We start from the raw sequence: 57,671 nt of genomic DNA, 5'->3' as shown, positions 1-57,671 counted from the left end.
GGATCCGTTTGCGCCGCCGGGGGCCACGCCGGTGAATCCCTTCGCGCCGCCGACGGCATCCGTCCCCTATGCCGCTCACGGCGAGCCCGTTCCTCCGCCGCCGATCTCACCCGAGGGGCCCGGGCAGGTTCCGTACGGTTATCCGGGCGGGGCCGGTTATCCGGCCGTCGGTCCGAGTGGGCCCGGTTATACGGCCGTCGGTCCGAGTGGCCTCGGCCCTGGTTATCCCGCCCCTGGTCCGGGTGGCCCCGGCTACTACGGATGGCCCGGGATGCCTCCTCTGCCGAGCAATGGCATGGGTACGGCCGGCCTGGTCCTCGGGATCATTTCGGCCGTGATCTTCTGTCTGTGGCCGGTGGCCATCATCGTGGGTGTGCTGGCCGTGATCTTCGGGGCGGTCGGGCGTGGGAAGGCGCGACGGGGTGAGGCGACGAACCCCGGTCAGGCGTTGGCCGGGATCATCTGTGGGGCGGCGGGTGTGGCTCTGGGGGTGGGGATGCTGGTGGTCGTGATCGCGGCTGGGCCGTAGCGGCGAGGCCGGGTCTTTCTCGCCCCCGCCGCCCCTGCTCTCCCCACTCTCGGCTTCGCTCGAGCGGGGGGACCCCCATCGCCCCCGGGGGGGCTGCCGCCCCCGGACCCCCGCATCGGCCCTGAACGGGCCTCGTCCTCAAACGCCGGACGGGCTGAAAGATGCGGGCCTGCCGTTGAGAGTGAGCGTCGGCCGCGCCGGACGGGCTGAAAGAACACGCCGGACGGGCTGAAAGAGCCTGGCCAGCCGCGTCCTCGGACGTCGGACGGCTGAAAGAACCTGACCAGCCTTGTCCTCCGACGCCGGACGGGCTAGGAAGCCAGACGCAGTCTCTCCCGCGCCTCCATCAACGCGAACCCCAGCAGATTCGGCCCCCGCCACCGCTGAGGATCGCCGGCCCCGTCATCCCCCGCGGCCAGTCCGATCCCCCACACCCGGTCCACCGGGCTCGCCTCCACCAGCACCCGGTCCCCGGTGCCCAGCAGGAACGCCCGCAGTTCCGGGTGCGACGCGAACTTGTGGACCGATCCCTCGACGACTATGCGGAACCGCTCCCGCTCCCATGCCGCGTTGTCGAACCCCCGCACCAGCCGCCCGGCCTTCTTCGCCAGGGAGGGGTGGTCCGCGGACAGTGCCTGCCGCTCCGCGTCCGGGTCTCCGAAGAGGCGGGCCTTCTCCGCCATCATCCAGTGCTCGGCGGTCGCATAGGACACGCCGGACACCGTGAAGGGCGACGGCCACCACTGACTCAGACAGCTCGCGCCGACACGGCTGTCGGGCAGCGGTCGGTGTCCCCAGAAGTGGAGATACTTGACCCTCGCCCCCGAGCGGACCTCCTGGATCAGGACATCCCAAGAATCGATCTTCGCCATGTGGCCGAGTCTGGCACGCACCACCGACATTCCGTCCTCGGTTTTCCAGGCCCACTCGACACCTGGTCGACAGATTCCGTCGCGTAACCAAAAGGCAACAACGGAATCACTTGTTGGAGTCCCTCTGCTCTGTCAGGATCGGCACTCAATTCGAGCCCGAGCCACGCCGGCCCCTGACGGGCACGGAGGGAGCGACATGCACAACCCGGGCACCGCCACCCCGGAACGATTCCCGGCCCAGGACCGCTTCGCGGACGGCGCGCAGTTCATCGCGGGCCGGTATGCGAAGGGGACCTCGGGGCGTACGCACGCCGTCGTGGACCCTGCCACCGGCGAGGAGGTGTACACCTACGACCTGGCCGGTGCGGATGACGTCGACGCGGCGGTCGCCGCCGCCCGCGCCGCCTTCCCCGGCTGGGCCGGTGCCACCCCCGGCGAGCGCTCCGACGCGCTGCACCGTTTCGCCGCCGTGCTCGCCGAACGTGCCGAGGAATTCGCCCGCGCGGAGTCCCTCCAGTGCGGCAAGCCGCTGAAGCTGACGCGTGAGTTCGACGTCCCGGGGACTACGACGCCGCCGTCGCCCGGCTCCAGAAGGCCGTCGACAACAAGCAGATCCGCCGGTTCACCGGCAACGACTACACCTCCGACCTCACCAGCGGCGACTTCGCCGCCTGCCTCGCCTGGGCCGGTGACGTCGTACAGCTCAAGGCCGACAGCCCGGACATCGACTTCCTGATCCCGGACAGCGGCTACATGACGTCGAGCGACAACATGCTCGTCCCCAACAAGGCCCGTCACAAGACGAACGCCGAGCGGCTGATCGACTACTACTACGAGCCGAAGGCAGCGGCCGAGCTCGCCGCCTACATCAACTACGTCTGTCCCGTGGACGGCGTGAAGGAAGAGCTCGCGAAGATCGACGAGGACGCGGCGAACAACCCGCTGATCCTCCCCGACAAGGCCATGCAGGCCGCCTCCCGTGCCTTCCGCTCACTGAGCTCGAAGGAAGAGACGGCCTACGAAGAGAAGTTCGCGAAGCTCACAGGGGCGTGACCACACCATGACCAACGACACCAGCGGCGACGTCCGCCTCTCCGGCATAGCCAAGACCTACGGCTCCTTCACCGCCGTGCACCCGCTCGACCTGACCGTGCCCCAGGGTTCCTTCTTCGCCCTGCTCGGCGCCTCCGGCTGCGGCAAGACCACCACCCTGCGCATGATCGCCGGTCTGGAGGAGCCCAGCGCCGGCACCGTCCACCTCGGCGACCAGGACGTGACCGCGCTCCCGCCGTACAAGCGCCCGGTGAACACGGTCTTCCAGTCCTACGCCCTCTTCCCGCACCTCGACATCTTCGAGAACGTCGCCTTCGGCCTGCGCCGGCGCGGCATCAAGTCGGTGAAGAAGCAGGTCGAGGACATGCTCGACCTCGTCCAGCTCGGCGAGCAGGCCCGCAAGAAGCCGCACCAGCTCTCCGGCGGCCAGCAGCAGCGCGTCGCCGTCGCCAGAGCGCTGATCAACCACCCCAAGGTGCTCCTCCTGGACGAGCCCCTCGGCGCCCTCGACCTGAAGCTGCGCCGCCAGATGCAGCTCGAGCTCAAGCGCATCCAGACCGAGGTCGGCATCACCTTCGTCCACGTCACGCACGACCAGGAGGAGGCCATGACGATGGCCGACACGGTCGCCGTGATGAACGCGGGCCGCGTCGAGCAGCTCGGCTCACCGACCGACCTCTACGAGAACCCGCGCACGACCTTCGTCGCCAACTTCCTCGGCACCTCCAACTTCATCGAGGCCGAGGTCGACTCCAAGAGCGGCGGCGACATCGTGCTGAAGGCGGGCGGCGGCAAGCTGGTCCTGCCCGAGGCGCGGTGCAGCGCACCCGCTTCGACCGGCGGCAAGGTGCTGGTCGGCGTGCGCCCCGAGAAGATCTCCCTCATTCCCGCCGAGGACGCCGGCGAGATACCCGAGGGCCGCAACCGCATATCCGGCAGGATCGCCGACTCCTCTTTCATAGGCGTCTCCACGCAGTACGTCATCGACAGCCCCGTCTGCCCCGAGTTCGAGGTCTACGCCCAGAACATCGACCGCGACACCCGGCTCGTGCCCGGCGCCGAGGTCGTCCTGCACTGGAACCCGGCGCACACCTTCGGCCTCGACGCCGCCCAGGACATCGACGCCGGCATCCAGGAAGAGGCGGCGGTCTGATGGCGACAGTCACCGAGGCGCCACCTCTGGCGCCAACCCCCGACCAACCGAAACCACCGCGCAAGAGGGGGCGCTGGACGCCGTACTGGCTCCTGCTCCCCGGCATCCTGTGGCTGCTGGTCTTCTTCGCGATGCCGATGATCTACCAGGCCTCCACGTCCGTGCAGACGGGCTCCCTGGAGGAGGGCTACAAGGTCACCTGGCACTTCGCGACCTACTGGGACGCGCTGTCCGAGTACTACCCGCAGTTCCTGCGCTCGGTGCTCTACGCCGGCTCGGCGACCATCCTGTGTCTGCTCCTCGGCTACCCGCTGGCGTACCTCATCGCCTTCCGCGCGGGCCGCTGGCGGAACCTGATCATGATCCTGGTGATCGCGCCGTTCTTCACCAGCTTCCTGATCCGCACCCTCGCCTGGAAGACGATCCTCGCGGACGGCGGCCCGGTCGTCGGCGCCCTCAACACGCTGCACATCCTGGACGTCACCACCTGGCTCGGCATGACCGAGGGCGACCGCGTGCTGGCGACGCCGCTGGCGGTGGTCTGCGGTCTGACGTACAACTTCCTGCCGTTCATGGTCCTGCCGCTCTACTCCTCGCTGGAGCGGATCGACCCACGGCTGCACGAGGCGGCGAACGACCTGTACGCCAGGCCGGTCACCACCTTCCGCAGGGTCACCTTCCCGCTGTCGATGCCGGGCGTCGTCTCCGGCACGCTGCTGACCTTCATCCCGGCGGCCGGTGACTACGTCAACGCGGACCTGCTGGGTTCCACCGACACCCGCATGGTCGGCAACGTCATCCAGACGCAGTTCCTGCGGATCCTGGACTATCCGACGGCCGCGGCCCTGTCCTTCATCCTCATGGCCGCCATCCTCGTCATGGTGACGCTCTACATCCGCAGGTCCGGCACGGAGGATCTGGTTTAAATGACCGTCGTCAACTGGCTCAAGCGCAATCTCGTCGTCATCGCGGGACTGCTGACGCTTGCTTATCTGCTGCTGCCCAACGTCGTCGTGACGATCTTCTCCTTCAACAAACCGAAGGGGCGTTTCAATTACCAGTGGCAGGAGTTCTCCACGGCCGCCTGGCAGGATCCGTGCGGAGTCTCCGACCTGTGCGGCTCGCTGTCGGTCAGCCTCCAGATCGCGTTCTGGGCGACCCTCGGCGCCACGCTGCTGGGCACCCTGATCGCCTTCGCGCTGGTTCGCTACCGCTTCCGCGCACGCGGCGCCGTGAACTCGCTGATCTTCCTGCCGATGGCGATGCCCGAGGTCGTCATGGCCGCCTCGCTGCTCACCCTGTTCCTCAACCTGGGTGCCCAGCTCGGCTTCTGGACGATCCTCATCGCGCACATCATGTTCTGCCTGAGCTTCGTCGTCACCGCCGTCAAGGCGCGCGTGATGTCGATGGACCCGAGGCTGGAGCAGGCCGCGCAGGACCTGTACGCAGGACCGGTCCAGACGTTCGTCCGGGTCACCCTGCCGATCGCCGCCCCCGGCATCGCGGCGGGCGCGCTGCTCGCCTTCGCGCTCTCCTTCGACGATTTCATCATCACCAATTTCAACGCGGGCTCCACCGTCACTTTCCCGATGTTCGTCTGGGGCTCGGCCCAGCGCGGAACGCCCGTTCAGATCAATGTCATCGGTACGGCCATGTTCATCGTCGCCGTACTGTTCGTCCTGGCCTCCATGGCCATCGGAAACCGCCGTAAGAAGCAAAAGGCATAAGCACCTGTAGGGAGTTGAAATCATGGCCCCAAGCGCCATGAGTTCTGGCCATCACTGGACGAAATCCCTTTCCGACGCCCAGCCGGTCCCGTACTGGCTGGACGACCCCGGCCGACCCCATCCCGAGCCCGCGCTCACCACCGCCGAGACCTGTGACCTGCTGGTCGTCGGCGGCGGCTACAGCGGACTGTGGACCGCGCTCATCGCCAAGGAGCGCGACCCGCAGCGGGACGTCGTCCTGGTCGAAGGCCGTGAGGTGGGCTGGGCCGCCTCCGGCCGCAACGGCGGCTTCTGCGCCGCCTCCCTCACCCACGGTCTGCCCAACGGGCTCACCCGCTGGCCGGACGAGATCCACAGGCTGGAGGAGCTGGGCACCCGCAACCTCGACGAGATCGAGAAGGCGGTCGCCCGCTACTCCCTGGACTGCGACTTCGAGCGCACCGGCGAGATCGACGTCGCCACCGAGACGTACCAGGCGTGGGAACTGCGCGACTGGTATGAGGAGCTGCGCGAGAAGGGCCTCGCCGACGGCGTCGAGTTCCTGGACGCCGAGGCCGTGCGCGCCCAGGTCGACTCACCGACCTTCCAGGCCGGCCTCTACGACCGCCGTGGCGTCGCCATGGTCGACCCGGCCAAGCTGGTGTGGGGACTGAAACGGGCGTGCATGGACCTCGGCGTCCGCGTCTACGAGCACACGCCCGCCCTCACCCTGAAGCCGTACGGCGCCGGCATGGCCGTGAGCACCCCGTACGGCCGGATCCGCGCCCGCCAGGTCGCGCTCGGCACGAACATCTTCCCGAACCTGGTCAAGCGCGTGCGCGCCTACACCGTCCCGGTCTACGACTACGCCCTGATGACCGAGCCGCTCACCGAGGACCAGCTCGCGTCGATCGGCTGGAAGAACCGCCAGGGCCTCGGCGACTCGGCGAACCAGTTCCACTACTTCCGCCTCTCCGCCGACAACCGCATCCTGTGGGGCGGCTACGACGCGATCTACCCCTACGGCGGCCGGGTGCGCGCCGAGTACGACGACCGCCCGGAGACCTACGCCAAGCTCGCCGGGCACTTCTTCACCTGCTTCCCGCAACTGGAGGGCATGCGCTTCACGCACGCGTGGGGCGGCGCCATCGACACCTGCTCGCGCTTCTCGGCGTTCTTCGGCACGGCCCACCAGGGCAAGGTGGCCTACGCGGCGGGCTTCACGGGGCTCGGCGTCGGAGCGACCCGGTTCGGCGCGGACGTGATGCTGGACCTGCTGGCGGGGGAGCGCACGGAGCGCACGGAGCTGGAGATGGTCCGCAAGAAGCCGCTGCCCTTCCCGCCGGAGCCCTTCGCCTGGACCGGCATCGCCCTCACCAAGTGGTCGCTGGCCCGCGCGGACGCGCACGGCGGGCGGCGCAATCTGTGGCTGAAGGCGATGGACAGGCTGGGCCTGGGCTTCGATAGCTGACGCACGGCTGGCTGATGTGACCCAGATCACAAAGGATCGGTGGCGAAAACTCGCGTAATGACTGCCGGGTGACCTCCCTCTCCCTCGTGACGCGATCGGCGTCCACGACAGAAAAGGGAGGTCACCGTCATGACAGGGGCGAAAACGGCGGTCGAGTGGCTGGCGTCCGTGGCTCCGAATCCCGAGGCCTGCCGCTGGGAGTGGGAGCGCAATCCCCTCGGGGTGGCGCTGCTGCCCGCCGGCAAGGCCTGGGACGTGCTCATCCTGCCGGGCGAGCTCGGCTATCCCACCCTCGACGTCCTCACCCGCATCATCGACCAACTCGGGCCGGTCCTGGTCGACTTCGGCGACTCCCGGATGGGCTTCTTCGTGCCGCCCGGCACGGCCGCCCGCTGGCTCGGCACCGGCATCCGCACGGCCGGGCCCGGCACCTGGATCGTCGTGCCTTACCCGGGCCGGGCCGCCGGCGCGGTGCGCTGGCTGGTCGCGCCCGACGGCACCGGAACCCTCACCGACCCGGCCCTTCTCGAACTGGCCATGCACGAGGCTGCCGCCGGGTTGGCCGATGACGACTAAGGAGGGTGCCGCGCCGGGTTGTCGGTCGGCCGCGGCTGCGTCGTGGCTGGTCGCGCCCACGCGGCGGAGCCGCAAGTAGATACGGCCCCGCGCCCCTTGCGGCGCTTGTCGAACCCGGTGACAGGTCTTGACAAGCCGATTGGTCTGGACCAAATTGGGCGCGCTCCACCCCCTCCAATTCCCCCATGCCCGGAGGCACTTGTGGATCGCTTCAGACCGCTCGCCTTCCTGATCGCCGCGGCACTGACCCTGCCCGGCCTCACCGCGCTCTCGTCGGCCGCCCGTGCGGCCGACGCCGATCTCGCCCGCAACGGCGGCTTCGAGTCCGGCCTGGACGGCTGGACCTGCACGGCCGGTACGACGGTCAACTCCCCTGTCCGCAGCGGTGCCTCGGCGCTCCAGGCGACCCCGGCCGGGAGCGACAACGCCCGGTGCGCGCAGACGGTGACCGTGAAACCGGACTCCCAGTACACGCTGGCCGGATACGCCCGCGGCGCCTACGTCTACCTCGGCGCGAGCGGCACCGGCACCACCGACGTCTCCGTATGGACCCAGTCGGCCCCCGCCTGGCAGCAGCTCACGACGACCTTCCGCACGGGCCCCTCCACCACCCGCGTCACCATCTACACCCACGGCTGGTACGGCACCGGCGCCTACCAGGCCGACGACATCTCCCTGGTCGGCCCCGGCGTGGACCCCGGCCAGCCGCCCGCGGCACCGACCGGCCTGAAGACGGGCGCGATCGCCGCGTCCAGCATCGCCCTGTCCTGGTCGCCGGTGGCGGGCGCGACGAGTTACGCGGTCTACCGCAACGGCACCAAGGTCCAGACGGTGACCGGCACTTCGGCGACCGTCGGCGGTCTCTCGCCCTCCACCGCCTACAGCTTCCAGGTCGCCGCGGTGAACGACGCGGGCGAGTCGGCGAAGTCGGCCACGGTGACCGCGACGACGACCGCGGGCACCGGCAGCCCCGTGGAGCTCCCGGCCCACGCCCTGGTCGGCTACCTCCACGCGAGCTTCGCCAACGGCTCCGGCTACACCCGCATGGCCGACGTCCCCGATAGCTGGGACGTCATCGACCTGGCTTTCGGCGAACCCACCTCGGTCACCTCGGGCGACATCCGCTTCGACCGCTGCCCGGTGGCGGAGTGCCCGAACGTCGAGTCCGACGCCGACTTCAAGGCTGCCATCAAGGCCAAGCAGGCGGCAGGCAAGAAGGTGCTGATCTCGATCGGCGGCCAGAACGGCCAGGTCCAGCTCACCACCACGGCCGCGCGGGACACCTTCGTCACGTCGGTCTCGAAGATCATCGACGAGTACGGCCTCGACGGCCTGGACATCGACTTCGAGGGCCACTCGCTGTCCTTGAACGCCGACGACACCGACTTCAAGAACCCGAAGACGCCGGTGATCGTCAACCTCATCTCGGCCGTGAAGACCCTGAAGGCCAGGTACGGCGACAACTTCGTGCTGACGATGGCCCCGGAGACCTTCTTCGTCCAGCTCGGCTACCAGTACTACGGCACCGGCCAGTGGGGCGGCCAGGACCCGAGAGCGGGGGCGTACCTCCCGGTCATCCACGCCCTGCGCGACGACCTCACGCTCCTGCACGTCCAGGACTACAACTCGGGCCCGATCATGGGCCTCGACAACCAGTACCACTCCATGGGCGGCGCCGACTTCCACATCGCGATGACCGACATGCTGCTGACCGGCTTCCCGGTCGCGGGCAACGCGAACAACGTCTTCCCGCCGCTGCGCCCCGACCAGATCGCGATCGGCATGCCCGCCTCGACCAACGCCGGCAACGGCTATGTCGCCCCGGCCGAGGTCACCAAGACCCTGGACTGCCTCACCAAGAAGTCGAACTGCGGCTCGTACGCGACCCACGGCACCTGGCCGGCCCTGCGCGGCCTGATGACATGGTCGATCAACTGGGACCGCTACTCGAACTGGGAGTTCCAGCGGACGTTCGACGGCTACTTCGGCTGAGAACGGCCGTCGCGGGCGAGGAACAGCCACAGCAGCGAGACGAGCACCGTACCGAGGCACCAACTGGCCACCACGTCCAGTGGCCAGTGGTAGCCGCGCCGGACCAGGCCGAAGGCGACGCCCAGGTTCAGGGCGGCGCAGACGGCGAGGGCGGTGCGGCGGGCGAGTGCGGTGCGCAGCCAGGGGAGGAGGAGCAGGGCCGCGGCGCCGTACGCGACGACCGCCGTGGCCGTGTGGCCCGACGGGTAGTAGCCGGTGGCGGGCGGCACGGCCGGGGTGCCCGGGCGGTCGGTCAGTTCCTTGAGGGGCACGATCAGGGCCGGGACCAGGGCCATCAGGAGGGCCGCGGCGGCGGCCGGCCACCACCAGTGGTCTGTACCAGTAAGGCGATGCCGCCAGGTGACGTACGCCAGGACGACCGCCAGAACCGGCACCGCGACCGGCACGTTGCCGAGGTCCGCGAGGAGTTCGGAGAGGCGGTCGGGGTGGATCAGGGCCCGGCTGGCCGCCTCGTCGAGGTCGGCCAGCGGGCCGTCGGCCATCACCTGCCAGGTGATGAGCGCGAAGAGAAGGGCCGGAAGCCCGAGAAGGAGAAAGAGGGAGGTCGGCCGCCCCGGAACAGGGGGGGTGGTTCCGAGGCGGCCGTCCGGATCGGATGGTCGCGCGCCCCGGGGGGTTTGGGGCGGGCGACTGTCCGATCGGTGAGGAGATCCGGAGCCGGAAGCTCCGGGTGTGTGCGCGAGGGCACGACCAGGTCGAAGCTGGGGAGGCCACGGCCTGATGTCGCCCAGAGTCCCCTCTGGGCGGGGTGTATCTCTCATCTGGTTAGAACCTACGACAGGGCGAAGGCGTTAGACAGACGGAATCGCGTCCTGACATCCACCTCGCACACCTTCTTCACACGCTCTGACTAACGCGGCCCCAGCCCCGGAATCGACGTGGTCGTCAGGGCTGGGGCGCATGGGGTTGCCGGGGTGTGAACCCCGTCTCCCACCAGTGGTTTCGCTGTGACCTCAGATGCGGGTGAAGGCCTGCTCGATGATGTCGAGACCCTCGTTCAGCAGGTCCTCGCCGATGACCAGCGGCGGCAGGAAGCGCAGCACGTTGCCGTAAGTGCCACAGGTCAGGACCAGCAGGCCCTCGGCGTGGCAGGCCTTGGCGAGCGCGGCGGTCGCCTCGGGGTTCGGCTCCTTGGTGGCGCGGTCCTTGACCAGCTCGATGGCGATCATGGCGCCACGGCCGCGGACGTCGCCGACGATGTCGAACTTCTCGGCCATGGCGCCCAGGCGGGCCTTCATGATCGCCTCGATGTTCTTCGCCTTGGCGTTGAGGTCCAGCTCCTTCATCGTCTCGATGGAGCCGAGCGCGCCGGCGCACGCGACGGGGTTGCCGCCGTAGGTGCCGCCCAGGCCGCCCGCGTGCGCGGCGTCCATGATCTCGGCGCGGCCGGTCACCGCGGCCAGCGGCAGGCCGCCGGCGATGCCCTTGGCGGTGGTGATCAGGTCCGGGACGATGCCCTCGTCCTCGCAGGCGAACCACTGGCCGGTGCGGCAGAAGCCGGACTGGATCTCGTCGGCGACGAAGACGATGCCGTTGTCGGCGGCGAACTGGCGGATCGCGGGCAGGAAGCCCTTGGCCGGCTCGATGAAGCCGCCCTCGCCGAGCACCGGCTCGATGATGATCGCGGCGACGTTGTCCGGGCCGACCTGCTTGGTGATCTGGTCGATGGCCTGCGCGGCGGCCTCGGGACCGGCGTTCTCCGGACCGGTCGGCCAGCGGTAGCCGTAGGCGACCGGGACGCGGTAGACCTCGGGCGCGAACGGGCCGAAGCCGTGCTTGTACGGCATGTTCTTCGCGGTCAGCGCCATGGTCAGGTTCGTACGCCCGTGGTAGCCGTGGTCGAACACGACGACGGCCTGCCGCTTGGTGTAGGCGCGCGCGATCTTGACGGCGTTCTCGACGGCCTCGGCGCCCGAGTTGAACAGCGCGGACTTCTTGGCGTGGTCACCGGGCGTCAGCTCGGCGAGGGCCTCGGCGACCTCGACGTACCCCTCGTACGGCGTGACCATGAAACAGGTGTGGGTGAAGTCCGCGAGCTGGGCGGACGCCCGGCGTACGACGGCCTCGGCGGAGGCGCCGACGCTGGTCACCGCGATGCCCGAACCGAAGTCGATGAGCCGGTTGCCGTCGACGTCCTCGAGGATGCCGCCGCCCGCGCGCGCCGTGAAGACGGGCAGCACGGAGCCCACGCCCTGCGCGACCGCGGCGGTACGGCGGGCCTGCAACTCCTGCGACTTCGGACCGGGGATGGCGGTGACGACGCGGCGCTCCTGCGGAACTGCGCTCATGAGGGGCTCCTGGGGGTTTTGCTGACGCTTGTCTTGTTCTTTTCTCGCAGGCTAGGGCGGGGAGTGGGGGGTGGGCATGCTCCATGTGGGCGTTGTCAGCGACGTCGGTTGTCCGTGGTGGACATAGCGGCCGGTGTGTGCCCGCTCCGAGTGCCGGAGGATCACCGGAGCGTCTCGGTCCGCTCCGTCGGCCGTGTAAGCGGTGAACTCCCCAGGTGTGGGCGTTAGATTGACTCGCTGATGGTGGATGGCACGGATGGAACGGCTGGTCAGGGGGCAAGGGCGATGGACAGCGACGGGACGCAGGACGCGCGGGGCACACACGCGACGCCTGTGCCGCGTCCGGCGATGCCGCCGGAGGCCCCGGCGGTGCCGCCGCGGCCGACGCGGGCGCCGGGGGCGGGGCCGGACGGCTCGACGTTCCTGACCTGGCTGCGGGCGCCGCGACCTCAGGCACAACCCGGCGTGTGGCGGTTCGCGCATGTGCCCCGGCCGGACCAGGAGCCCGAGCAGATCCCGACGCGACAACTGCTGAGCGGGGCGGTGATCGCGTTCCTGTGCGGGTGGCTGGTCTGGTCGCTGCTGTGGAACGGCTATCTGGGCGGCTGGTGGGTGCTGCCCCTGGAGCTGTTCACCCCGGACTCCTGGCGCGAGAACAACGACCGCGTCGGCAACGCCTTCCTCTGGTACAGCTACTACACCCTCATCGCCCTCGCCATTATGCTCGCCGTCGGCCGCCTCGGCCGCTGGGGCGAGGTCTGGCGGCGTTTCGGGCCGCCCGCCTGGCGTCGTGCCGCCCCCGTGGCCGAGCGGGTGCCCGCCCCCGAGCAGGACCCCGCGTCCTGGCCCGCGCTACGGGCCGGCGGGGCCGTGGACGCCGCCGAGCGGCTTGCCGCCGATGCGCGGTCCGGGCTGATGGGTGACGTGGACTACGCCCGGATCACCCGGGCCTGGCAGGGCGTGCGCACCGGCCGGCACGACCTGCCGGCCTTCAGTGGCGCCGTGCTCAAGGACGGCGCCGCCGCCTGTCTGCACCCCTCCGGAGAGCGCGACCTGTCCGCCCGGGTCGCCCGGCACGACCTCGTCAGCGGCCAGGTGCGGCTCGGCACGACCGCCGACGACCCGCGCAACCCCTACGCCTACCGCGGCACCGGACTCGGCCTCGGACCCGATCTGCTCGGCACCTCCCTGCTCGCGGTCGGGCCGGCCGGCTCCGGCAAGACGGGCACCGTCGTGCGTCCCCTCGTCGAGTCGCTGTGCCTGCACGCGCTGGCCGGGCGGGCCTCCGTGGTCGTGGTCGGCGCGGCGGGCACCGGGCTCGGACCGGCCGACGCTTTCGACGTCGTCGTACGGATCGGGAACCCGGAATCGGTCTACGACCTGGACCTGTACGGCGGCACCAGCGACCCCGACGAGGCGGCCGCCGTGCTCGCCGAGGCGCTCGTCGGGGACCTCGCGGACCCGCATCCCGGCAGTGACAGCCGCCGCTCCACGACCGTGCTGGCCCAGCTCCTCGGACCGTTCCGGGCGGTTCACGACCGCTTCCCGTCCGTGCCGGAGCTACGGCAGCTCCTCGACGGCGCGCCCGGCGCGCTCGGCGCGCTGCGCACGGCACTGGAGGGATCCGGGCAGGAGTCGCTGCTGCGGGAACTGGACGCCCGGGAGCGGCAGTTGGGGCACCCCGGCGATGTGGCGGGCGTGCTCGCGGACCGGGTGGCGCTGCTCGACCGGCCGGCCTTCGCCGGGTTCTTCGACACCTCCGGGCAGTCGCGGCCGTTCACGCTGAAGGCCCTCGACCACCCCGTCCGGGTCCGTATCGACCTGCCCGCGCGCGGACACGCCGAGGCCTCGCCCATGCTGGCGCGGCTGGTGCTCGCGCAGTTCACGGCGAGTGTCGCGGTACGGGAGGACCGGTCGCTGTTCGCCTGCCTGGTGCTGGACGACGCGACCGGGGTCGTGACGCCGGAGGCCGTGCGGGGCATCCAGCGGCTGCGGTCGGGCAACGCGGGCGCGGTGCTCACCCTGCGCACCCTGGACGACGTACCGAGGCCGCTGCGCGGGCCGCTGCTGGGGTCCACCGGGTGCCGCATGGCCCTGGCCGGGGTCACCCCCTGGGACGGGCAGGACTTCGCCGACGTGTGGGGCAAGGAGTGGACCGAGGCGAGGGACGTCACCGACCGGCAGATCATCGCCGAGACCCCGGCCGGCAAGGCGCTGCACGCGGTGCGGCGGGTGATCACCGGCAAGGCGCCGACCGCGCGGGCGGTGACCGTGCGGCAGGTCGAGCGGGAGCGGTGGTCGGCTTCCGAGCTGGCGCACGGGGTGCCGCCCGGGCACGCGGTGCTGTCGCTCACCAGCGTTCAGGGCGAGCACGCGCCGCCGCTGCTGGTGGATCTGCGGGGCTGACCTGGGTATCCGGGCACGAGGCCGCGCGGGGACCGTACGGTGAGGCAGAATCGACACAGGTCGTTCATACAAGGCGGCCAAAAGATCACAGAGATCGCACAGATCCCGCCGACGATCACCGAGATCACACCGACTTGAAGGCCCCATGCCCCCCACGCTCTCCTCGCTCGTCCATCACTCCGCGCTGAAGCTGACCGTGCGGGCGGGCGAGGACCGCCTGGACGTGCCCGTGCGGTGGGCGCATGCCAGCGAGCTCACCGATCCCGTCCCCTATATGGAGGGCGGGGAGCTGCTGCTGATCACCGCGCTGAAGCTGGACGCCGAGAACCCCGAGTCGATGCGGCGCTATGTGCGGCGCCTGGTGGGCGCGGGCGTGGTCGGTCTCGGCTTCGCCGTCGGCGTCAACTACGAGGACATCCCCGAGGCCCTGGTCGACGCGGCGACGGAGGAGGACCTTCCGCTGCTGGAGGTGCCGCGCCGCACGCCCTTCCTCGCCATCAGCAAGGCCGTTTCGGCGGCCATCGCGGCGGACCAGTACCGGGCGGTGACGGCGGGCTTCGCGGCCCAGCGGGAGCTGACCAAGCAGGCCCTGACCGACGGCCCGGAAGGGCTGCTGTCCGCGCTCGCCTCGCAGGTGGACGGCTGGGCGGCGCTGTACGACGCCTCCGGTGCCGTCGTGGCGACCGCGCCCGAGTGGGCCGGGCGGCGGGCGGCACGGCTCACGGCGGACGTGGAGCGGCTGCGCGAGCGGACCGCGCCGGCGTCGAGCGTGGTCGGCGGACCGGACAACGAGGACCGGGTCGAACTGCACAGCCTGGGCACCGGCCGGCGGCCCCGGGCGGCCCTGGCCGTCGGGACGGCGACCGCGCTCGGCACCGCGGAGCGCTACGCCGTGCACTCGGCCATCGCCCTGCTGACCCTGACGACCGAGCGCTCGCGGTCCCTCCAGGCGGCCGAACAGCGGATCGGGGCGGCCGTGCTGCGCATGCTGCTGGCCGGGCAGCCGGATCACGCCCGGGCCGTGGCCGGGGGCCTGTACGGCGGGCTGCTGGACGCGCCCTTCCGGATGATCGTCGCCGAGTCGGCGTCGGTGTCGGCGGCGCGGGTCGTGGACTCCGGGTCACGGGTGCCGCTGAACAAGGCGTCCGCCGCGGTGCTGGCCGCGGCCACCGAGGCGAACGGCGACCCTCTGGGCGCGCTCACCGAGATCGTCGAGTCCGCGGCGGCCCGCGCCGGGGAGGCGGTGCTGGTGGTGCCGGAGGGGGAGGGTGAGACCGCGCGCCTGGTGGTGCTCGCGGCGGACGGCGGTGCGGCGGTCTCGGCGTGCGCGGAGTACGCGGCGGCGCTGGAGTCGGCGCGCGTGGGAGCAGTATCGGAGCAGCCCGGGGGCATCGACGACGAACTGGTCGTCGGGCTGTCGGCGCCGGCCGGGCCCATCGCCGCCGCGGCGGCGTACAAGCAGGCCGAACAGGCGCTGTCGGTGGCCCGGCGCCGGGGGCGGGTGTTCGTGGAGCACGAGCAGCTCGCCGCGGGGTCCGTGCTGCCGTTGCTCGCAGACGACGCGGTGAAGGCGTTCGCCGACGGGCTGCTGCGGGCGCTGCACGAACACGACGCGACGGGCCGGGGCGATCTGGTGGCCTCGCTGCGGGCGTGGCTGTCCCGGCACGGCCAGTGGGACGCGGCGGCCGCGGATCTGGGCGTGCATCGGCATACGTTGCGGTACCGGATGCGGCGGGTGGAGGAGATCCTGGGGCGCTCGCTGGACGACGCGGATGTGCGGATGGAGCTTTGGCTGGCGCTGAAGGCGACGTCGACGGAGTAGGTGGGCGGGCCGGTGTGCGCGGCCAGCGGTTTTTCGCCCCCGCCGCCCCTACCCTTCCCGTCCCCGGGAGCTGCCGCCCCCGGACCCCCGCTTCGGCCTGAACGGCCTCATCCTCAAACGCCGGACGGGCTGAGATGCGCGGACCGGCGCCCATCTGTTCCCCCGCTGTGCCAATCCGTCGAACCCTGCCCCGCCACCACTACACCCCGGACAAACGCTCCTTCCTCCCCACGCCCCTACCGTGGACCACGACACACAGGACACCCCCAACGCGGAAGGGCCGGGAATCGACATGACTTCCACCAACGCCTTCTGGCTCGCCGGCCGCCAGGTCAGCGGCGAGGACAGCTTCGATGTGACCTCGCCGTGGGACGGGCGGGTCGTCGGCAAGGTCAGCGTGCCGACCGACGCGCAGATCGAGGAGGCCGTGGCCGCCGCGTACGCGGTCCGCGACGAGTTCGCCGCGACCCCGGCCCATGTGCGGGCCGCCGCCCTCGACCACGTCAGCCGGCGCCTCGCCGAGCGCACCGAGGAGATCGCGCGGCTGATCTCCGCCGAGAACGGCAAGCCCATGAAGTGGGCCCGGGGCGAGGTCGGCCGTGCCGTGTCCGTGTTCCGGTTCGCGGCCGAGGAGGCCCGGCGGTTCAACGGCGGCGAGGCCCAGCGGCTCGACACCGACCTCGGCGGTCAGGGGCGGCTCGCCTTCACCCGGCGCTTCCCCAAGGGTGTCGTGCTCGGCATCGCGCCCTTCAACTTCCCGCTGAACCTCTGCGCCCACAAGATCGCCCCGGCCATCGCCGCCGGTGCGCCGATCATCCTCAAGCCCGCCCCGGCCACTCCGCTGTCCGGCCTGATCATCGGTGACCTCCTCGCCGAGACCGAGCTGCCGGCCGGCTCCTGGAGCATCCTCCCGGTGCCGAACGACCGTATGCCCGCCCTGGTCCAGGACGAGCGCCTGCCGGTCATCTCCTTCACGGGCTCCGAGAAGGTCGGCTACGCGATCATGGACTCGGTTCCGCGCAAGCACTGCACCCTGGAGCTGGGCGGCAACGGCGCGGCGGTCGTGCTCGCCGACTTCGCCTCCGACGAGGACCTCGACTGGGCCGCGACCCGCATCGCGACCTTCTCCAACTACCAGGGCGGCCAGTCCTGCATCTCCGTGCAGCGGGTGATCGCGGACGCCTCCGTGTACGACCGGCTGCTGCCGCGCATCGTCGCCGCCGTCGAGGCCCAGGTCACCGGTGACCCGAACGACGACGCGACCGACGTCGGCCCGCTGGTCAGCGAGGACGCCGCCAAGCGCGTCGAGACGTGGGTGGACGAGGCGGTCGCCGCCGGGGCCGGGCTCCTCACCGGCGGCAAGCGCGACGGTGCCTCCTACGCGCCGACCGTCCTCACCGACGTGCCGGCCGACGTCACGATCGCCTGCGAGGAGGTCTTCGGGCCCGTCCTCACCGTGCACAAGGTCGACGGGGAGGCCGCCGCCTTCGCCGCCGTCAACGAATCCAAGTACGGCCTCCAGGCGGGTGTGTTCACCCACGACCTGCAGACCGCCTTCCGTGCCCACCGGGCGCTGGAGGTCGGCGGTGTCGTCGTCGGAGACGTCCCCTCCTACCGCGCCGACCAGATGCCGTACGGCGGTGCCAAGCAGTCCGGCGTCGGCCGTGAGGGCGTGAAGTTCGCGATGGACGACTACACCTACGAGCGCGTGATGGTCCTCACCGGCATCGCTCTCTGAGCAGGTTCGGGATCCACTCTGGCTTGTGACAATCGTTTTCAGGTAGAGTGCTTCCGTATCCCGGGATGAAGAAGGGGCCCGGCACCGATGCCTTCCGGTGCCGGGCCCCTTCCATGCGTCGGCCTGGTCCGGACCCTCAACCGGAGAAGCCGACGTGCGCGAGCCGCAGCGGGCCGCGCAGTCCGATGCGGACGTCGCGGACGCCCTTCGCGGCGATCTCGGCGGTGAGCGTCCTGTAGTCGTACGGGCCGGACCCGGACGCCTCCGACGTCAGCACGGCCGACGCCGGGCCGCCGTCCAGCGACACCTCGACCGTGCCCTCGCCCGACACCGTCACCGACACCTCGGTGGCGCCGTCGCCGAAGTCGCAGTCACGGTAGGCAAGTTCGCCCGACTTGCCCTCGGCCGCCGTCACCGCGTCGCCCGAGGACTTCGTGCGGTCGACGATCGCGATGCCGCTCTGCTCGTCGAAGTCGGCCGCCGCGAGGCCGTGCCGGAGGACGGGACGCGGTGTGGCGGGCTCGCCGTCGAGGACCACCGTCGTGCGCAGGCGGATGTCCTCACTGGAGGCGCCGGCCAGCACCTCGTACGAGGCCGGCTCGCGGCGCCATCCGCCCCGCGCCACGTCCCAGAAGTCGAAGGCGGACAAGGGGACTTCGAAGGCCAGCTCCGCGCGCCCGCCCGGCTCCAGCCGCACCCTGCTGTGCGCCAGCAGCTCGCGGCGCGGGCGCGGCACCGTCGGATCCACGGCACGGGCGTAGACCTGGGCCACCTCGTCGGCCGTCACGTCGCCGGTGTTCGTGACCGTGAAGGAGACGTGCAGCGAGCCGTCCGCCGTACGCGTGGTGAGGTCGGCGTAGGAGAAGGCCGCGTACGACAGGCCGTGGCCGAACGGGAACAGCGGGGTCCCCTCGAAGTACAGGTAGGTCTGGCGGCCGCCGATCACGTCGTAGTCGAGGAGGTCGGGCAGGTCGGCGTCGTCGGCGTACCAGGTCTGCGGGAGGCGGCCGGCGGGGGAGACGTCGCCGGCCAGGACCCGGGCGAGCGCGGTGCCGGCCGCCTGGCCGCCGTGGGACGTCCAGAGGATCGCCGGGAGGGCGGCCGGGTCGACCGCGTAGGGGTAGGCCGACACCAGCGCCAGGACCGTGTTCGGGTTGGCGGCGCGGGCGGCGCGCAGCAGGAGCTCCTGGTGGGCGGGGAGGGCGAGCGTCGTACGGTCCTCGGTCTCGCGGCCGTTGATGTGCGGGTCGTTGCCCGCGACCACCAGGACCACATCCGCCTGCGCGGCGGCCCTGGCCACCGCGTCCTCGCCGCGCTCGACGACGACCAGCTCGAAAACTTCCGGGTCCGCCTCGGCAACCCGCACCCCGTCGGCGGCGACACAGACATGGTGACCCGTGCCGATGTGCCTCAGGAGGTGTCCGTTCGCATGCGGTTCCAGGCGGAACGTCTCCTGGACGACCCAGCCTCCGGGCTGGTCGGCGGAGGCGCGGACGTGTCCGTCCTCGGCGACGGAGAGGTAGCGGCCGTCCGGGGCGCGCAGGGTCAGCACGCCCTCGCCCCAGTCCACGAGCGCGAGTTCGGTGCCGGCCGGGCCGGCCGTCAGCACGGGCAGGTCGGTGCGGCCGGCCAGCAGCGCCGGGTCGAGGGCGCCCTCGGCGCCGCGTACCTCGTCGTCGGCATCCGCCTCGGGGACGTGCAGGAAGGCGCCGGCCGAGGTCTTCAGCAGGACGCGGTCGACACCCTCCGCGAAGTCCACGCGCTGCGCGCCGAACCGCTCGTACAGGCCCTCCAGCGGCGTCGAGCGGTGGATGAGCGTGCCGCTGTACCAGTCGCGCTTGCACTCGTCGGCGAGCAGGCCGACCACCGCGAGCCGGGTGTCGGGCGCGAGCGGCAGCAGGCCCGCGCTGTTCTTCAGCAGCACGACCGACTGCTCGGCGGCCTCCTGGGCGAGGGCCCGGTGGGCCGGGGTGTCGAACTCCCCGGTGCGGGCGTACGGGTCGTCCTCGGGGTCGAACTCGCCGAGCCGGAAGCGGACCGAGAGCTGACGGCGGACGGCCGTGTCGAGGTCCGACTCGGTCAGCAGACCCCGGTCCAGGGCGCCGCGGACGCGTGCGGTGATCTGCGAGCTGTCGGTGCCGTGGTCGGTGAAGCTGTCGACGCCGGCCAGCAGCGCCGCGGCCGTGGCCTCCTCGTGGGTGTCGAAGTAGTGCTCGGAGTCGACCAGGTTGGAGGGCGCGCCCGCGTCCGAGCAGACGAGGAGGTCCTCGTCGGTCCAGGCGCGCAGGTGCTCCCGCAGATACGGCGAGACATGGTTGGGGCGGCCGTTGACCAGGTTGTACGCCGGCATCACCCCGGCCGTCGCGCCCGCCTCGACCGTCTCTCGGAAGGCGCGCAGGTCGTACTCGTGCAGGACGCGCGGGCGGACCGAGGAGGACGTGACGTCGCGGCCCGTCTCGTTGTTGTGCGCCAGCCAGTGCTTCAGCACGGGCGCGGTGCGCCAGTACGTAGGGTGGTCGCCGCGCAGGCCGCGGGTGTACGCGGTGGCGATGGCGGAGGTGAGCTTCGGGTCCTCGGAGTAGCCCTCCTCGCCCCGGCCCCACAGGGGGTGGCGCAGCAGGTTGACGGTGGGGGCCCAGACGTTGAGGCCGACGCGGTCGTCGTGGACGCGCATGGCGCGGATCTCCTTGGAGACGGCATCGCCGACCCGTCGTACGAGATCGGTGTTCCAGGTCGCGCCGAGGCCGACCGCCTGCGGGAAGACGGTGGCCGGGCCCATCCACGCCACACCGTGCAGTGCCTCCTGGCCGGTGCGGAATCCGGCGACGCCGAGGCGCTCGACCGCGGGTGTGAACTGGTGCAGAAATCCGACCTTCTCGTCGAGCGTGAGCCGGGAGAGAAGGTCGTCGATGCGCTTCGCGAACGGCAGTCGCCTATCGCGGAAAGGCGGCGTGTGCGGGGTGTGTGCGGTCACGTGGGGATCCCCTTGCGATGGATCGGTTCGGCGCTTTCGAAGCGCTTCGATGCTCAGTCGACGCAGGGGCGAGTGTCAAGGGATGAGCGCTGTTACTTCAAGCGGTGCATGAGGAAAGGTCCATTCCTGTCGTTCGGGGGAATCTCGGGAGCGACCCTTGTGTGCCCACGGGGGTTCACTTAACCTCACTGCAACATCGAAGCGCTTCGACGGTAGATCACGCCCAATGGTCGGAGGACTGCTTCAGCTCAGCCAGTCCCACTTACGACACCGCAGCCGACGGCCCACCGCCGGGTGTCCAGGTGCGCCACGAAGGGTTGACGCAATGACGCGGAACGTCGCCTCCGCCTCCTCCGGACCGAGCCGCAGAAGTATTCTCGCCTCCACGGCGGTCGCCACCGCGGCGGTGGCCGGCGGGATGCCGCTCCTCGCCGCGTGCGAGGGTTCGGACAGCGGTGGGTTGGCCGGTCGGCGGCCGCGGGTCGTCCTTGGCCGGTCGCGCAGTTCCCCCCGCTCCTCACATGTCTCCACTCTCTCCACTTTCAATACGAGGTAGGTCCATGCGTACGTCCGGCCCGAGCAGCAGCGCCGTCCTTGTGGAGGCCGTCGCATGAGCGGCCCGGTGCACGGCACCTGGGAGCCGGCCCCCGCCGCCCGCTGGGAGGACGCCTTCCTCAGCGGGAACGGCCGGCACGGCATCATGGTGTTCGGTGATCCGAACGTCGACCGGGTCATCGTCAACCATCACACCCTGGTCCGCCCCAACGGCTCCGAGCACCTCCGGCCACCCGCCCTCGCCGCCGAACTCCCGCTGCTCCAGGACCGGTTGCTGGCCGGGGACGTCACCGCCGCCGAGACCTTCACCGACGGGCGGGGGTTGCAGTGGGTGCAGCCGTTCCATCCCGCCTTCGAGATACGGCTGCGGCGGCCGGACCCCCACGAGGGGCCGGGTGACCAACGTCGCGGGGTCGACTTCACCACGGGTGTGATCACCGCCCGGCGTGCCGACTGGCTCAGTGAGGCCTTCGTCTCCCGTGCCGACGACGTCATCGTCCACCGCGTCACCGAGCCCGGCCTCACCACCGGGGTCACGCTGGACCACCAACTCCCGGGCGCTCCAGGCGACTTGAGGGTAGGACACAGCGCCGTCCTCACTCCCGAAGGCGCGCTGATCACCCTCCGCGTCCGCTACCCCGGCAGCGACCGCGCCTATACGGGCGTCACCCTCGCCGTCGTCACCGGCGGAGCGGGCGGCCTCACCCAGACCTCCCTCCCCGGCATCCGGATCGAGAACGCCAGCCGCCTGCTCCTCCTCACCCGCGTCCGGCGTCACACCGGCGAGCTGGACGTCCTCGCCGAGGCCCGCGCCCTGCGCGCCCTCCTGCCCGAAGGCGCCGACGAGGACCCGTACGCCTCGCTCCTCGCCCGCCACACCGCCCTGCACCGCCCCGCCTACCTCCGCGCCGGCCTCGACCTCGGGGGAGACGACGGCGAACGGGCCCTGCCCGGCTCCGAATTGGTCCGGCGCACGAAGAGTCCCGCTCTCCTGGAGCGCCTCTTCGCGGCCGGCCGCTACCACCTGCTCTCCGCCTCCGGCATGCTGCCGCCCCGCCTCACCGGCCTGTGGACCGGCGACTGGGACACGGCGTGGTCGGGCGCGTTCACCACCGACGCCAACCTCAACCTCCAGACCGCCTCGGCCGCGGCTGCCGCGCTCCCGGAGGCGACCGAGGCCCACGCCGCCCTCGTGCACGGCCAGGTGGACCACTGGCGCGACAACGCCCGCGCGATCTTCGGCACCCGAGGCGTCGTGGCGCCCGCCCACACCGACGGGGAGTCCGGGCACATCTACCACTTCAGCCGCGAGTACCCCCTGCACCTGTGGACCGCGGGCGCCGACTGGCTCCTCAAGCCCCTCGTCGACCACGACGAGACCTGGGGCGAGCGCGACCCGCGCACCGCGGCCGTCCTCGCCGAAGTCGCCCGGTTCTACGAGGACTTCCTCACCCGCACCGACGAGGACGGCCATCTCGTCGTCGTCCCCTCCTACTCTCCCGAGAACCGCCCGGCGAACGCGAGCTGGGGCGCCGTCAACGCCGCCATGGACCTCTCGGCGGCCCGGCACGCCCTGCGCACGGCCGCCCGCTACCATCCGGGCACCCCCGAGGCCGAGCGCTGGCGCGCCCTCGCCGACCGTCTCCCGCCGCACCGGGTCAACGCCGACGGCGCCCTCGCGGAATGGGCCCGGCCCGGCCTGGAGGACACCTACGACCACCGGCATCTCAGCCACCTCTACGGCGTCTGGCCGCTCGACGAGATCACCCCGTACGACACCCCCGGCCTCGCGGCGGCCGCACATCGGGCCCTCGAACTCCGCGGCGCCGAGAACGACTCCGCGCACGGTCATCTCCACCACGCCCTGATCGCGGCACGTCTCAGGGACGGCGAGCGGGTCGCCCACGCCCTCGACCAGGTCCTGGACGGCGACTTCTTCCACGCCTCCCTGATGAGCGCCCACTATCCGCGCCGCCACGTCTACAACGCGGACGCCGCGCACACGCTGCCCGCCGTACTGATCGAGATGCTGGTGCAGTCGACCCCGGACCGGCTGGTCCTGCTGCCCGCGGTCCCGCAGACCTGCCCGCGAGGACGGCTCAGCGGCATCCGCACACGGTTCGGCGCGGGGCTCGATCTGACCTGGAGCCCCGACGGGGTCACGGCCGTCCTCAAGCCGACCCGCACCCTGCGCATCGAACTGAGAACCTCGCCCGACGACGGTGATCGCGCCGCGCGACCGCTCGACCTCGTCGCCGGAGAAGACCTCGTCCTCGAGCTCGGGGCATGGTGACCCCGCGACTCCTCCCACCCTGGAGTGACGTGTCACCGCGGCCGCGGCCGGCCCACGTCTCGCCCCAGGCGGGGTCGACCTCGGCCCCCAGCGCGTTGTGGTCCGCGAAGTCGGCCTCGACCCCGGAGCGGCTCAGGTCGTAGTGGCGCGGACGCGTGCCCTTCGGCCGGGCGACCACTGCGGCGAGCCGGGCGGCGTGGAGCGGGAGTTGACCGAGGAGACCGAGGGGTGGCCGGACGGGGAGGTCTTCCGGCCGCCCCTTTCGGCACGGGCTACTGCGCGATCGGCAGCCGTGCCCCGTCCCGCAGGAACAGCGGGATGCGGTCCAGCGGGGCGTCGACGGTGACGGCCTGCCCGCCCTCGTACGTCTCGCCGGTCCAGGCGTCCGTCCACCGCGCCCCGGCCGGGAGATACGTCGTCCAGGTCGTCGCGCCCGGCTCCAGGACCGGCGCCACCAGCAGGTCCGACCCGAACAGGTACGCGTCGGCGACCTGCCAGGACAGCTTGTCCTCGGGGAACTCCAGGAACAGCGGCCGCATCACCGGCAGACCCTCGTCGTGGGCCTCGCGCATGACGTCGAGGACGTACGGCCTCAGGCGTTCGCGCAGTCGCAGGTACTTCTCCAGGATCGGGCCGGCCTGCTCGCCGTAGGACCACACCTCGTTCGGACCGCCGGTCATCTCCGGGCCGAGCGGCATGCCCGGGTCGCGGAAGCCGTGCAGGCGCATCAGCGGGGACAGGGCGCCGAACTGGAACCAGCGGATCATGACCTCGCGGTAGGCGGGGTCGTCCGGGTCGCCGCCGTGGAAGCCGCCGATGTCCGTGTTCCACCACGGGATGCCGGACAGCCCGGTGTTCAGGCCGGCCGCGATCTGGCGGCGCAGGGTCGGGAAGTCGGTGCCGATGTCGCCGGACCACAGGGCGGCGCCGTAGCGCTGACTGCCCGCCCAGGCCGAACGGTTGAGGGTGATGATCTCGTCCTCGCCGGACGCGAGGAGACCCTCGTGGAAGGTGCGGGAGTTCTCGGCCGGGTAGCTGTTGCCGACCTCCAGGCCGGGGCCCGCCCAGTAGCGCAGGTTCTCCTGGAAACCGGGCTTGAGCTCGGGCTCGCAGGCGTCCAGCCAGAAGGCCGTGATGCCGTACGGGTCGAGGTAGTTCTCCTTGATCCTCGACCACACGAACTCACGGGCCTCGGGGTTCGTGGCGTCGTAGAAGGCGATCTGGACGGTGGAGGCGACCTCCTTGTCGGGCCAGTCCGCGTGCGCCATCGGGCCGTACTGGGTGCCGATGAAGTAGCCGCGCTGCTCCATCACCGGGTGGTTCTCGCTCAGCGGTGACACCGACGGCCACACGGACACGACCAGCTTGATGCCCAGCTCGTCCAGTTCACGGACCATGGCCGCCGGGTCCGGCCACTCGGCCGGGTCGAACTTCCACTCGCCCAGGTGCGTCCAGTGGAAGAAGTCGCACACGATCGCGGAGATCGGCAGCCCCCGGCGCTTGTACTCCCGTGCCACGGCGAGGAGTTCGTCCTGGGTGCGGTAGCGCAGCTTGCACTGCCAGAAACCCGCCGCCCACTGAGGCAGCATCGGCGTACGGCCGGTCACCGCGCTGTAGCGGCGCTGGCCGTCTGCCGGGGTGCCCGCGGTGATCCAGTAGTCGATCTGGCGGGCGGAGTCGGCGACCCAGCGGGTGCCGTTGTGCGCGAGCTCCACGCGGCCGATCGCCGGGTTGTTCCACAGCAGGGTGTAGCCCCGGCTGGAGGCGAGCACCGGGATGCCGACCTCGGCGTTGCGCTGGACCAGGTCCAGGACCAGGCCCTTCTGGTCGAACCGGCCGTGCTGGTGCTGGCCGAGGCCGTACAGCTTCTCGTCGTCGTAGGCGGCGAACCGCTGCTCCAGGCGGTGGTGGCCGTTGCCGACGGCGGTGTACAGGCGCGGGCCCGGCCACCAGAAGTGGGCGCGCTCCTCGGCGAGGATCTCCGTGCCGTCCGCGGTGCGCAGGAAGCGGATCAGCCCCTCGGCGTCGACCCGCACGGTCAGCGCGCCGACCGTCAGGACCCCCAGACCGTCCTCGATCTTGACGGTCGACTCGGTCGGCGGCGCGGACTCCAGCAGGGCGCCGGGCAGCGCGTCGAGGACCGGGCCGCCGAGCCGGGCCCGCACCCGGACCGCGTCCGGGCCCCACGGCTCGACGCGCACGGTCTCCTGGCGGCCGCTCCACTCCAGCGCACCGTCCCGCTCGCGGAACGTGCCGACGGTCGGGGACGACTGCGCGAGGCTGACCGTGCCCGGCTGGGGCTGGGTTTCGGCGATCTGATCCACGTGGGCGCTCCTGAAGAGGGCGGCGGGTGCGGGCATGGCGGTGCCCGGGCAGGGGCACGGTGGTGCGGTGATCGGTGTGCGGCGCTGATCAGTGCGCGGCGGACGGCGCCGGGCCCGTGCTGGCCCGGACCGTCAACTCGGGTGCGATCAGCACGACTTCGTCGCTTCCGCTCCCGTCCAGCTTGGCGACCAGTTGTTCCACGGCATGCCGGCCCATCTCCTGCGCGGGGATGGAGACCGACGTCAGCCGCACCGAGGCTTGGGTCGCGACCTGGTCGGGGCAGATGGCGACGACGGACACGTCCTCCGGCACGGCGCGGCCCTGCTGGCGCAGCAGGGCGAACAGCGGCTCGACGGCCGACTCGTTCTGCACGACGAACCCCGTGGTGCTCGGGCGCTCGTCGAAGATCCGCGCGAGGGTGACCGCCATGGCGTCGTACCCGCCCTCGCACGGCCGGTGCAGCAGTCGCATCCCCAACTCCTGGGAACGCAGCCTGAGTCCGTCGAGCGTGCGCTCCGCGAAACCCGTGTGCCGCTCGTAGACCGCCGGGGCCTCTCCAATGACAGCGATGTCGCGGTGCCCCAGCTTCGCCAGATGCTCCACACACAGCGCGCCGGTCGCCTTGAAGTCGAGGTCGACGCAGGTCAGCCCGGCGGTGTCGGCGGGCAGCCCGATCAGCACGGACGGCTGGTGCGAGCCGCGCAGCAGTGGCAGCCGCTCGTCGTCCAGCTCGACGTCCATGAGGATCATCGCGTCGGCCAGCCCGCTGCCGGTGACGCGGCGCACGGCGTCGGGGCCCTCCTCGCCGGTCAGCAGCAGGACGTCGTAGCCGTGCGTGCGGGCCGTGGTGGCCACCGCGATGGCGATCTCCATCATTACCGGCACATAGATGTCGGTGCGCAGCGGGATCATCAGCGCGATGATGTTCGACCTGCTGCTGGCCAGGGCACGGGCACCCGCGTTCGGGTGGTAGCCGAGCTCGCGGATGCTCTGCTCGACCCGGAGCCGGGTGGTCGAGGAGATGGACCGCTTGCCGCTGAGGACATAGCTCACCGTGCTCGCCGAGACTCCGGCGTGCTGGGCGACCTCGGCGAGGGTGACCATCCAGCTCTCCAAGTTTTTGTGAAGCGCTTCGACAGTGCGCGATGGGAACATGGGCGGGTGTGAGGGTGGTTCGACACTAGCTCCGGCGCGCTTGGGTGTCCATAGGTTATCGAAGCGCTTCGATAGTCTTTCCTCCCAGGTGTACCGTCCCCCGGACGGCCCTGCCGCCGCAACACCTCTGACCGCACCTGTTCCCGGGGTGCCCACCGCCTGTACGCCGGGGCGTACTCCGTCAACATCGGCCGAACGGACGCGCGCAGGGTGGTGGGCGCGCCCGTAATCGGGTACATACGATCGGGTAGCACCCGTCGGTAACCAAAACGGCCCGAGATCCCGATTCGCGGCGAGGTGAGCCTCATGTCCGCAGCACCCACGAAGCCTACTGTCACTGAGCGTGAGGCACGCCAGGTGGCGGAGGAGGCCCGGCAGCAGGACTGGCGCAAGCCCAGCTTCGCCAAGGAACTGTTCCTCGGCCGCTTCCGCCTCGACCTCATCCACCCCCACCCGATGCCCACCGACGAGGCCACCCAGCGCGGCGAGGAGTTCCTCGCCAAGCTGCGCGACTTCGTCGAGACGAAGGTCGACGGCGCCCTCATCGAACGCGAGGCCCGCATCCCCGACGCCGTGATCGACGGCCTCAAGGAGCTCGGCGCCTTCGGCATGAAGATCGACACCAAGTACGGCGGGCTCGGCCTCACCCAGGTCTACTACAACAAGGCCCTCACCCTGGCCGGCTCCGCCAGCCCGGCGATCGGCGTCCTGCTCTCCGCCCATCAGTCGATCGGCGTACCGCAGCCGCTGAAGCTGTTCGGCACCCCCGAGCAGAAGGAGCAGTTCCTGCCGCGCTGCGCCCGCACCGACATCAGCGCCTTCCTGCTGACCGAGCCCGACGTCGGCTCCGACCCGGCGCGCCTGGCGACCTCCGCCGTACCCGACGGGGACGACTACGTCCTCGACGGCGTCAAGCTGTGGACGACCAACGGAGTGGTCGCCGACCTCCTCGTCGTCATGGCGCGGGTGCCGAAGTCCGAAGGGCACAAGGGCGGCATCACCGCCTTCGTCGTGGAGACCAACTCGCCCGGCATCACCGTCGAGAACCGCAACGCCTTCATGGGCCTGCGCGGCATCGAGAACGGCGTCACCCGCTTCCACCAGGTCCGCGTCCCCGCCGCCAACCGCATCGGCCCCGAGGGCGCCGGCCTGAAGATCGCGCTCACCACCCTCAACACCGGGCGGCTGTCGCTGCCCGCGTCCTGCGTGGCGGCCGGCAAGTGGTGCCTGAAGATCGCCCGCGAGTGGTCGGCGGCGCGCGAGCAGTGGGGCAAGCCGCTCGCGCACCACGAGGCCGTCGGCTCCAAGATCTCCTTCATCGCGGCCACCACCTTCGCCCTGGAGGCCGTCACCGACCTCGCCTCGCAGATGGCCGACGAGGACCGCAATGACATCCGCATCGAAGGCGCCCTCGCCAAGCTGTACGCCTCCGAGATGGCCTGGCTCATGGCCGACGAGCTCATCCAGATCCGCGGCGGCCGCGGCTTCGAGACGGCCGACTCGCTCAGGGCACGCGGCGAGCGGGGCGTCCCCGCCGAGCAGGTCCTGCGCGACCTGCGCATCAACCGCATCTTCGAGGGCTCGACGGAGATCATGCACCTGCTGATCGCCCGCGAGGCCGTCGACGCCCACCTGTCGGTCGCCGGTGACCTCATCGACCCCGACAAGTCCCTCCAGGACAAGGCCAAGGCGGGCGCGAACGCCGGCGTCTTCTACGCCAGGTGGCTGCCGAAGCTGGTCGCCGGACAGGGCCAACTGCCGTACTCGTACGGCGAGTTCAAGCGCGGTGTCGACCTTTCCCCGCACCTGCGCTACGTCGAACGCACCTCCCGCAAGCTGGCCCGCTCCACCTTCTACGGCATGTCCCGCTGGCAGGGCCGCATGGAGACCAAGCAGGGCTTTTTGGGCCGGGTCGTCGACATCGGCGCCGAACTGTTCGCCATGAGCGCGGCCTGTGTCCGCGCCGAGCACCTGCGGGCCCGGGGCGAGCACGGCCGCGAGGCCTACCAGCTCGCCGACGCGTTCTGCCGGCAGTCCAGGCTGCGCGTCGAGGAGCTCTTCGGCCGGCTGTGGTCCAACACCGACGACTTGGACCGCAAGGTCGTCAAGGGTGTGATGGCGGGCACCTACGAGTGGCTGGAATCGGGCATCGTCGACCCCTCGGACGACGGCGGTGTGTGGATCGCGGACGCGACCCCGGGCCCGAGCGAGCGGGAGAACGTGCACCGCCCGATCCGGTGACGTCACGGTGAGGGGTCACTGCCCGCAGCGACCCCTCACCATCCTGTTACCCGCCGGATGGGGACGCCCTGTCCTTCCCGTCGGCCGTTGCGGCCACAATGGGGGGATGAGCGACAGTCCAGCCCCACTCGCCGACCCGCATCTGGTCTACGACCCCGTAGCGGGCGACGGCCCCAAGGACGTGGTGATCCTCGGCTCCACCGGCTCCATCGGCACCCAGGCCATCGACCTCGTGCTGCGCAACCCCGACCGGTTCCGGGTCACCGCCCTGTCCGCCAACGGCGGCCGGGTCGCACTCCTCGCCGAGCAGGCGTACCGGCTGAAGGCGCGGACCGTCGCGGTCGCCCGCGAGGACGTCGTACCTGCGCTGCGCGAGGCCCTGACGGCCCAGTACGGCACGGGAGAGCCGCTCCCCGAGATCCTCGCCGGACCGGACGCGGCCACACAGGTCGCCGCCTCCGACTGCCACACCGTCCTCAACGGCATCACCGGCTCCATCGGCCTCGCGCCCACCCTCGCCGCCCTGGAGGCGGGCCGCACCCTCGCGCTCGCCAACAAGGAGTCGCTCATCGTCGGCGGCCCGCTGGTCAAGGCGCTCGCCAAGCCCGGGCAGATCATCCCGGTCGACTCCGAGCACGCCGCCCTGTTCCAGGCGCTGGCGTCCGGCACGCGCGCGGACGTGCGCAAGCTGGTGGTGACCGCCTCCGGCGGCCCCTTCCGCGGCCGTACGAAGGCCGAGCTGGCGAACGTGACCGTGGACGACGCCCTCGCCCACCCCACCTGGGCCATGGGCCCGGTGATCACGATCAACTCCGCGACCCTGGTCAACAAGGGCCTGGAGGTCATCGAGGCGCACCTGCTCTACGACATTTCCTTCGACCGCATTGAGGTGGTCGTGCATCCCCAGTCGTATGTTCACTCGATGGTTGAGTTCACCGACGGATCCACGATCGCCCAGGCGACGCCCCCCGACATGCGCGGGCCGATCGCCATCGGCCTCGGCTGGCCCGAACGCATTCCCGACGCCGCGCCCACCTTCGACTGGAGCAAGGCGTCGACCTGGGAGTTCTTCCCGCTCGACAACGACGCGTTCCCCTCGGTCGGCCTGGCGCGCCACGTGGGGGAGCTCGCGGGCACGGCGCCCGCGGTGTTCAATGCGGCCAACGAGGAGTGCGTGGAGGCCTTCCGGGCCGGCGCACTGCCGTTCAACGGGATCATCGAGACCGTGACGCGGGTCGTGGAGGAGCACGGCACCCCGCGCTCGGGAACTTCGCTGACCGTCGCGGACGTCCTCGAAGCGGAGAGCTGGGCCCGTCACCGGGCCCGGGAACTGGCGGCCCACACGGCGGAGGCCCGTGCATGACGACCCTGATGTTCATCCTCGGCATAGTGCTGTTCGCGGTCGGGCTGCTCGCCTCGATCGCCTGGCACGAGCTGGGCCACCTGTCCACGGCCAAGATGTTCGGCATCCGGGTGCCGCAGTACATGGTCGGCTTCGGCCCGACGATCTGGTCGCGGAAGAAGGGTGACACCGAGTACGGCTTCAAGGCGATCCCGTTCGGCGGCTACATCCGCATGATCGGCATGTTCCCGCCCGGCCCCGACGGCCGCCTGGAGGCCCGCTCCACCTCACCGTGGCGCGGCATGATCGAGGACGCCCGCTCGGCCGCGTTCGAGGAGCTCAAGCCCGGCGACGAGACCCGCCTGTTCTACACGCGCAAGCCGTGGAAGCGGGTCATCGTGATGTTCGCGGGCCCGTTCATGAACCTGATCCTCGCGTTCGGACTGTTCCTCACGGTGCTGATGGGCTTCGGCATCCAGCAGCAGACCACCACAGTGAGTTCGGTCTCCCCGTGCGTCATCGCCCAGACCGAGAACCGCGACGAGTGCAAGGCGTCCGACCCCAGGTCGCCGGCCGAAGCGGCGGGCATGAAGGCCGGCGACAAGATCGTCGCCTTCGACGGGGTGCGCACCGACGACTGGAACACCCTCTCCGACCTCATCCGCGACAGCGCCGGCAAGCAGGTGCCGATCGTCGTCGACCGGGGCGGCGAGCAGGTGACCCTGAAGGCGACGATCGCCACCAACCGGGTCGTCAAGAAGGACGCGGCCGGGGCGTACGTCGAGGGCGAGTACGTCAAGGCGGGCTTCCTCGGCTTCAGCTCGGCCACCGGCGTCGTCAAACAGGACTTCGGCGACTCCGTGTCCTGGATGACCGACCGGGTCGGCGAGGCCGTCGACTCCCTGGTGGCCCTGCCCTCCAAGATCCCCGCCCTGTGGGACGCCGCCTTCGGCGACGGCCCGCGCGAACCGGACTCCCCGATGGGCATCGTCGGCGCGGCGAGGGTCAGCGGCGAGATCGCGACACTGGACATCCCGGCATCGCAGCAGCTCGCCACGTTCGTCTTCCTCCTGGCCGGCTTCAACCTCTCCCTGTTCCTGTTCAACATGCTCCCGCTGCTGCCGCTCGACGGCGGTCACATCGCGGGCGCCCTGTGGGAGGCGCTGCGCCGCAACACGGCGAAGGTCCTGCGCCGGCCGGACCCCGGTCCGTTCGACGTGGCGAAGCTGATGCCGGTGGCCTACGTGGTCGCCGGAGTCTTCATCTGCTTCACCCTGCTGGTGCTGGTCGCGGACCTCGTTAACCCGGTCAGAATCTCCTAGTCATACGGCGTTCGAGGCGGCCCGGGATATGGGAGGTCTGGGGGGTTCGCCCCCCAGAAAGCACAGTGTCCCGGGCCGCCTTCCATTGAGTGGGTTTACGGGCCGAGGGGGGTCCCCCCGCCGAGTGCATTCGAGGTGGGGGAGTGCTGGGGTCAGGCCCGGTGCCGTAATCTCGAAGCCTGGAGCCCGCTGCTGACGGGACCGGACCTTGATCCACGACTTGGGGTTGCACAGCAGATGACTGCGATTTCTCTCGGCATGCCGTCCGTACCGACCAAGCTCGCCGAGCGCCGGAAGAGCCGTCAGATCCAGGTCGGATCCGTCCCCGTCGGCGGGGACGCTCCGGTCTCGGTCCAGTCGATGACGACGACGCGTACGTCGGACATCGGCGCCACCCTCCAGCAGATCGCGGAGCTCACGGCCTCCGGCTGCCAGATCGTGCGTGTGGCGTGCCCCACGCAGGACGACGCGGACGCGCTCGCGACCATCGCCCGCAAGTCGCAGATCCCGGTGATCGCCGACATCCACTTCCAGCCGAAGTACGTCTTCGCCGCCATCGAGGCCGGCTGCGCCGCGGTCCGGGTCAACCCGGGCAACATCAAGCAGTTCGACGACAAGGTCAAGGAGATCGCGCGGGCCGCCAAGGACCACTGCACCCCGATCCGCATCGGCGTCAACGCCGGCTCGCTGGACCGGCGCCTGCTCCAGAAGTACGGCAAGGCGACGCCCGAGGCCCTCGTCGAGTCGGCCCTGTGGGAGGCGTCCCTCTTCGAGGAGCACGACTTCCGGGACATCAAGATCTCGGTCAAGCACAACGACCCCGTCGTGATGGTCCGGGCCTACCAGCTCCTGGCCGAGCAGTGCGACTACCCCCTCCACCTCGGCGTGACGGAGGCGGGCCCGGCGTTCCAGGGCACCATCAAGAGCGCGGTCGCCTTCGGCGCACTCCTCTCCCAGGGCATCGGCGACACGATCCGCGTCTCCCTCTCCGCGCCCCCCGTGGAGGAGGTCAAGGTCGGCAACCAGATCCTGGAGTCCCTGAACCTCAAGCAGCGCGGCCTGGAGATCGTCTCCTGCCCGTCCTGCGGCCGCGCCCAGGTCGACGTCTACAAGCTGGCCGAAGAGGTCACCGCGGGCCTGACCGGCATGGACGTCCCCCTCCGCGTCGCCGTCATGGGCTGTGTCGTCAACGGCCCCGGCGAGGCCCGCGAGGCCGACCTCGGCGTCGCCTCCGGCAACGGCAAGGGCCAGATCTTCGTCAAGGGCGAGGTCATCAAGACGGTCCCCGAGTCCAAGATCGTCGAGACCCTCATCGAGGAGGCCATGAAGCTGGCCGAACAGATGGAGGCGGACGGCGTGGAGTCGGGCGAGCCGTCGGTGGCGGTGGCCGGCTGAGAGGGCTGTATCTCAGCCCGTCCGGCGTTTGAGGACGAGGCCCGTTCAGGGCCGGAGCCGGGGGTCCGGGGGCGGCAGCCCCCGGAGGCGGGGCGGTGTCCGGCGGTCCCTCCTCAAAGGACCGCAACTCGGGCAGGGCGGCACGGCAAAGCTTCCGCAGGTACAGTGCGGGGACCAGCAGAACCCCAGCGTGAGGCCCCGCACGTGTTGACCCAGACCACCTCACGGGTGCTCGAACCGAGTGACCTGGACGCCGCGCTCGCCGTCCTCGACCGCGAGCCGGTCGCGAACGCCTTCGTGACGTCCCGCGTCCAGATCGCCGGCCTCGACCCCTGGCGCCTCGGCGGCGAGATGTGGGGCTGGTACGAGGACGGCATGCTGACGTCCCTGTGCTACGCGGGCGCCAACCTCGTCCCGATCTGCGCCACCCCCCGAGCCGTACGGGCCTTCGCCGACCGTGCCCGCCGCGCGGGCCGCCGATGCTCCTCCATCGTCGGCCCCGCCGACTCCACCGCCCAGCTCTGGCGCCTGCTGGAGCCCAATTGGGGCCCGGCCCGCGAGATCCGCTCCCACCAGCCCCTGATGGTCACCGACCACATGGCGGCCGACATCACCCCGGATCCCTACGTCCGCCGCATCCGCAAGGACGAGATGGACACGATCATGCCGGCGTGCGTGGCGATGTTCACCGAGGAGGTCGGCGTCTCACCGCTGGTCGGCGACGGCGGGCTCCTCTACCAGGCCCGGGTCGCCGAACTCGTCGGCTCCGGCCGCTCCTTCGCCCGCCTCGACCAGGACGGCAAGGTCGTCTTCAAGGCCGAGATCGGCGCCGCGACGGACCGCGCCTGCCAGATCCAGGGCGTCTGGGTGGCCCCCGAATACCGCGGTCAGGGCCTGGCGGCCCCCGGCATGGCGGCCGTCCTGCGCTACGCCCTCGCGGACGTGGCCCCGGTGGTCAGCCTGTACGTCAACGACTTCAACACGGCGGCGAGAAGGACGTACCGGCGGGTGGGCTTCCAAGAGGTCGGCGCCTTCATGAGCGTCCTGTTCTGAAACCCCTTCAAGGGGCGCGGGGAACTGCGTGCGCAACCACCGCCGAGCCGCACCCGGAACTCAGCAGAAACCCCCCTGTAGGCTCCCCACCATGCGCCTTCCCGGTCACGCACACCGCCGCCAACCAGACGACATCGTGATCGGCCCCCTGGACCTGTCGGCCCACGTGGACGAGGCACTCGCCGTCCAGGCGGTGGCGTTCGGACTGGGCCCGGACGAGGTGGCCGTACGCCGCCAGATCGTCCTGCGCCACATGACCTACCCGGGAGCAAGGGCTCTCGGCGCGACGACCGCCGGCGGACTGCTGGCGGGATTCGTCTACGGCATGCCCAACGACCGCACCCACTGGTGGTCCACCGTCGTGGAGCCCTACCTGCGGGCCCAGGGCCACGACTTCTGGCTCGACGACTCCTTCGTCATCACGGAACTGCACGTCCACCCCCGCTACCAGAACCGGGGCGTCGGCCGTTCCCTGATCACCACGCTCACGGACGGTGCCGCCGAACCCCGCTCGATCCTCTCGGCGATCGACGTGGACAGCCCGGCGCGCGGCCTCTACCACTCCCTCGGCTACGAGGACCTCGCCCGCCAGGTCCTCTTCCCCAGCGCCCCGAAGCCGTACGCCGTGATGGGCGCCCCTCTTCCGCTCCGCCGCCGTTAACCGATTTCCACCGTCCCGTACCGCCCGGCTAACCTCCTGCCATAACCCAAACCCGGCAGGAGTACGAGAACCATGGCCAACGCACCGGTCCAGCGCATGTCCCAGTTGATGGCGAAGACGCTGCGCGACGACCCGGCCGACGCCGAGGTCCTCAGCCACAAGCTGCTCGTCCGCGCCGGCTACGTCCGCCGCACCGCGGCCGGCATCTGGTCCTGGCTGCCCCTCGGCAAGCGGGTCCTCGCCAATGTGGAGCGCATCGTCCGCGAGGAGATGGACGCGATCGGCGCCCAGGAGGTGCTGCTCCCCGCGCTGCTGCCGCGTGAGCCGTACGACGCGACGGGCCGCTGGGACGAGTACGGCCAGGAGCTGTTCCGTCTGAAGGACCGCAGGGGCGGCGACTACCTGCTCGGCCCGACCCACGAGGAGATCTTCACCCTGCTGGTGAAGGACCAGGCGTCCTCCTACAAGGACCTGCCGGTCATCCTCTACCAGATCCAGCACAAGTACCGCGACGAGGCCCGCCCGCGGGCCGGCATCCTGCGCGGCCGCGAGTTCCTGATGAAGGACTCCTACTCCTTCGACACCGAGGACGAGGGCCTCGCCCAGTCCTACGCCCTGCATCGCCAGGCCTACCAGCGTGTCTTCGAGCGCCTCGGCCTCGACTACCGCATCTGCGCCGCGACCGCCGGCGCGATGGGCGGCTCGAAGTCGGAGGAGTTCCTGGCCCCGGCCGAGGCCGGCGAGGACACCTTCGCCGACTGCCCGAACTGCGACTTCGCGGCCAACACCGAGGCGATCACCTACGAGCTCAAGCCGGTCGACGCCGCGGGCGTGGCCGCGCTCGAGGAGATCCCGACCCCGGACACCCCCACCATCGAGACCCTCGCCGCACACCTCGGCGTCCAGGCCTCCGCCACCCTGAAGAACCTGCTGGTCAAGGTCGACGGCGAGATCGTCGCCGTCGGTGTCCCCGGCGACCGCGAGGTCGACATGGACAAGGTCGAGGCCCACTTCGCCCCGGCCGTCGTCGAGATGGTCACCGAGGCGGACTTCGCCGAGCACCGGGACCTGGTCCGCGGCTACGTCGGCCCGCAGGGCCTGGGCGAGAAGGTCAAGTACCTCGCCGACCCGCGTGTGGCCCCCGGCACCTCCTGGATCACCGGCGCCAACAAGGAGGGCATGCACGCGAAGAACGTCGTCGCGGGCCGTGACTTCGAGGTCGATGAGTACGTCGACGTCGTGGTCGTCCAGGAGGGCGACCCCTGCCCGAAGTGCGGCACCGGCCTCAAGCTGGACCGCGCCATCGAGATCGGCCACATCTTCCAGCTCGGCCGCAAGTACGCCGACGCCCTCAAGCTCGACGTCCTCGGCCAGAACGGCAAGCCGGTCCGCGTCACCATGGGCTCCTACGGCATCGGCGTCTCCCGCGCCGTCGCGGCCCTCGCCGAGCAGACCGCCGACGACAAGGGCCTGTGCTGGCCGGCCGAGGTCGCCCCGGCCGACGTCCACGTGGTCGCCGCGGGCAAGGCCCTGCAGACCGAACTCGCCCTCGACGTCTCCGAGAAGCTGGCGACGGCCGGCCTGCGCGTCCTGTGCGACGACCGCGCCGGTGTCTCGCCGGGCGTGAAGTTCACCGACTCGGAGCTGATCGGCGTACCGCAGATCCTGGTGGCGGGGCGGCGCGCGGCCGAGGGCGTCGTCGAGCTCAAGGACCGCAGGACCGGCGAGCGCGAGGAACTGACGGTGGACGAGGCGATCGCCCGCCTGACGGCGTAGCGGAACCCGACCGTTCCCCGACCGTGGGACGTGACACAGCGTCAGCGTCGCCACGGCGGGGGACGGTCCGGCGTATCACCCGCTTCAGCCGGCCTCGGCCGTGAGCACGCGGGGGAGGAGTTCGTGCGGAACGTCGACACGCATGCCGCAGAAGCAGCGCAGCGGTCCGCCGCGTGAGCCGGGGGCGCCGAGGTCGATGAGCAGGATGTCCGCCACTTCACGGAGCACGTCACGCGCGGGGGCACCTCTGGCGACGCGGATGCTGACCTCGTCCGGGTCCCAGACTGCGATGCTCGCCAGACCGTCCGTCACGGTAATGTGGACGCACACAACTGTCTCCCCAGGGATGCACTACGGCACGGAGTGATCCGCTCCGGGAGGTCAGCGGCTGACTGATGGTACCGACGGCGGTCGGGTGCGTGAGGAGTTTCGTCATATTCTCCCGTCGCACCGGAAGCGCCCGTCACGCCCGGCACGCGCCCGCGGCGCGGCCCGATGGCCGAGAACGCGCCCCTGACCTCAGCCGATGCGGCTGACCTGAAGCATCGCCTCGGCGTCCTTGAGCAGTGCGCGCTGACGTGCCTCCGGCAATTGCCGGTACAGCTTGAGGAGCCGGGCCTCGCGCTCGTCCCCGCTGGGCCCGGGGACCGGGCGGCCGACCGCCTCGAAGAACTCCCTCGGTGTGGTCCGCACGCCCCAGCGCCGGAACACCTCGACCATGGCCCGCAGCTTCTCCGGATCGATGCGCGAGGTGCCGCGGGTGCGGTTCATCCAGGCGTTCAGCGTCGGATAGGAGATACCGGCTTCGGCCGCCAGGTCCTTCTGCGTCCTGTCCGGCGCCTGCGCCAGGAGACGTTCGAGCAGAGCCGCCAGGTCCTCGTCCCGGCGCGGGGGATCCTGGCCGGGGTCCGGGTCTCCTTGGCTGCTCTGCTGGATCGTCACGCATCGAGGATCCGGCATCAATATCTACAAGCGCAAGTAGATCGCAGATCGGTCGCGAGGGCTTCGGGAGCGTACGGGAGCGCTGTTCGGGCGGCCGTACAACCGCGCGCCCCCGGCCTCCGCCGGCATCCCGCCTTCCCTCACGCTCCGTAGGTATCTTGACACTATCTGCATCTACATGAAGACTGTAGATGGCTCTGGATGTGGATCGCGCCTCCTGGCGCGGGCTGCCTCTGTCCGCTCAGAGAATCTACATCTACATGAATATTGAAGATTCGAGAGAACGACGTCGACGGGAGAACCGATCGTGTCCCTACCGGACAACGGCAACACCGCTCCGGGCAACCCGGAACCCGAGCTCGTCGCCCGGGCCCGCACGGGCGACCGCGAGGCTTTCGCGGCCCTGTACCACCAGCACTACCGCGTCGTGTACGGCTTCCTGCTGGTGCGCACGCGCAACAGACATCTGGCGGAGGACCTGACGCAGGAGGTGTTCACCCGCGCCCTGCGGCGCATCGACGCGTTCACCTGGCAGGGCACGGCCTTCGCCGGCTGGCTGACCACCATCGCGAAGAACCTCTACCTCGACGAACTCGGGCGTGGCCGCACGCGTTTGGAGACCCCGGTCGCGGAGTTCGACGACCCCGGTGCGGCCGGCGGGGACACGGAGGCGCTCGCCCTGCGCGCACTGGAGGCCGTCGAGGCGTACGAGGCGGTCCGCGCCGCCCTGCACACCCTCAACGCCCCGCAAAGGCACTGCGTGGAGCTGCGCTTCCTGGACGAACTGACGCCGCAGGAGACGGCGTTGGCGATGGGCCGCAGCGTCGGCGCGGTCAAGACGCTGACCTACCGCGCCCTGCGGAACCTCCGCCGGCCGACCGGGGCGGTGTTCGTGTGAACAGCAACTTCCCGCACGCCGTCGGCGTGATCCGAGCGGTCCTGGGGTCCGCCCTGGAGTCCACCGGATCCGACCGGGCGACCGCGGTCGCGCACGCGCTCGACTCGGCCCGACTCCTGGTCGACCCTGGGCGCTCCTTCGGCGCCGTACTGCACCGGACGCCGGACGGCCGCTGGTCGTCGGCCCCGCGCCCGCTCACCGACCTGGAGCGCAAGGCCCTGGCCTGGGACGCCTCCTGCGCACGGGCACGCTCCGTCGCGCACGCCATCGAACGGCGGCTGGCCGGGCACGCCGGTCCCTGCGGCGTCCGCGTGGACGGTGACCGGGTGCGGGTCGTGCTCCGCGTCGACGGCCCTCTCCCATGGGCCCGTTGGCGTGCGTACCTGGGCATTACGGCCGTCGGCCCGGGCGCCCGCCCGCACACGGTGGTCGGCGAGGGGGAACGCGGTGGTGTACGGGTGACGGTGGTGGCCCACGGCGCGACCTCTGCATCTGCGTCCGTGACGCCCCCGACCGCGGCACCCGCCTCCGCGGCACCCCCGGCCGCGGCATCCGCCTTCGCGGCGCCCCCGGCCGCGGTGCCCGCCTTCGCGGCGCCCCCGGCCGCGGCATCCGCCTCCTCGGCGCCCCCGGCCGCGGTGCCCGCCTCCGTGGCGCCCCCGGCCGCGGCATCCGCCTTCGCGGCGCCCTCGGCCGCGGCATCCGCCTCCTCGGCGCCCCCGGCCGCGGCGCCCGCCTCCTCGGCGGCCGCACCGCACGCGCGTCTCTTCCGGCTCGGCGGAGTCACGTACGACCTGGCGCTTGCGCAGCGCGACGCGCAGGGCGACGTCTGGTACTTCCAGGGCTGCCGGAGCCACGACGGCATGCCCCTGATGTCCCTGGACGGCCGGCCCGAGCGGTGTTCCCTCGCCAACCTGGCGGTTCATCTGGGGCCGTTGTCGCCGGTGCGGGCCCCCACGCCGGCCGTCGTCGCCTCTGCCGACAGCGGGGCGTTACCCATGCCGGCAGCCGCGCCGGGAGTGCCGTCGGTGGCCGGGACGGGAGTGCCGTCCGAAGCCGGCCTAGCAGTGCCGTTCGCACCTCCGCCCGCAGCGCCGGCCCCACCTCCGCCCGCCGTGCCGTTCGCACGTCCGCCCGCAGCGCCGGCCCCACCTCCGCCCGCCGTGCCGTTCGCACGTCCGCCCGCAGCGCCGGCCCCACCTCCGCCCGCAGTGCCGTTCGCACGTCCGCCCGCAGCGCCGGCCCCACCTCCGCCCGCAGTGCCGTTCGCACCTCCGCCTGCGATGCCGTTCCCAGCCCGGTCCGCTGTGCCGTTTACGCCTCCGCCCGCAGTGCCGTTCGCGCCCCGGGCCGCAGCGCCGCCCCGAACCCCGTCCGAGCCGCCCTACGCGCCGGTGTGCGGTCCGATCGGGCCGGTCGTATGACGCGCGGTGGGGCGGCTGTGCGGATCCGGGGCGGGGTGGGGCCGGCGGACGGGGGCTCGCGGGTCTGGGAGTCGAGCGCCGCCTGCGGGGAGCGGGACGCGGACCTCTGGTTCTCGCGCAGTTCATGGCCAACGGCCGTCGCGATCTGCGCCGCCTGTCCCGTCCTCGATCCGTGCCGGGCCGCCGTGCTGCAACGGGAGAGGGGCCTTCCCCGGTGCCAGCGCCAAGGCGTCGTGGCCGGGCTCACCGGTCCCCAGCGGCATGACCTGGAGCGCACCGCGAACCCGACGGGGGCACAGCAGCGCGGGCAGACGCCACCGCCCGCCGCATCCGTCGACCGTGCCGTTCCGCGCGACCCGGCCGGACCCCCGCGCACCCGGCCCGCCCCCTGCGGCACCCGCGCCGCCTATCAGCGGCACCTGCGCCGGGGCGAGCCGGTCGACGAGGCGTGTCGCGCCGCCAACTCCCGGGAGGCCGGCCGCTATCGCCGTACCGGCTCCACTCGCGACCAGCGAGAGAAGGCCCGGCTCCGAGACCCCGCCCGACACCGAGCCGGGCCATCCGGCGACCCGGGCTGACAGGACCTGACATCCCCTCACCTGGACCCGGGCTGCCATCCCCTGACCGCGACCGGGCTGACGTCCCCCGACCGGGACCTGGGCTGCCATCCCCTGACGCGGCCCAGGGCGACATGCCCTCACCGCGTCCTGAGCTGCCATCCCCTCATCGGGACCCGGGCGGACACCCCCTGACCGCGACCCGGGCCGACATCCCCTCACCGCGACCCGACTGACATCCCCTCACCACGACCGGAGTACCTCATGTCCCCGCCCCCGTCGGATCCCCAGCCCGACGCGACCGGAGCCGGCCACCCCCGGACCCCGGGTCCCCTCGGCCGAACGGCCGTCGCACTGCTCCGCGTCCTGCGGCGTCGCGGCAAACCCCTCGTGCGGCGGCCCCGACCGTGCCACCGGTTCGGACCGTGCCACCGGTTCGGACCGTGCGACCGGCCCGGACCGTGCCACCGGCTCGGGCGTGACCTGGAGGACTGCCGGCAGCAGCGTGACCGCTGGCGGCGGTACGCCGACTCCTACGAACGGGAGTTGAGCCACGCCCGGCTCGAACGCGCCCATCTGCTCGCCTGGTTGGCCGCGCTGCATCCGTCGAGCGCGGTCCTCACCCCCGACGGCGGCTGCGGACCGGACGTCGCCCACCTGCTGCGCATCGAGGCCGGGGGACGGCAGTTGTCCTGGCGGCTGGCAGCGGCCGACCTCCCGCTGTTCGTCCATGTCCCGTACGCGCCTCCGGTCGGCACGGACCCTGCCGAGCCCCCGGATCAGACGCCCCACATCCGCAGGCACACCCGGTTGCTGGCGATGGAGGGAATCCTGTCCGGCCCACCGGCCGAGACATGGGCGGCGGTGATGCCTCCGCGGCCCGGCGAGCACTGAAGGCGCCCGGACGGCAGTCCCGGCGACCCCGCGAGACTCCGGCCGGCAGGCTCGGGAGGCAAGTCGGCCGGATCCACCACGCCCCTCTGCCCCGACCACGGCAGGGGGGCGTGGCCCGTCCTGGGCACCCGGAGCCGGACCACGGCAGGGGGGCGTGGTGTCCCGTCCGTCCGGGGCTCCGACGCCGGGGCGCAGGCCGCTACAGCCAGCCCGCGAACTCCAGCAACAACTCCGCGTCCTGCGGCCGCCCGACCCGGCGAGCCCGCACCCCCGACTCCACGGCTCGGAACAGCGTCCACCCCCGCAGCCGTTCCTGATCCACCTCGAGCGACTCCGCGAGCCGCTTGACCCGCCGCCTCGTCGTCGCCGCACCCGACGGTGAGGCGATCAGATCCTCCACCCGGTCCCGCACCAGCCGCGCCAGGTCGAACGCGCACTCGCCCACGACCGGATCCGGCCCCACCGCCAGCCACGGCATCCGCTCCCCGGCCAGCACCTTGCTCTGCCGGAACGTCCCGTGCAGCAACCGCCGTTCGGGCGGCGCGGCCAGCAGTTCCTCGCGGGCGGCGAGCGCGGCGTCGACCAGCGTCGCCACCTCCGCATCCGCCGACGCGGTCGCCCGCATCGCCTCGGCCTGCCGCCCCGTCCGCTCGGCCACCGTCTCGAAGGCATGGTCGGCCGGGGGTTCCACCCACAGCCGCCGCAGCGTCCCCGCCGCCTCCAGCAACGCCTTCGCCTCCGGCAGCGACCGCACCGACAGATCCGGACGCAGCCGCTCCAGCAGCAGCACGCCCTCGGTCACGAAGGGCTCCAGAAGCTGTACGGCACCCGTGCCGCCCCAGCGCGCGAGCGCGGCCCGCTCGCTCTCCGGGCGGGCCCGGGGCGGCGCCAGCTTCAGCACGGCCGGGGTGCCGTCCGGCCGCCGCACCAGGACCACCAGGCTGCTGCGGCCACCCGGAAGCTGCACCCGCTCGACGGTCAACTCGCGTAGCGCGACGGCCTGGTGGGCCGCCTCCGGCAGCATCTCCAACCAGTGGTCACCGGCCGGTGCCGTCTCACCGAGCGCCCTGACCAGACGCTGCGGCGGTTCGAAAGCCATGCGCGAGTCGTTCCCTTCCCGTACTGCCCGTACGTGTGCTCCTGCCCGCGTCAGGCGGTGGGCGCCGCCGACGGGGCCGTGGTGCCCGCACGCTCGGCGAGCCCAGGGAAGGCTACGCTCCCGCCCCGCCAGCGCACCGCCCGCACCGCGGCCTCGCGCAGCGCCCCGGCGGCCGTGCCCCGCAGTTCACCCTCGGCCGCGCGCACCAGGTCGGAGTACACCCCGGCCACCCGGTCCTCCAACTCGGCGGCGAGCCGGACGGCCGAGGCCGAGTCCGGCACCGGGAAGGGCAGCGCGTACGCCGCGCTCGCGGAGACCGGCTCGGCGCCCCGGTCGCTCACCTCGCGCGCGAGCGCGTCCCGCCGCGCCCGGTGTGCCGCGTACGCCGCACGCGCCTCCGAGCGCCGCTCCTCGCTGATCCGGCCGCCGACGACGCCGTATCCGTACACGACCGCGTGCTCGGCGGCGAGCGCCGCCTGGAGGGCCTTGACGGTCGCCTTCTTCGCCTCGCTCACTTGGCCTCCTCCGTCAGCAGGTACGCGTGCACGGCCCCGGCCGCGGCCACCGAGGCCAGCAGCCGCGCCAGTTCACCGGGAACGTCGAGCAGTGCCTTCGCCCGCCGGTCCGCGAGGGCCCGTTCGGCGGCGGCCAGCTCGGCCAGCGCGTCGCGCTCGTTCGCGGGAATGGACACGCTCGGCGCCGGGGAGGCCGACGGCGACGCCGTACCGCCCTTCGGCGCCCCGGACGCCGTGGGCGATGCGCTGGACGGCTCTGACGGACCCGGGCCGAACGCCGCCGCGTGTCGCAGCACCTCCGCCCGCAACGGCCCCACCGGTCCCGCCAGCACCGGATGGGCGGCGAGCACGGCGTCGTAGCGCCCGACCAGGTCCTCGCTGTCGCGGGCAGCACGCGCGCGTGCCTTCTCGGCGAGCGACGGGCTGCCGCTCGTGCCGCCGTCCGAATCGTCGGGCCGGGAGGTGCAGCCCACCAGCAGGGCGGCCCCTGCGGCGGAGGCGAGCAGGGTTCTTCTGCGCGGCCCCGAGGGGGAGCGCGGTGGCGAGGGGAACGGCACGGCAGACGTCCTCGGGGAGCTCGTACGAAAGCAGTTGCGAATGCGGTTGCGGAAGCGGCCGCGGGATCGGCGGACCGCAGGCCCGTGATCACCGTACCCGCGCACGCGCCCGGCACCACTCATCGGCACCGCTCACGCGCAGGTGGACGGCAACACTCCCCGCGACCCGATACCCTTTGACCAGACACGCGACCCATCCCACAACAGCACACGCGGCCGAGGAGTCACCCGGATGAGCACGACCCAGAGCGAGAGGCTGCGAGAACTTCTGGAACCGCTCGTCAACTCTCAGGGCCTCGATCTCGAAGAGATCGCAGTGGACTCCGTCGGACGCAAGCGCGTGCTGCGCGTCGTGGTCGACTCCGACGCCGGGGCGGACCTGGACCAGATCGCCGATGTGAGCCGCGAGCTCTCGGCGAAGCTCGACGAGACCGACGCGATGGGCGAGGGCGAGTACACCCTCGAGGTCGGCACCCCGGGCGCGGAACGCCCCCTCACGGAGCACCGGCACTATGTGCGCGCCGTCGACCGGCTGGTGAGGTTCCAGTTGGCCGAGGGCGGGGAACTGGTCGCCCGGATCCTGAGCGTCGACGACGAGGGCCTCGACCTCGAAGTGCCCGGAGTCAAGGGCCGCAAGGCCACCAGCCGCAGAATCGGCTTCCCGGACATCGACAGGGCGCGCGTGCAGGTCGAGTTCAACCGCAAGGACAAGAAGGAAGAGGAGGCGTAGCCGTGGACATCGACATGAGTGCCCTGCGGGGCTTGGTACGGGAGAAGGAGATCTCCTTCCCCCTGCTGGTCGAGGCGATCGAGTCGGCCCTCCTCATCGCCTACCACCGCACCGAGGGAAGCCGCCGCCACGCGCGCGTGGAGCTGAACCGGGAGACCGGCCATGTGACCGTGTGGGCGAAGGAGGATCCCGAGGATCTGGAGGAGGGCCAGGAGGCCCGCGAGTTCGACGACACCCCCTCCGGCTTCGGCCGGATCGCCGCCACCACCGCCAAGCAGGTCATCCTGCAGCGGCTGCGCGACGCCGAGGACGACGCGACGCTCGGCGAGTACGCGGGCCGCGAGGGCGACATCGTCACCGGCGTGGTCCAGCAGGGCCGCGACCCGAAGAACGTGCTCGTGGACATCGGCAAGCTGGAGGCCATCCTGCCGGTGCAGGAGCAGGTCCCCGGAGAGACGTATCCGCACGGCATGCGCATCAGGTCGTACGTCGTCCGGGTGGCCAAGGGCGTCCGCGGCCCCTCCGTCACCCTCTCGCGCACGCACCCCAACCTGGTGAAGAAGCTCTTCGCCCTGGAGGTGCCGGAGATCGCCGACGGTTCGGTGGAGATCGCCGCCATCGCCCGCGAGGCCGGCCACCGCACCAAGATCGCCGTACGGTCCACCCGCAGCGGTCTGAACGCCAAGGGCGCCTGCATCGGCCCCATGGGCGGCCGGGTGCGCAACGTCATGGGCGAGCTGAACGGCGAGAAGATCGACATCGTCGACTGGTCGGACGACCCGGCCGAGATGGTGGCGAACGCGCTGTCCCCGGCCCGGGTCTCCAAGGTGGAGGTCGTGGACATGGCAGCCCGCTCCGCGCGGGTGACCGTGCCCGACTACCAACTGTCACTGGCGATCGGCAAGGAAGGGCAGAACGCCCGGCTTGCCGCCCGGCTCACCGGCTGGCGGATCGACATCCGCCCGGACACCGAGCAGGCCGGGGAATAGATCCAAGCCGCCGGGCGCTCAGATCACGTCAGGTTACCGAGCGGCAACTGTTCGAATCCTGCCCCAAAGGGGTGAGGTCGGTCCGGGGAGGTAGACTTAGTGGTGTCTGGCCGGACACGCGCCCGCGCCTGCCCTGAACGTACCTGTGTGGGGTGCCGGGAGCGAGCGGTCAAGGCTGAACTGCTGCGGATCGTGGCGATCAAGGACGAGTGCGTCCCTGATCCAAGCGGTACGCTGCCCGGCCGGGGTGCGTACGTACACCCCGCCCTGGTCTGTCTCGACCAGGCGGTACGCCGCCGGGCGTTCACGCGGGCGTTGCGCGCCCCGGGAGCGCTCGACACAAAGGCGTTGCGCCAGTACGTCGAGCAGACAACAGTTGCTGAGCAGGCAACACCGTAAGAAGCGTCGCGCGGAACCGCCGCGCGGCCCAGGTATTCCGCGAGTTGGAAGTAGGTCGAGATTGCGATGAGCACTCGATGAGCACGCGATGAGTACGCCCATGAAGTAGCGACGGTCCGGACGCAACCCGGACCTAAAAGGAGCGAAGTGGCTAAGGTCCGGGTATACGAACTCGCCAAGGAGTTCGGCGTGGAGAGCAAGGTCGTCATGGCCAAGCTCCAAGAACTCGGTGAATTCGTCCGTTCGGCGTCTTCGACCATCGAAGCGCCCGTTGTCCGCAAACTGACGGACGCCCTCCAGCAGGGCAGCGGTGGCGGCAAGCCCGCCCCCGCCCGCAAGGCTGCCCCGGCGAAGCCGGCAGCCCCCTCCCCGGCGCAGGCAGCCCGCCCGGCTCCGCCGCGCCCGCCGGCCCCCAAGCCGGCAGCCGAGAAGCCCGCGGCCTCCCCGGCCGCGCCGGCCGCTCCCGGCCCCCGTCCCACTCCGGGCCCGAAGCCCGCGCCGCGGCCCGCCCCGGCGTCCCCGGCTCCGACCGCGCCCGAGTTCACGGCACCCCCGGCGGCTCCCGCCGCACCGGCCGCCTCCCAGGGCTCCGGTCCGCGTCCGGGCGCCCCGCGTCCGGCCGGCCAGGCTCCGCGTCCCGGCGCCCCGCGTCCGGGTGGTCCCGGCCAGGGCGGCCAGGGTCGTGGCGAGCGCGGTGACCGCGGCGACCGTTCCGGCGCTCCGCGTCAGGGCGGCGGCGCCCCGCGTCCCGGTGCCCGTCCGGCCGGTCCCCGTCCGGGCAACAACCCGTTCACCTCTGGTGGCTCCACCGGCATGGCGCGCCCGCAGGCGCCCCGTCCGGGCGGTGCCCCGCGTCCCGGCGGCCCCGGTGGCGCCGGCGCTCCCGGCGGCGCTCCGCGTCCGCAGGGCCAGGGCGGTCCCCGTCCCCAGGGCGGAGCGGGCGGTCCTCGTCCGCAGGCTCCGGGCGGCTCGCGTCCCAGCCCGGGCGGCATGCCCCGTCCGCAGGGCGGCGGCCCGCGTCCCGGCGGCGGCCCCGGTGGTCCGCGTCCGAACCCCGGCATGATGCCGCAGCGTCCTGCTGCCGGCCCGCGTCCCGGCGGTGGCCCCGGCGGTGGCCGTGGTCCCGGTGGCGGCGGTCGTCCCGGTGGCGGTGGCGGCGGTCGTCCGGGCGGCGGCGGCTTCGCCGGTCGTCCCGGTGGCGGCGGCGGTGGCGGTTTCGCCGGTCGTCCCGGTGGTCCCGGTGGCGGCGGTGGCGGTTTCGCCGGTCGTCCGGGTGGTCCCGGCGGTGGCGGCGGTGGCCGTCCCGGCTTCGGTGGCCGTCCCGGCGGTCCCGGTGGCCGTGGTGGCACGCAGGGTGCCTTCGGCCGTCCCGGCGGTCCCGCGCGTCGCGGTCGCAAGTCGAAGCGGCAGAGGCGCCAGGAGTACGAGGCCATGCAGGCCCCGTCGGTCGGCGGCGTGATGCTGCCTCGCGGCAACGGCGAGTCCATTCGCCTGTCGCGCGGTGCCTCCCTCACCGACTTCGCGGAGAAGATCAACGCCAACCCGGCGTCGCTCGTCGCGGTCATGATGAACCTCGGCGAGATGGTCACGGCCACGCAGTCCGTCTCCGACGAGACGCTGCAGCTCCTCGCCGGCGAGATGAACTACACGGTTCAGATCGTCAGCCCCGAGGAGGAGGACCGCGAGCTGCTCGAGTCCTTCGACATCGAGTTCGGCGAGGACGAGGGCGACGAGGAAGACCTGGTGGTCCGTCCGCCGGTCGTCACCGTCATGGGTCACGTCGACCACGGTAAGACCCGACTGCTCGACGCCATCCGCAAGACGAACGTCATCGCGGGCGAGGCCGGCGGCATCACCCAGCACATCGGTGCCTACCAGGTCTCGACGCAGGTCAACGACGAGGACCGCGCGATCACCTTCATCGACACCCCGGGTCACGAGGCGTTCACCGCCATGCGTGCCCGTGGTGCCCGGTCGACGGACATCGCGATCCTGGTCGTCGCGGCCAACGACGGCGTCATGCCGCAGACGGTCGAGGCGCTCAACCACGCCAAGGCGGCCGACGTCCCGATCGTCGTCGCGGTCAACAAGATCGACGTCGAGGGCGCCGACCCGACCAAGGTGCGCGGTCAGCTCACCGAGTACGGGCTGGTGGCCGAGGAGTACGGCGGCGACACGATGTTCGTCGACATCTCCGCCAAGCAGGGTCTGCACATCGACTCCCTGCTGGAGGCCGTCGTCCTCACCGCCGACGCCTCGCTCGACCTGCGGGCGAACCCGAACCAGGACGCGCAGGGCATCTCGATCGAGTCCCGTCTCGACCGCGGCCGCGGTGCCGTGGCGACGGTCCTCGTCCAGCGAGGCACGCTGCGGGTCGGCGACACGATGGTCGTGGGCGACGCCTACGGTCGCGTGCGCGCCATGCTCGACGACAACGGCAACAACGTCGCCGAGGCCGGCCCGTCGACGCCGGTCCAGGTCCTGGGCCTGACCAACGTCCCGGGTGCGGGCGACAACTTCCTGGTGGTCGACGAGGACCGTACGGCCCGTCAGATCGCCGAGAAGCGCGCCGCCCGTGAGCGCAACGCCGCGTTCGCCAAGCGCACGCGCCGTGTCTCCCTCGAGGACCTGGACAAGGTGCTCAAGGCCGGCGAGGTCCAGCAGCTCAACCTCATCATCAAGGGTGACGCTTCTGGTTCCGTCGAGGCTCTCGAGTCCTCGCTGCTCCAGCTCGACGTCGGCGAAGAGGTCGACATCCGCGTCCTGCACCGCGGCGTCGGTGCGGTCACGGAGTCGGACATCGACCTGGCGATGGGCTCCGACGCCATCGTGATCGGCTTCAACGTGCGCGCCGCCGGGCGCGCGCAGCAGATGGCCGAGCGCGAAGGCGTGGACGTCCGGTACTACTCGGTCATCTACCAGGCGATCGAGGAGATCGAGGCGGCCCTCAAGGGCATGCTCAAGCCGGAGTTCGAGGAGGTCGAGCTCGGTACGGCGGAGATCCGCGAGGTCTTCAAGTCGTCCAAGCTGGGCAACATCGCGGGTGTTCTCATCCGCTCCGGCGAGGTCAAGCGCAACACCAAGGCGCGCCTCATCCGCGACGGCAAGGTGGTCGCGGAGAACCTCAACATCGACGGTCTGCGTCGCTTCAAGGACGACGTCACCGAGATCCGCGAAGGGTTCGAGGGCGGTATCAACCTCGGCAACTTCAACGACATCAAGGTCGACGACGTCATCGCGACGTACGAGATGCGCGAGAAGCCGCGGGTGTAACGCCCACGGTTCGTGCTGGCCGGCGGGACTTCGGTCCCGTCGGCCAGCGCGGCGTTTGGCCCTCGGTCCACGGTGCGTAATATCCGTCGATCGTCCCGCCTCCTTCGATGTACCGTTCTGATGTCCCTGCCGACCGGTCGGCGGGGCCATCGATCCCGGGCCGGCGGGTGAACCGGTTGCATACATGTATGTGGGGACTCTGTCCTTCGACCTGCTCCTCGGTGACGTGCGCTCACTGAAGGAGAAACGCTCTCTCATTCGTCCGATCGTGGCCGAACTCCAGCGCAAGTACGCGGTGAGCGTGGCGGAGACGGGGCACCAGAACCTCCACCGCAGGGCCGAGATCGGGCTGGCGGTGGTCTCCGGGGACACGGGACACCTCACCGACGTACTGGACCGCTGTGAGCGGCTGGTCGCCGGGCATCCGGAGGTGGAACTGCTCTCGGTTCGACGCAGACTCCACAGCGACGAAGACTGAAGCAAGCAGCAAGAGAAGTTACGAAGGAGACGGACCAGTGGCCGACAACGCCCGGGCGAAAAGGCTGGCGGACCTCATCCGAGAGGTGGTGGCCCAGAAGCTGCAGCGCGGGATCAAGGACCCGCGGCTCGGCTCGCACGTCACCATCACGGACACCCGCGTCACGGGTGACCTGCGGGAGGCGACCGTCTTCTACACGGTGTACGGGGACGACGAGGAGCGGGCGGAAGCCGCCGCCGGCCTGGAGAGTGCCAAGGGCATCCTCCGGTCGGAGGTCGGCCGTGCCGCCGGTGTGAAGTTCACGCCGACGCTCACCTTCGTCGCCGACGCCCTCCCGGACACGGCGCGCACCATCGAGGACCTCCTCGACAAGGCGCGCCAGTCCGACGAGAAGGTGCGTGAGGCGTCCGCCGGAGCGAAGTACGCCGGTGAGGCGGACCCGTACCGCAAGCCGGGCTCCGAGGACGAGACGGACGGCGACACCGCGGAATGACGCAGAAGCACACCACGCCCGACGGCCTTGTCATCGTCGACAAGCCGTCGGGCTTCACTTCGCACGACGTGGTCGCCAAGATGCGCGGCATCGCGCGCACCCGCCGCGTCGGGCACGCCGGCACCCTCGACCCCATGGCGACGGGCGTCCTCGTCCTGGGTGTGGAGAAGGCGACCAAGCTGCTCGGTCATCTGGCCCTGACCGAGAAGGAGTACCTGGGCACGATCCGCCTGGGCCAGAACACGGTCACCGATGACGCCGAGGGCGAGATCACGGGGTCCACCGACGCCTCGAAGGTCACCCGCGACGCCATCGACGCCGGGATCGCCAAGCTGAGCGGCGACATCATGCAGGTGCCGTCCAAGGTCAGCGCGATCAAGATCGACGGAGTGCGCTCCTACAAGCGGGCACGGGAGGGCGAGGAGTTCGAGATCCCGGCCCGGCCCGTCACCATCTCCTCCTTCGCCGTGTACGACGTCCGGGACGCCGTCGCCGACGACGGCACCGCGGTCCTCGACCTGGTCGTGTCGGTCGTCTGCTCCTCCGGTACGTACATCCGGGCCCTCGCCCGGGACCTCGGCGCCGACCTCGGCGTCGGCGGCCACCTCACGGCGCTGCGCCGCACCCGCGTGGGGCCGTACAAGCTGGACTCCGCGAAGACGCTGGACCAGCTTCAGCAGGAGCTCACGGTGCTGCCGATCGCCGAGGCCGCCGCGGCCGCGTTCCCGCGCTGGGACGTGGATGCCCGGCGCGCCAGGCTGCTCACCAACGGGGTACGCCTCGACATGCCCGAGGAGTACGCGGGCTCCGGGCCCGTGGCCGTCTTCGCCCCCGAGGGGCGCTTCCTCGCGCTCGTCGAGGAGCACAAGGGCAAGGCCAAGAGCCTGGCCGTGTTCGGCTGAGACACCGGCTGCTTCGAGGGTCTGCCCGTGGAGCGGCGGTCACGGGGTTGTCCTCTGCCCGCCGCTCCACGGTCCCCCCTCGGTTCCCCCACCTCTAGGGTGTATCCAACGACCCCCACCTATTCACCCGTCCGGGCAGGCGCTCGGAGTGAACCGAGGGAGCGGAAGGGGGCGCGTTCGCCACGTGATCTGTCCCGCTGATCATCTGACGCCTACCGTCGGGAAAAGGACGGGGGCAGATGAGCGAACGGGCGCGGCGCGGGGAGGTTCGACAATGGCGGGACGGGGCCCCAGGGCGGGCGACGCCCACCGGACGTCGGAGGGTACACGGCACGAGGACCGCTGGGGCGGGAGGGACGCCGGCACGCAGGACGCGCGCCGCTGCGAGTCCCGCGACGACACCCTGGTCCGTATCCACGACCTGGCCGGCCGGCCCCGAGGCCTCGGCTTCGTGGCCGATCACCACGGCACCGTCGTCACCAGCCACGAGGCCGTCGACGGTCTGCCCCGGCTGGTCCTGCTCGCCGCAGGTGGCGACCGAAGCTGTGTGGTGCCGGCGAGTGCGGTGACCTCGTTGCCCGGACTCGATCTGGCCCTCGTGCGCTCCGAGGGGCTCGGTGTGGACCCCCTGCCGGTGACCGTGCGGGAGCGGATCGAGACCGGAGCGTACGTACGGATCGCGGCCGGCGGCTGGCGGGAGGCCAGGGTGCTGGGCGCGACGTCCGTGACCTACACGGCGACGGACCGCGTCCATCTTCTCGACCACGCCCTGGAGTTGGCGGTCGGCACCGCAGGCCGGGACGCCCTGCGGCTCGGCGGAGGAGCGGCGGGCGGACCCGTGCTCGACGCCGCGACCGGCACCGTCGTCGGTGTCCTCGGCACGGCCCTGCAATCCGGCCGGCGCGACTCCGGATTCGCCGTAACGCTGTACCCGCCTGCGGACGGGCCGCTGGCCGACCTGCTCGCTGAGAACGCGGCGACGGTGCCCGCGTACGGCGCCGACCTGAACCTCGCGGGCGTCCTGGAGCTCACGGCCACCTCCGTCGGGCAGGACGGCCCGCAGGGGACGCTGGCGGGCTATGTGGGCCGGGCGGACGCCGGGGGAGCGGGGGCCGTGTCACCGGTCGAACGGGCCGCCACGGCACGGGAGTTCGACGCCTTCGCCGGGAGCGGCGCCTCGGTGCTCGCCCTGGTCGGGCCGCCGGGCAGCGGCCGTACGACGGAACTCGCGGCCCTCGCCGCCCGCCGCACCAGCGGCCCGCGGCCCGCTCCCACGCTGTGGCTGCGCGGCGCCGACCTGAAGGACGAGGACGCGTCGGTCGCCGACGCCGCGCGCAGAGCGCTGACCAGGGCCGCCCGTATCGTGGCCGCCCCGTCCGACCTCTCCGCCCTCGGCGACACGACCCCGGAGCGGCTGGCCCGGCTCGCCCTCGACGCCGGCCGCCCCCTCCTGCTGCTCCTGGACGGCCCGGAGGAGATGCCTCCCGTGCTGGCCCACCGCCTCACGGACTGGACCGACGGCACGGCGCAGTGGCTGCGGGAGACGGGCGCGCGGCTGATGGTGGCGTGCCGGGCGGAGTACTGGGAAGCGGCGGGGGCCGAGTTCCCGAAGGAGATGCTGTACGAGGGTCCCCGTGAGCCGGCCGTTCCGGTGCCCGAGGACGAGCCTGTTCGGGCCGGTGAGGGCCCAGGAGCCGCAGCCCCCTGGCGGAGCCGGTTGGGCGGGGCCCTCGGGGACGGAACGGGTATGGGCGGCGGCGGGGACGAGACGGCGCGGCGGTTCCCGGCGTGCGTGCGGCTCGGCGACCTCACCCCGGACGAGGCCCGCCAGGCCCGCGCCCGTTACGGCATCCCGGAAGGCGCCCTCGCCGACCCCGACGCCCGTCACCCCCTCACCCTGCGGCTGTTCTCCGAGGTGCGCGCCGCCCTCCCCGACACGCCCTCCCCGCACGGGGCCGACCGCGACGACGTGCTCTGCGCCCACCTCGACCTGATGTGCCTGCGCATCGCCGTGCGTCTCGCCGCCGAGAACGGCCTGCGCGGCACCGCCGTGCGCCGCCTCGCGGCGAAGGTCTCCGGGCAGGTCCACGAGGCCGCCCGCCGTAGCCTCGGACCCGGCCAGGGCGAGCTGGACCGGGCGTCCTTCGAGGGCGTGTTCCCCTGGGGGCCCGCCCCCGCGGCGCTCGGCGGCGGCACCGGCTGGGCGTCCGCCGTCCTCACCGAGGGCCTCCTCGTCCCCGCCGGCAACGGCTACCGCTTCGCCCACGAGGAGCTCGCCGACTGGATCCAGGGCATGCACCTCGACCTCGACGAGGCCCTGCACGCCCTGGTCCACCGCCGCCGTGCCCACCCCGGTGCCGCGCATCCCTTCCCCGTGCCGCACCACCGGGTCGGCCCCGTCGTCCAGGCTCTCCTGCTGCTCCCACGGCACCACGGGACCCGCCAACTCGCGCTTCACCTGGAGGAGTTGGTCCACGCCCTGGATGCCGACCGGCACTCCTGGTGGGCCGCCCGGCTGCTCACCGAGACCCTACTGCGCGTCCCCGACGCGATGCCGTACCAGGACGTGCTGCACCTGCTGACCGACCGGATCGTGGCCTGGCGCCGGCACCGGCGCTCCGTGTCGCCGGAGTTCGGCCCGCACTTTTGGACCGCGCTGCCGCTCCCGGACGGCGAGCGTCTCGACCTGCTGCGCCGCCTCGTCCTCGCCGACGGCCCGCCCACCGACACCGACGAGCCCGGCCCGCCCCGGTACCTGGACGCCGTCGCCCGGCTCCTCGCCGCCGACCCCACCGCCGTACAACGCCTTCTCGCGCGCTGGTTCGACGACGACCGCCCGCTGCCCGCGACCCCGCACGCGACCGTCGCGTGTGCCGCCCAGGCCCTGCTGCACACGCACCGGCACCGCGCCCTGGACGAACTCACCGAGACGCTCGTCGACTGCGCGCACCGCAAGGCCGATGAACTCCTCGCCGTGCTCTGCGAGGACGAGACGTCCGCCATCTGCCGGGCCGTCGACCGCTGGGCGCACGACGAACGTCCCGCGCGACGGGTCGCCGCGGTGGCGTACGGGCTGCGGGTCGCGCCGCACGTCCGTACCGAAGCCGACCGCGAGCTGCTGCGCTACGCCGCCCTCGCCCTCCTCGCCCGCCCCGACGACTGCACCCTGCACGGCGGCGCGCTCGCCCTTCTCGTACGGGATCCGCGCACGCGTGCCCGTCATCTCCCGCAGGCGCTGGCGCACTTCGCGGCGGCCGATCCGCAGTTCCCGGCCAGTGCCCTGACCGCCGCCCTGGCCACCCACACCGAACCGGTCCTCGAAGCCTTCCGCGCCCGTCTGCGCCGGCCGGGTGCCAAAGACGCGCTGCGCACCCTCGCCGACGTCACCACGCCCGCCCTCGCCATCCGGGTCGCCGCCCTGGTCCAGGAGGCGGTGGAGTGGCAGCCGGAGAGGGCCGCCGACATGGCGGCGTACGTCGATCGGCGCCTGGACCAGGGCCCGAGCGCCCACGCCGTGCTCTTCCCGCTGGTCACCGGCCTGCTCGACGGCGGCGCCGAACAGGTGCGGGCCGCCCTCGCCGCCGTACTCGCCACTCCCGGCACACCCGCGTCCCGTCCGCTGCGCCGCGAGCTGCGCGAATTCCTCCTCGCCCACGAACGCGCCCCCGTCGTGCTGGACGCCTTCCTGCACGCGACCGTCCAGGAGGGCGTCGAGCGGCCGGACGACGATCTGCGCGGCCTGGTCCACCACACCGGCCTGCTGCTCGTCCGCACCCCGGACGGCGCGGCCCGCTTCGACCGCGGACTGGTCGACCTCGGCCGTCACGTCCCCGGCTTCGCCGTACGGGTCGCCGGCTGGCTGACCGACACCCCGCAGGACTGGTCGGCCGTGGTGGGCCCCAGCACCCGGCGGATGATCGAGAACCTGGCCGGTGTGCGGGTCCCCGCCTGACCGACGCTTCGGCACGTGCACCCCGTCACAGCGTCGATGCCGATGCGGGCGGGGAGCGCCCGGCATGGCACCCTTAGACCTGCGTAAGACCGTATGAGCAAAGACGGACACGGGTTCGACGAGTTTGCGACAAGGAGCAGGCACAGTGCAGCGCTGGCGTGGCTTGGAGGACATCCCCCAGGACTGGGGGCGCAGCGTCGTCACCATCGGCTCCTACGACGGAGTGCACCGCGGGCACCAGCTCATCATCCGGCATGCCGTGGACCGAGCCCGTGAGCTGGGCGTTCCCGCGGTCGTCGTCACCTTCGACCCGCACCCCAGCGAGGTCGTCCGCCCCGGCAGCCACCCGCCCCTGCTCGCCCCGCACCACCGCCGCGCCGACCTCATGGCCGAGCTCGGCGTGGACGCGGCGCTGATCCTGCCCTTCACGACCGAGTTCTCGAAGCTGTCGCCGGCCGACTTCGTCGTCAAGGTCCTGGTCGACAAGCTGCACGCCAAGGCGGTCGTCGAGGGCCCGAACTTCCGCTTCGGCCACCGCGCGGCGGGCAACGTGGAGTTCCTCGCCGAGCAGGGCAAGGTCTACGACTTCGAGGTCGAGGTCGTCGATCTGTACGTGACCGGCGAGGCGGGTGGCGGCGAGCCGTTCTCCTCCACGCTGACCCGGCGCCTGGTCGCCGAGGGCGATGTCGCCGGCGCCGCCGAGATCCTGGGCCGCCCGCACCGCGTGGAGGGCGTCGTCGTACGCGGGGCCCAGCGGGGCCGTGAGCTCGGCTTCCCGACCGCCAACGTCGAGACGCTGCCGCACACCGCCATCCCCGCCGACGGCGTCTACGCCGGCTGGCTGCACGCCCAGGGCGAGATCATGCCGGCCGCGATCTCCGTCGGCACGAACCCGCAGTTCGACGGCACGGAGCGCACGGTGGAGGCATACGCCATCGACCGCGTCGGGCTCGATCTGTACGGCCTGCACGTGGCGGTGGACTTCCTCGCCTATGTGCGCGGACAGGAGAAGTTCGAGTCGCTGGACGCGCTGCTGAAGGCGATGGCCAAGGACGTGCAGCGCTGCCGTGAGCTGATCGAGAACGCGGGCTGAGGCCCGCGGGCTGAGACCCGCGAGACTCGGGGCGTACGACGGCTCAAGGCGTACGACGGCGAAGGGCCGGCACCGTGAGGGTGCCGGCCCTTCGACTTGCCGGGTGTCCGCTACTGCTGGGTCCAGCCGGGCGGTACGGAGCCCTGCTGGCCCTGTTGCCCCTGCTGCTGCGGATCCTGCGGGGGTGCCTGCTGCTGCCAGCCCTGGCCCGGTGCGGGCTGCTGCGGGGCCTGCTGTCCCCAGCCCTGACCCGGCTGCGGCGCGCCGCCGGGCTGGGCGTAGGGCTGCTGCTGGGGCTGCTGCTGCGGGGCCGGGTAGCCCTGCTGCTGCGGCTGCTGCTGGTACTGCATGTTCGGGTTGCCGAAGCCCTGCTGGGTACGGGCGATGTCCTCGGCGATGAGCGCCGCGAGGTCGAAGTAGGCCTCGCGGGTCTTGGGGCGCATCATGTCGAGGTCCACCTCGGCGCCCGCCGAGAGGTGCTCGTCGAAGGGGATCACGACGACACCGCGGCAACGGGTCTCGAAGTGCGCGACGATGTCCTCGACCTTGATCATCTTGCCGGTCTCGCGGACACCGGAGATGACGGTGACCGAACGCTGGACGAGGTCGGCGAAGCCGTTCGCCGACAGCCAGTCGAGGGTCGTCGAGGCGCTGCTCGCACCGTCCACCGACGGGGTGGAGATGATGATGAGCTGGTCGGCGAGGTCCAGCACGCCGCGCATGGCGCTGTAGAGCAGACCGGTACCGGAGTCCGTGAGGATGATCGGGTACTGGCGGCCCAGCACGTCGAGCGCGCTGCGGTAGTCCTGGTCGTTGAAGGTGGTGGAGACCGCCGGGTCCACGTCGTTGGCGATGATCTCGAGACCCGAGGGCGCCTGCGAGGTGAAGCGGCGGATGTCCATGTAGCTGTTGAGCTGCGGGATCGCCTGGACCAGGTCACGGATGGTGGCACCGGTCTCGCGCCGTACGCGTCGGCCGAGGGTGCCGGCGTCCGGGTTGGCGTCGATCGCCAGGATCTTGTCCTGACGCTCGGTGGCGAGGGTCGCGCCCAGTGACATGGTCGTCGTGGTCTTGCCGACGCCGCCCTTGAGGCTGATGACCGCGATCCGGTAGCAGGACATCACCGGCGTCCGGATCAGACCGAGCTTGCGCTCCCGCTCCGCCTGCTCCTTCTTGGCACCGAGCTTGAAGCGCGAGGGGCCCTGGTTGTTCTTGCGGGCCTTCGGCTGGTTGCGCAGCAGTCGGTCCGAGGACAGCTCGACGGCGGCGTTGTAACCGAGCGGGGTGCCGGGCGCCGCTTGCTGCTGCTGGGGCGCACCGGGTCCCGCCTGCGGGCCGGGCGGGGCGCTCCAGCCCTGGTTGCCGTAGGCGGCGGGGTTCTGCGGGGCCGGGTTCTGCTGGGCCGGGGGCTGTTGCGGTTGGGCCTGATGCTGAGGCTGCGGCTGGGCTTGCGGCTGGGGCTGGGCCTGAGGCTGCGGCTGGCCGGGCTGCTGCGGGTAGCCGTAACCGGGCTGCGGCTGTTGGGGCGGGTAGCCGTAGCCGGGCTGGGGCTGCTGCTGGGGGTAGCCGTAGCCGTCGGGCTGGGGCTGGGGCTGGCCTTGCTGGGGGTGCGCGGGCTGCGGCTGCGGTTGGCCCGGGTGCTGCTGTGCCTGCTGGGGGTAGCCGTATCCGGCGCCCTGCGGCGGTGCGGGCTGCTGCGGGTAGCCGGGCTGCTGCGC

The 57,671-nt window shown here is 71.7% G+C and carries 43 protein-coding genes and 2 pseudogenes (2 of these 45 cut by a window edge); 33 read left to right on the top strand and 12 right to left on the bottom strand.

The genetic code is table 11. The features are described 5' to 3' along the window. Positions 1-529, top strand: partial view of a DUF4190 domain-containing protein gene (locus ACZ69Q_RS37535; RefSeq protein WP_471051144.1) — the 3' portion only. 425 nt of this gene lie to the left of the window's left edge; only the last 529 of its 954 coding nucleotides appear in the window; the start codon falls outside the window, past its left edge; its stop codon occupies positions 527-529. Between the two features lie 311 nt (positions 530-840). Here the strand turns inward: ACZ69Q_RS37535 and ACZ69Q_RS37530 are convergent, their stop codons facing one another. Then, on the bottom strand, positions 841-1,431 hold the full coding sequence (locus tag ACZ69Q_RS37530) for an NADAR family protein (RefSeq protein ID WP_471051141.1): 591 nt from the start codon (positions 1,429-1,431) through the stop codon (positions 841-843). A 166-nt stretch (positions 1,432-1,597) separates the two neighbouring features. Here ACZ69Q_RS37530 and ACZ69Q_RS37525 point away from each other — a divergent pair. From ACZ69Q_RS37525 to ACZ69Q_RS37490, 8 genes and pseudogenes are all read left to right on the top strand, one after another. Further along, positions 1,598-1,966: pseudogene (locus tag ACZ69Q_RS37525) on the top strand (aldehyde dehydrogenase family protein); the annotation flags it as partial. Beyond that, positions 1,963-2,454: pseudogene (locus ACZ69Q_RS37520) on the top strand (ABC transporter substrate-binding protein); the annotation flags it as partial. The pseudogenes ACZ69Q_RS37525 and ACZ69Q_RS37520, both read left to right, overlap by 4 nt. Before the next feature lie 7 nt (positions 2,455-2,461). Next, positions 2,462-3,607, top strand: coding sequence for an ABC transporter ATP-binding protein (locus ACZ69Q_RS37515; protein WP_471051138.1), 1,146 nt, complete (start codon positions 2,462-2,464; stop codon positions 3,605-3,607). Further along, entirely contained in the window at positions 3,607-4,533 is a 927-nt protein-coding gene (locus ACZ69Q_RS37510) for an ABC transporter permease (RefSeq protein ID WP_471051136.1), read from the top strand. The genes ACZ69Q_RS37515 and ACZ69Q_RS37510 overlap by 1 nt, the downstream gene beginning before the upstream one ends. Next, positions 4,534-5,334: an ABC transporter permease gene (locus ACZ69Q_RS37505; protein WP_471051133.1), complete on the top strand. Its 801-nt coding sequence runs from the start codon at positions 4,534-4,536 to the stop codon at positions 5,332-5,334. It abuts the gene before it with no gap. Between the two features lie 22 nt (positions 5,335-5,356). Beyond that, positions 5,357-6,784 carry an NAD(P)/FAD-dependent oxidoreductase gene (locus ACZ69Q_RS37500; RefSeq protein WP_471051131.1) on the top strand — a complete coding sequence of 476 codons (1,428 nt, stop codon included), beginning with the start codon at positions 5,357-5,359 and terminating at the stop codon, positions 6,782-6,784. A 129-nt stretch (positions 6,785-6,913) separates the two neighbouring features. After that, positions 6,914-7,360: a hypothetical protein gene (locus ACZ69Q_RS37495; protein ID WP_471051129.1), complete on the top strand. Its 447-nt coding sequence runs from the start codon at positions 6,914-6,916 to the stop codon at positions 7,358-7,360. A gap of 201 nt (positions 7,361-7,561) precedes the next feature. Further along, a complete protein-coding gene (locus tag ACZ69Q_RS37490) occupies positions 7,562-9,352 on the top strand; it encodes a chitinase (RefSeq protein ID WP_471051126.1) in 1,791 nt (596 codons plus the stop codon). On the opposite strand, the gene ACZ69Q_RS37485 is transcribed toward ACZ69Q_RS37490, so the two are convergent. Both ACZ69Q_RS37485 and gabT read right to left on the bottom strand, forming a co-directional pair. Beyond that, positions 9,340-10,143 (bottom strand): phosphatase PAP2 family protein, encoded by an 804-nt coding sequence (locus ACZ69Q_RS37485; protein ID WP_471051486.1) that lies wholly within the window; start codon positions 10,141-10,143, stop codon positions 9,340-9,342. The two genes, ACZ69Q_RS37490 and ACZ69Q_RS37485, sit on opposite strands and share 13 nt — an antisense overlap. Positions 10,144-10,365: 222 nt before the next feature. Then, positions 10,366-11,700, bottom strand: coding sequence for a 4-aminobutyrate--2-oxoglutarate transaminase (gene gabT, locus ACZ69Q_RS37480; protein ID WP_471051123.1), 1,335 nt, complete (start codon positions 11,698-11,700; stop codon positions 10,366-10,368). A 285-nt stretch (positions 11,701-11,985) separates the two neighbouring features. On the opposite strand from gabT, the gene ACZ69Q_RS37475 reads away from it, so the two are divergent. The 3 genes from ACZ69Q_RS37475 to ACZ69Q_RS37465 all read left to right on the top strand — a co-directional run bounded on the left by ACZ69Q_RS37475 (position 11,986) and on the right by ACZ69Q_RS37465 (position 17,666). Continuing rightward, positions 11,986-14,106 carry an ATP-binding protein gene (locus ACZ69Q_RS37475; protein ID WP_471051121.1) on the top strand — a complete coding sequence of 707 codons (2,121 nt, stop codon included), beginning with the start codon at positions 11,986-11,988 and terminating at the stop codon, positions 14,104-14,106. A gap of 145 nt (positions 14,107-14,251) precedes the next feature. After that, complete coding sequence (locus ACZ69Q_RS37470; protein ID WP_471051118.1) at positions 14,252-15,928, top strand: PucR family transcriptional regulator; 1,677 nt, start codon at positions 14,252-14,254, stop codon at positions 15,926-15,928. A 292-nt stretch (positions 15,929-16,220) separates the two neighbouring features. Further along, on the top strand, positions 16,221-17,666 hold the full coding sequence (locus ACZ69Q_RS37465; RefSeq protein WP_471051115.1) for an aldehyde dehydrogenase family protein: 1,446 nt from the start codon (positions 16,221-16,223) through the stop codon (positions 17,664-17,666). 136 nt (positions 17,667-17,802) lie between these two features. On the opposite strand, the gene ACZ69Q_RS37460 is transcribed toward ACZ69Q_RS37465, so the two are convergent. Continuing rightward, entirely contained in the window at positions 17,803-20,640 is a 2,838-nt protein-coding gene (locus tag ACZ69Q_RS37460; protein ID WP_471051113.1) for a glycoside hydrolase family 3 C-terminal domain-containing protein, read from the bottom strand. A gap of 610 nt (positions 20,641-21,250) precedes the next feature. Here ACZ69Q_RS37460 and ACZ69Q_RS37455 point away from each other — a divergent pair. Next, on the top strand, positions 21,251-23,488 hold the full coding sequence (locus tag ACZ69Q_RS37455; protein ID WP_471051110.1) for a glycosyl hydrolase family 95 catalytic domain-containing protein: 2,238 nt from the start codon (positions 21,251-21,253) through the stop codon (positions 23,486-23,488). Between the two features lie 272 nt (positions 23,489-23,760). On the opposite strand, the gene ACZ69Q_RS37450 is transcribed toward ACZ69Q_RS37455, so the two are convergent. Continuing rightward, positions 23,761-25,812: a glycoside hydrolase family 31 protein gene (locus ACZ69Q_RS37450; RefSeq protein ID WP_471051106.1), complete on the bottom strand. Its 2,052-nt coding sequence runs from the start codon at positions 25,810-25,812 to the stop codon at positions 23,761-23,763. Between the two features lie 88 nt (positions 25,813-25,900). Then, positions 25,901-26,917, bottom strand: coding sequence for a LacI family DNA-binding transcriptional regulator (locus ACZ69Q_RS37445; RefSeq protein WP_471051104.1), 1,017 nt, complete (start codon positions 26,915-26,917; stop codon positions 25,901-25,903). Between the two features lie 357 nt (positions 26,918-27,274). Here ACZ69Q_RS37445 and ACZ69Q_RS37440 point away from each other — a divergent pair, with 357 nt between their 5' ends. From ACZ69Q_RS37440 to ACZ69Q_RS37410, 7 genes are all read left to right on the top strand, one after another. Further along, positions 27,275-29,209: an acyl-CoA dehydrogenase family protein gene (locus ACZ69Q_RS37440; protein ID WP_471051101.1), complete on the top strand. Its 1,935-nt coding sequence runs from the start codon at positions 27,275-27,277 to the stop codon at positions 29,207-29,209. A 106-nt stretch (positions 29,210-29,315) separates the two neighbouring features. Further along, positions 29,316-30,572: a 1-deoxy-D-xylulose-5-phosphate reductoisomerase gene (dxr, locus tag ACZ69Q_RS37435; RefSeq protein WP_471051099.1), complete on the top strand. Its 1,257-nt coding sequence runs from the start codon at positions 29,316-29,318 to the stop codon at positions 30,570-30,572. Between the two features lie 8 nt (positions 30,573-30,580). Then, positions 30,581-31,873, top strand: coding sequence for a M50 family metallopeptidase (locus ACZ69Q_RS37430; protein WP_471051483.1), 1,293 nt, complete (start codon positions 30,581-30,583; stop codon positions 31,871-31,873). Positions 31,874-32,110: 237 nt separating this feature from the next. Continuing rightward, entirely contained in the window at positions 32,111-33,268 is a 1,158-nt protein-coding gene (ispG, locus tag ACZ69Q_RS37425) for a flavodoxin-dependent (E)-4-hydroxy-3-methylbut-2-enyl-diphosphate synthase (protein ID WP_471051096.1), read from the top strand. Between the two features lie 204 nt (positions 33,269-33,472). Next, positions 33,473-34,321: a GNAT family N-acetyltransferase gene (locus ACZ69Q_RS37420; protein WP_471051093.1), complete on the top strand. Its 849-nt coding sequence runs from the start codon at positions 33,473-33,475 to the stop codon at positions 34,319-34,321. A gap of 91 nt (positions 34,322-34,412) precedes the next feature. After that, positions 34,413-34,982 (top strand): GNAT family N-acetyltransferase, encoded by a 570-nt coding sequence (locus ACZ69Q_RS37415; RefSeq protein ID WP_471051090.1) that lies wholly within the window; start codon positions 34,413-34,415, stop codon positions 34,980-34,982. A 72-nt stretch (positions 34,983-35,054) separates the two neighbouring features. Further along, positions 35,055-36,758: a proline--tRNA ligase gene (locus ACZ69Q_RS37410; protein WP_471051087.1), complete on the top strand. Its 1,704-nt coding sequence runs from the start codon at positions 35,055-35,057 to the stop codon at positions 36,756-36,758. An 84-nt stretch (positions 36,759-36,842) separates the two neighbouring features. Here the strand turns inward: ACZ69Q_RS37410 and ACZ69Q_RS37405 are convergent, their stop codons facing one another. Both ACZ69Q_RS37405 and ACZ69Q_RS37400 read right to left on the bottom strand, forming a co-directional pair. Next, positions 36,843-37,088 (bottom strand): hypothetical protein, encoded by a 246-nt coding sequence (locus ACZ69Q_RS37405; RefSeq protein ID WP_471051084.1) that lies wholly within the window; start codon positions 37,086-37,088, stop codon positions 36,843-36,845. A 189-nt stretch (positions 37,089-37,277) separates the two neighbouring features. Then, on the bottom strand, positions 37,278-37,700 hold the full coding sequence (locus tag ACZ69Q_RS37400; RefSeq protein ID WP_471051081.1) for a helix-turn-helix domain-containing protein: 423 nt from the start codon (positions 37,698-37,700) through the stop codon (positions 37,278-37,280). Positions 37,701-38,007: 307 nt separating this feature from the next. Here ACZ69Q_RS37400 and ACZ69Q_RS37395 point away from each other — a divergent pair, with 307 nt between their 5' ends. From ACZ69Q_RS37395 to ACZ69Q_RS37380, 4 genes are all read left to right on the top strand, one after another. After that, entirely contained in the window at positions 38,008-38,598 is a 591-nt protein-coding gene (locus ACZ69Q_RS37395) for an RNA polymerase sigma factor (RefSeq protein WP_471051078.1), read from the top strand. Continuing rightward, the gene (locus ACZ69Q_RS37390) at positions 38,595-40,022 is read left to right on the top strand and encodes a BN159_2729 family protein (RefSeq protein ID WP_471051076.1); all 1,428 of its coding nucleotides are present in this window, start codon (positions 38,595-38,597) and stop codon (positions 40,020-40,022) included. Before ACZ69Q_RS37395 ends, ACZ69Q_RS37390 begins: the two co-directional genes overlap by 4 nt. After that, positions 40,019-40,600 carry a WhiB family transcriptional regulator gene (locus ACZ69Q_RS37385; RefSeq protein ID WP_471051073.1) on the top strand — a complete coding sequence of 194 codons (582 nt, stop codon included), beginning with the start codon at positions 40,019-40,021 and terminating at the stop codon, positions 40,598-40,600. The genes ACZ69Q_RS37390 and ACZ69Q_RS37385 overlap by 4 nt, the downstream gene beginning before the upstream one ends. Positions 40,601-41,125: 525 nt before the next feature. Then, positions 41,126-41,473, top strand: coding sequence for a hypothetical protein (locus ACZ69Q_RS37380; RefSeq protein ID WP_471051070.1), 348 nt, complete (start codon positions 41,126-41,128; stop codon positions 41,471-41,473). A 199-nt stretch (positions 41,474-41,672) separates the two neighbouring features. Here ACZ69Q_RS37380 and ACZ69Q_RS37375 read toward each other — a convergent pair whose 3' ends face one another. From ACZ69Q_RS37375 to ACZ69Q_RS37365, 3 genes are read right to left on the bottom strand one after another with little or no spacing between them, the layout of a single operon-like run. Further along, a complete protein-coding gene (locus tag ACZ69Q_RS37375) occupies positions 41,673-42,572 on the bottom strand; it encodes an aminoglycoside phosphotransferase family protein (RefSeq protein WP_471051067.1) in 900 nt (299 codons plus the stop codon). Positions 42,573-42,622: 50 nt separating this feature from the next. Next, positions 42,623-43,087, bottom strand: a complete 465-nt coding sequence (locus tag ACZ69Q_RS37370; RefSeq protein ID WP_471051065.1) for a ferritin-like domain-containing protein — start codon at positions 43,085-43,087, stop codon at positions 42,623-42,625. Then, positions 43,084-43,644 (bottom strand): hypothetical protein, encoded by a 561-nt coding sequence (locus ACZ69Q_RS37365; RefSeq protein WP_471051062.1) that lies wholly within the window; start codon positions 43,642-43,644, stop codon positions 43,084-43,086. The genes ACZ69Q_RS37370 and ACZ69Q_RS37365 overlap by 4 nt, the downstream gene beginning before the upstream one ends. Before the next feature lie 232 nt (positions 43,645-43,876). Between ACZ69Q_RS37365 and rimP the strand changes: the two genes are divergently transcribed. The 9 genes from rimP to ACZ69Q_RS37320 all read left to right on the top strand — a co-directional run bounded on the left by rimP (position 43,877) and on the right by ACZ69Q_RS37320 (position 55,953). Beyond that, on the top strand, positions 43,877-44,374 hold the full coding sequence (gene rimP, locus ACZ69Q_RS37360; RefSeq protein WP_471051059.1) for a ribosome maturation factor RimP: 498 nt from the start codon (positions 43,877-43,879) through the stop codon (positions 44,372-44,374). Positions 44,375-44,376: 2 nt separating this feature from the next. Next, the gene (gene nusA, locus ACZ69Q_RS37355; RefSeq protein ID WP_062702002.1) at positions 44,377-45,363 is read left to right on the top strand and encodes a transcription termination factor NusA; all 987 of its coding nucleotides are present in this window, start codon (positions 44,377-44,379) and stop codon (positions 45,361-45,363) included. A 102-nt stretch (positions 45,364-45,465) separates the two neighbouring features. Then, positions 45,466-45,762, top strand: a complete 297-nt coding sequence (locus ACZ69Q_RS37350) for a YlxR family protein (RefSeq protein WP_471051055.1) — start codon at positions 45,466-45,468, stop codon at positions 45,760-45,762. 147 nt (positions 45,763-45,909) lie between these two features. After that, positions 45,910-49,035 (top strand): translation initiation factor IF-2, encoded by a 3,126-nt coding sequence (infB, locus tag ACZ69Q_RS37345; protein ID WP_471051052.1) that lies wholly within the window; start codon positions 45,910-45,912, stop codon positions 49,033-49,035. Positions 49,036-49,219: 184 nt separating this feature from the next. Next, positions 49,220-49,513: a DUF503 domain-containing protein gene (locus ACZ69Q_RS37340; protein WP_471051049.1), complete on the top strand. Its 294-nt coding sequence runs from the start codon at positions 49,220-49,222 to the stop codon at positions 49,511-49,513. 37 nt (positions 49,514-49,550) lie between these two features. After that, complete coding sequence (gene rbfA / locus ACZ69Q_RS37335) at positions 49,551-50,006, top strand: 30S ribosome-binding factor RbfA (RefSeq protein ID WP_471051047.1); 456 nt, start codon at positions 49,551-49,553, stop codon at positions 50,004-50,006. Beyond that, positions 50,003-50,908, top strand: coding sequence for a tRNA pseudouridine(55) synthase TruB (gene truB, locus ACZ69Q_RS37330; RefSeq protein ID WP_471051044.1), 906 nt, complete (start codon positions 50,003-50,005; stop codon positions 50,906-50,908). The genes rbfA and truB overlap by 4 nt, the downstream gene beginning before the upstream one ends. A 274-nt stretch (positions 50,909-51,182) precedes the next feature. Further along, on the top strand, positions 51,183-54,860 hold the full coding sequence (locus ACZ69Q_RS37325; protein WP_471051041.1) for a trypsin-like peptidase domain-containing protein: 3,678 nt from the start codon (positions 51,183-51,185) through the stop codon (positions 54,858-54,860). A gap of 145 nt (positions 54,861-55,005) precedes the next feature. After that, a complete protein-coding gene (locus ACZ69Q_RS37320; RefSeq protein WP_471051038.1) occupies positions 55,006-55,953 on the top strand; it encodes a bifunctional riboflavin kinase/FAD synthetase in 948 nt (315 codons plus the stop codon). Positions 55,954-56,063: 110 nt separating this feature from the next. Here the strand turns inward: ACZ69Q_RS37320 and ACZ69Q_RS37315 are convergent, their stop codons facing one another. Beyond that, on the bottom strand, positions 56,064-57,671 hold the 3' end of the coding sequence (locus ACZ69Q_RS37315; protein WP_471051037.1) for an SCO5717 family growth-regulating ATPase. 1,626 nt of this gene lie beyond the right edge of the window; the window shows 1,608 of its 3,234 coding nt (coding positions 1,627-3,234); its start codon lies beyond the right edge, outside the window; its stop codon occupies positions 56,064-56,066.

This window comes from Streptomyces sp. NPDC036764, assembly GCF_055609385.1.
Note: the sequence above shows the minus strand (reverse complement) of the source record. Positions and strands in the feature narration are given on the sequence as shown.

Bases quoted from the DNA above. Each gene is read 5' to 3' on its own strand.
- ACZ69Q_RS37530 (WP_471051141.1), bottom strand. From the start codon at position 1,431: ATGTCGGTGGTGCGTGCCAGACTCGGCCACATGGCGAAGATCGATTCT.
- ACZ69Q_RS37515 (WP_471051138.1), top strand. From the start codon at position 2,462: ATGACCAACGACACCAGCGGCGACGTCCGCCTCTCCGGCATAGCCAAG.
- ACZ69Q_RS37510 (WP_471051136.1), top strand. From the start codon at position 3,607: ATGGCGACAGTCACCGAGGCGCCACCTCTGGCGCCAACCCCCGACCAA.
- ACZ69Q_RS37505 (WP_471051133.1), top strand. From the start codon at position 4,534: ATGACCGTCGTCAACTGGCTCAAGCGCAATCTCGTCGTCATCGCGGGA.
- ACZ69Q_RS37500 (WP_471051131.1), top strand. From the start codon at position 5,357: ATGGCCCCAAGCGCCATGAGTTCTGGCCATCACTGGACGAAATCCCTT.
- ACZ69Q_RS37495 (WP_471051129.1), top strand. From the start codon at position 6,914: ATGACAGGGGCGAAAACGGCGGTCGAGTGGCTGGCGTCCGTGGCTCCG.
- gabT (WP_471051123.1), bottom strand. From the start codon at position 11,700: ATGAGCGCAGTTCCGCAGGAGCGCCGCGTCGTCACCGCCATCCCCGGT.
- ACZ69Q_RS37475 (WP_471051121.1), top strand. From the start codon at position 11,986: ATGGACAGCGACGGGACGCAGGACGCGCGGGGCACACACGCGACGCCT.
- ACZ69Q_RS37470 (WP_471051118.1), top strand. From the start codon at position 14,252: ATGCCCCCCACGCTCTCCTCGCTCGTCCATCACTCCGCGCTGAAGCTG.
- ACZ69Q_RS37465 (WP_471051115.1), top strand. From the start codon at position 16,221: ATGACTTCCACCAACGCCTTCTGGCTCGCCGGCCGCCAGGTCAGCGGC.
- ACZ69Q_RS37455 (WP_471051110.1), top strand. From the start codon at position 21,251: ATGAGCGGCCCGGTGCACGGCACCTGGGAGCCGGCCCCCGCCGCCCGC.
- ACZ69Q_RS37445 (WP_471051104.1), bottom strand. From the start codon at position 26,917: ATGGTCACCCTCGCCGAGGTCGCCCAGCACGCCGGAGTCTCGGCGAGC.
- ACZ69Q_RS37440 (WP_471051101.1), top strand. From the start codon at position 27,275: ATGTCCGCAGCACCCACGAAGCCTACTGTCACTGAGCGTGAGGCACGC.
- dxr (WP_471051099.1), top strand. From the start codon at position 29,316: ATGAGCGACAGTCCAGCCCCACTCGCCGACCCGCATCTGGTCTACGAC.
- ACZ69Q_RS37430 (WP_471051483.1), top strand. From the start codon at position 30,581: ATGTTCATCCTCGGCATAGTGCTGTTCGCGGTCGGGCTGCTCGCCTCG.
- ispG (WP_471051096.1), top strand. From the start codon at position 32,111: ATGACTGCGATTTCTCTCGGCATGCCGTCCGTACCGACCAAGCTCGCC.
- ACZ69Q_RS37415 (WP_471051090.1), top strand. From the start codon at position 34,413: ATGCGCCTTCCCGGTCACGCACACCGCCGCCAACCAGACGACATCGTG.
- ACZ69Q_RS37410 (WP_471051087.1), top strand. From the start codon at position 35,055: ATGGCCAACGCACCGGTCCAGCGCATGTCCCAGTTGATGGCGAAGACG.
- ACZ69Q_RS37385 (WP_471051073.1), top strand. From the start codon at position 40,019: ATGACGCGCGGTGGGGCGGCTGTGCGGATCCGGGGCGGGGTGGGGCCG.
- ACZ69Q_RS37375 (WP_471051067.1), bottom strand. From the start codon at position 42,572: ATGGCTTTCGAACCGCCGCAGCGTCTGGTCAGGGCGCTCGGTGAGACG.
- rimP (WP_471051059.1), top strand. From the start codon at position 43,877: ATGAGCACGACCCAGAGCGAGAGGCTGCGAGAACTTCTGGAACCGCTC.
- ACZ69Q_RS37340 (WP_471051049.1), top strand. From the start codon at position 49,220: ATGTATGTGGGGACTCTGTCCTTCGACCTGCTCCTCGGTGACGTGCGC.
- truB (WP_471051044.1), top strand. From the start codon at position 50,003: ATGACGCAGAAGCACACCACGCCCGACGGCCTTGTCATCGTCGACAAG.
- ACZ69Q_RS37325 (WP_471051041.1), top strand. From the start codon at position 51,183: ATGGCGGGACGGGGCCCCAGGGCGGGCGACGCCCACCGGACGTCGGAG.